49 protein-coding genes and 1 tRNA gene (1 of these 50 running past the window's edge) are annotated in these 57671 nt (G+C 68.0%); 18 read left to right on the top strand and 32 right to left on the bottom strand.

Annotated elements, in window-relative coordinates:
- Positions 1–758, bottom strand: the start of a protein-coding gene (locus AC1ROC_RS16205) for a sensor histidine kinase (protein ID WP_493001411.1). The gene continues 805 nt to the left of window position 1, outside the view; 758 of the gene's 1563 nt are visible here — the first part of the coding sequence; its start codon is at positions 756–758; its stop codon lies off the left edge, out of view.
- Positions 755–1510 (bottom strand): response regulator transcription factor, encoded by a 756-nt coding sequence (locus AC1ROC_RS16200; RefSeq protein WP_179150878.1) that lies wholly within the window; start codon positions 1508–1510, stop codon positions 755–757. The genes AC1ROC_RS16205 and AC1ROC_RS16200 overlap by 4 nt, the downstream gene beginning before the upstream one ends.
- Before the next feature lie 178 nt (positions 1511–1688).
- Between AC1ROC_RS16200 and AC1ROC_RS16195 the strand changes: the two genes are divergently transcribed.
- On the top strand, positions 1689–3242 hold the full coding sequence (locus AC1ROC_RS16195) for an ABC transporter permease (RefSeq protein WP_493001409.1): 1554 nt from the start codon (positions 1689–1691) through the stop codon (positions 3240–3242).
- Between the two features lie 19 nt (positions 3243–3261).
- Complete coding sequence (locus AC1ROC_RS16190) at positions 3262–3933, top strand: ABC transporter ATP-binding protein (RefSeq protein ID WP_085371188.1); 672 nt, start codon at positions 3262–3264, stop codon at positions 3931–3933.
- A 3-nt stretch (positions 3934–3936) separates the two neighbouring features.
- Here AC1ROC_RS16190 and AC1ROC_RS16185 read toward each other — a convergent pair whose 3' ends face one another.
- From AC1ROC_RS16185 to AC1ROC_RS16165, 5 genes are all read right to left on the bottom strand, one after another.
- Positions 3937–4557 (bottom strand): pentapeptide repeat-containing protein, encoded by a 621-nt coding sequence (locus AC1ROC_RS16185; RefSeq protein ID WP_493001406.1) that lies wholly within the window; start codon positions 4555–4557, stop codon positions 3937–3939.
- Between the two features lie 68 nt (positions 4558–4625).
- Positions 4626–5666 (bottom strand): sugar phosphate isomerase/epimerase family protein, encoded by a 1041-nt coding sequence (locus AC1ROC_RS16180; RefSeq protein ID WP_085371190.1) that lies wholly within the window; start codon positions 5664–5666, stop codon positions 4626–4628.
- Positions 5663–6763, bottom strand: coding sequence for a Gfo/Idh/MocA family protein (locus tag AC1ROC_RS16175; protein ID WP_493001404.1), 1101 nt, complete (start codon positions 6761–6763; stop codon positions 5663–5665). Before AC1ROC_RS16175 ends, AC1ROC_RS16180 begins: the two co-directional genes overlap by 4 nt.
- A complete protein-coding gene (locus AC1ROC_RS16170; protein ID WP_168688672.1) occupies positions 6760–7869 on the bottom strand; it encodes a Gfo/Idh/MocA family protein in 1110 nt (369 codons plus the stop codon). Before AC1ROC_RS16170 ends, AC1ROC_RS16175 begins: the two co-directional genes overlap by 4 nt.
- Positions 7866–8588 carry a sugar phosphate isomerase/epimerase family protein gene (locus AC1ROC_RS16165; protein ID WP_434952435.1) on the bottom strand — a complete coding sequence of 241 codons (723 nt, stop codon included), beginning with the start codon at positions 8586–8588 and terminating at the stop codon, positions 7866–7868. The genes AC1ROC_RS16170 and AC1ROC_RS16165 overlap by 4 nt, the downstream gene beginning before the upstream one ends.
- Before the next feature lie 164 nt (positions 8589–8752).
- Here AC1ROC_RS16165 and AC1ROC_RS16160 point away from each other — a divergent pair, with 164 nt between their 5' ends.
- The 3 genes from AC1ROC_RS16160 (at position 8753) to AC1ROC_RS16150 (ending at position 11954) form a co-directional block, all read left to right on the top strand.
- The gene (locus AC1ROC_RS16160; protein ID WP_493001402.1) at positions 8753–9952 is read left to right on the top strand and encodes an ROK family protein; all 1200 of its coding nucleotides are present in this window, start codon (positions 8753–8755) and stop codon (positions 9950–9952) included.
- 125 nt (positions 9953–10077) lie between these two features.
- Complete coding sequence (locus AC1ROC_RS16155; RefSeq protein ID WP_256922130.1) at positions 10078–11208, top strand: Gfo/Idh/MocA family protein; 1131 nt, start codon at positions 10078–10080, stop codon at positions 11206–11208.
- A complete protein-coding gene (locus AC1ROC_RS16150; protein WP_493001399.1) occupies positions 11205–11954 on the top strand; it encodes a ThuA domain-containing protein in 750 nt (249 codons plus the stop codon). The genes AC1ROC_RS16155 and AC1ROC_RS16150 overlap by 4 nt, the downstream gene beginning before the upstream one ends.
- A 64-nt stretch (positions 11955–12018) precedes the next feature.
- On the opposite strand, the gene AC1ROC_RS16145 is transcribed toward AC1ROC_RS16150, so the two are convergent.
- Together AC1ROC_RS16145 and AC1ROC_RS16140 are read right to left on the bottom strand one after the other, a co-directional pair.
- The gene (locus tag AC1ROC_RS16145; protein WP_493001397.1) at positions 12019–13020 is read right to left on the bottom strand and encodes a cell wall-binding repeat-containing protein; all 1002 of its coding nucleotides are present in this window, start codon (positions 13018–13020) and stop codon (positions 12019–12021) included.
- A 58-nt stretch (positions 13021–13078) separates the two neighbouring features.
- A complete protein-coding gene (locus AC1ROC_RS16140; RefSeq protein ID WP_493001395.1) occupies positions 13079–14950 on the bottom strand; it encodes a cell wall-binding repeat-containing protein in 1872 nt (623 codons plus the stop codon).
- A gap of 311 nt (positions 14951–15261) precedes the next feature.
- Between AC1ROC_RS16140 and AC1ROC_RS16135 the strand changes: the two genes are divergently transcribed.
- Both AC1ROC_RS16135 and AC1ROC_RS16130 read left to right on the top strand, forming a co-directional pair.
- Positions 15262–16314 carry a Gfo/Idh/MocA family protein gene (locus AC1ROC_RS16135; RefSeq protein WP_493001393.1) on the top strand — a complete coding sequence of 351 codons (1053 nt, stop codon included), beginning with the start codon at positions 15262–15264 and terminating at the stop codon, positions 16312–16314.
- A 142-nt stretch (positions 16315–16456) separates the two neighbouring features.
- Positions 16457–17050 (top strand): YqaJ viral recombinase family protein, encoded by a 594-nt coding sequence (locus AC1ROC_RS16130; protein ID WP_168690753.1) that lies wholly within the window; start codon positions 16457–16459, stop codon positions 17048–17050.
- A 13-nt stretch (positions 17051–17063) separates the two neighbouring features.
- Here the strand turns inward: AC1ROC_RS16130 and AC1ROC_RS16125 are convergent, their stop codons facing one another.
- Entirely contained in the window at positions 17064–17756 is a 693-nt protein-coding gene (locus tag AC1ROC_RS16125; protein WP_168688667.1) for a DUF998 domain-containing protein, read from the bottom strand.
- A 139-nt stretch (positions 17757–17895) separates the two neighbouring features.
- Between AC1ROC_RS16125 and AC1ROC_RS16120 the strand changes: the two genes are divergently transcribed.
- Positions 17896–18864 carry an NADP-dependent oxidoreductase gene (locus tag AC1ROC_RS16120; protein WP_085371199.1) on the top strand — a complete coding sequence of 323 codons (969 nt, stop codon included), beginning with the start codon at positions 17896–17898 and terminating at the stop codon, positions 18862–18864.
- Between the two features lie 12 nt (positions 18865–18876).
- On the opposite strand, the gene AC1ROC_RS16115 is transcribed toward AC1ROC_RS16120, so the two are convergent.
- The 7 genes from AC1ROC_RS16115 to AC1ROC_RS16085 form a co-directional block, all read right to left on the bottom strand.
- Entirely contained in the window at positions 18877–19422 is a 546-nt protein-coding gene (locus AC1ROC_RS16115) for a GNAT family N-acetyltransferase (RefSeq protein WP_493001391.1), read from the bottom strand.
- Positions 19423–19491: 69 nt separating this feature from the next.
- Positions 19492–21489: a S53 family peptidase gene (locus AC1ROC_RS16110; protein WP_493001389.1), complete on the bottom strand. Its 1998-nt coding sequence runs from the start codon at positions 21487–21489 to the stop codon at positions 19492–19494.
- A 198-nt stretch (positions 21490–21687) separates the two neighbouring features.
- Positions 21688–22377, bottom strand: coding sequence for a 50S ribosomal protein L1 (gene rplA / locus AC1ROC_RS16105; protein WP_434951660.1), 690 nt, complete (start codon positions 22375–22377; stop codon positions 21688–21690).
- A gap of 74 nt (positions 22378–22451) precedes the next feature.
- Positions 22452–22883, bottom strand: coding sequence for a 50S ribosomal protein L11 (gene rplK / locus AC1ROC_RS16100; protein WP_055890341.1), 432 nt, complete (start codon positions 22881–22883; stop codon positions 22452–22454).
- Between the two features lie 120 nt (positions 22884–23003).
- Entirely contained in the window at positions 23004–23924 is a 921-nt protein-coding gene (nusG, locus tag AC1ROC_RS16095; protein WP_085371202.1) for a transcription termination/antitermination protein NusG, read from the bottom strand.
- 70 nt (positions 23925–23994) lie between these two features.
- Complete coding sequence (gene secE, locus AC1ROC_RS16090) at positions 23995–24267, bottom strand: preprotein translocase subunit SecE (RefSeq protein WP_085371203.1); 273 nt, start codon at positions 24265–24267, stop codon at positions 23995–23997.
- A gap of 43 nt (positions 24268–24310) precedes the next feature.
- Positions 24311–24383, bottom strand: a tRNA-Trp gene (locus AC1ROC_RS16085).
- A gap of 195 nt (positions 24384–24578) precedes the next feature.
- Here AC1ROC_RS16085 and AC1ROC_RS16080 point away from each other — a divergent pair.
- On the top strand, positions 24579–25790 hold the full coding sequence (locus AC1ROC_RS16080; protein ID WP_493001385.1) for a pyridoxal phosphate-dependent aminotransferase: 1212 nt from the start codon (positions 24579–24581) through the stop codon (positions 25788–25790).
- A 67-nt stretch (positions 25791–25857) separates the two neighbouring features.
- Here AC1ROC_RS16080 and AC1ROC_RS16075 read toward each other — a convergent pair whose 3' ends face one another.
- The gene (locus tag AC1ROC_RS16075; RefSeq protein WP_493001383.1) at positions 25858–26547 is read right to left on the bottom strand and encodes a LuxR C-terminal-related transcriptional regulator; all 690 of its coding nucleotides are present in this window, start codon (positions 26545–26547) and stop codon (positions 25858–25860) included.
- Positions 26544–27785 (bottom strand): PspC domain-containing protein, encoded by a 1242-nt coding sequence (locus AC1ROC_RS16070; protein WP_493001381.1) that lies wholly within the window; start codon positions 27783–27785, stop codon positions 26544–26546. The genes AC1ROC_RS16075 and AC1ROC_RS16070 overlap by 4 nt, the downstream gene beginning before the upstream one ends.
- 87 nt (positions 27786–27872) lie before the next feature.
- On the opposite strand from AC1ROC_RS16070, the gene AC1ROC_RS16065 reads away from it, so the two are divergent.
- The 6 genes from AC1ROC_RS16065 to AC1ROC_RS16040 all read left to right on the top strand — a co-directional run bounded on the left by AC1ROC_RS16065 (position 27873) and on the right by AC1ROC_RS16040 (position 34528).
- Complete coding sequence (locus tag AC1ROC_RS16065) at positions 27873–29636, top strand: PspC domain-containing protein (RefSeq protein WP_493001379.1); 1764 nt, start codon at positions 27873–27875, stop codon at positions 29634–29636.
- The gene (locus AC1ROC_RS16060) at positions 29633–29977 is read left to right on the top strand and encodes a hypothetical protein (RefSeq protein WP_493001377.1); all 345 of its coding nucleotides are present in this window, start codon (positions 29633–29635) and stop codon (positions 29975–29977) included. Before AC1ROC_RS16065 ends, AC1ROC_RS16060 begins: the two co-directional genes overlap by 4 nt.
- 7 nt (positions 29978–29984) lie before the next feature.
- Positions 29985–30902 (top strand): ABC transporter ATP-binding protein, encoded by a 918-nt coding sequence (locus AC1ROC_RS16055; protein WP_493001375.1) that lies wholly within the window; start codon positions 29985–29987, stop codon positions 30900–30902.
- Positions 30899–31714, top strand: coding sequence for an ABC transporter permease (locus tag AC1ROC_RS16050; RefSeq protein ID WP_493001373.1), 816 nt, complete (start codon positions 30899–30901; stop codon positions 31712–31714). Before AC1ROC_RS16055 ends, AC1ROC_RS16050 begins: the two co-directional genes overlap by 4 nt.
- Before the next feature lie 94 nt (positions 31715–31808).
- Positions 31809–33911, top strand: coding sequence for a RecQ family ATP-dependent DNA helicase (locus tag AC1ROC_RS16045; protein WP_493001371.1), 2103 nt, complete (start codon positions 31809–31811; stop codon positions 33909–33911).
- Positions 33911–34528 (top strand): YdcF family protein, encoded by a 618-nt coding sequence (locus AC1ROC_RS16040; protein ID WP_493001514.1) that lies wholly within the window; start codon positions 33911–33913, stop codon positions 34526–34528. The genes AC1ROC_RS16045 and AC1ROC_RS16040 overlap by 1 nt, the downstream gene beginning before the upstream one ends.
- Here AC1ROC_RS16040 and AC1ROC_RS16035 read toward each other — a convergent pair.
- The 10 genes from AC1ROC_RS16035 to AC1ROC_RS15990 all read right to left on the bottom strand — a co-directional run bounded on the left by AC1ROC_RS16035 (position 34485) and on the right by AC1ROC_RS15990 (position 46951).
- Positions 34485–35639, bottom strand: a complete 1155-nt coding sequence (locus AC1ROC_RS16035; RefSeq protein WP_493001369.1) for a UDP-N-acetylmuramate dehydrogenase — start codon at positions 35637–35639, stop codon at positions 34485–34487. The two genes, AC1ROC_RS16040 and AC1ROC_RS16035, sit on opposite strands and share 44 nt — an antisense overlap.
- Positions 35639–36058, bottom strand: a complete 420-nt coding sequence (locus AC1ROC_RS16030; RefSeq protein WP_493001367.1) for a MaoC family dehydratase — start codon at positions 36056–36058, stop codon at positions 35639–35641. Before AC1ROC_RS16030 ends, AC1ROC_RS16035 begins: the two co-directional genes overlap by 1 nt.
- A complete protein-coding gene (locus tag AC1ROC_RS16025; protein WP_085368626.1) occupies positions 36058–36504 on the bottom strand; it encodes a MaoC family dehydratase N-terminal domain-containing protein in 447 nt (148 codons plus the stop codon). Before AC1ROC_RS16025 ends, AC1ROC_RS16030 begins: the two co-directional genes overlap by 1 nt.
- Positions 36505–37389: 885 nt before the next feature.
- A complete protein-coding gene (locus AC1ROC_RS16020; protein ID WP_493001365.1) occupies positions 37390–38667 on the bottom strand; it encodes a type II toxin-antitoxin system HipA family toxin in 1278 nt (425 codons plus the stop codon).
- On the bottom strand, positions 38660–38905 hold the full coding sequence (locus tag AC1ROC_RS16015) for a helix-turn-helix domain-containing protein (protein ID WP_493001363.1): 246 nt from the start codon (positions 38903–38905) through the stop codon (positions 38660–38662). The genes AC1ROC_RS16020 and AC1ROC_RS16015 overlap by 8 nt, the downstream gene beginning before the upstream one ends.
- A gap of 356 nt (positions 38906–39261) precedes the next feature.
- The gene (locus AC1ROC_RS16010; RefSeq protein ID WP_493001361.1) at positions 39262–40461 is read right to left on the bottom strand and encodes a Wadjet anti-phage system protein JetD domain-containing protein; all 1200 of its coding nucleotides are present in this window, start codon (positions 40459–40461) and stop codon (positions 39262–39264) included.
- On the bottom strand, positions 40458–43859 hold the full coding sequence (locus AC1ROC_RS16005; RefSeq protein WP_493001359.1) for an ATP-binding protein: 3402 nt from the start codon (positions 43857–43859) through the stop codon (positions 40458–40460). The genes AC1ROC_RS16010 and AC1ROC_RS16005 overlap by 4 nt, the downstream gene beginning before the upstream one ends.
- A complete protein-coding gene (locus AC1ROC_RS16000) occupies positions 43852–44565 on the bottom strand; it encodes a DUF4194 domain-containing protein (RefSeq protein ID WP_493001357.1) in 714 nt (237 codons plus the stop codon). The genes AC1ROC_RS16005 and AC1ROC_RS16000 overlap by 8 nt, the downstream gene beginning before the upstream one ends.
- Entirely contained in the window at positions 44552–46027 is a 1476-nt protein-coding gene (locus AC1ROC_RS15995; protein ID WP_493001355.1) for a DUF3375 family protein, read from the bottom strand. The genes AC1ROC_RS16000 and AC1ROC_RS15995 overlap by 14 nt, the downstream gene beginning before the upstream one ends.
- 210 nt (positions 46028–46237) lie before the next feature.
- Positions 46238–46951 (bottom strand): DCL family protein, encoded by a 714-nt coding sequence (locus tag AC1ROC_RS15990; RefSeq protein ID WP_493001353.1) that lies wholly within the window; start codon positions 46949–46951, stop codon positions 46238–46240.
- 387 nt (positions 46952–47338) lie between these two features.
- Between AC1ROC_RS15990 and AC1ROC_RS15985 the strand changes: the two genes are divergently transcribed.
- Positions 47339–47692, top strand: coding sequence for a hypothetical protein (locus AC1ROC_RS15985; protein ID WP_493001351.1), 354 nt, complete (start codon positions 47339–47341; stop codon positions 47690–47692).
- Positions 47693–48009: 317 nt separating this feature from the next.
- Here AC1ROC_RS15985 and AC1ROC_RS15980 read toward each other — a convergent pair whose 3' ends face one another.
- From AC1ROC_RS15980 to AC1ROC_RS15970, 3 genes are all read right to left on the bottom strand, one after another.
- The gene (locus AC1ROC_RS15980; protein WP_493001349.1) at positions 48010–48957 is read right to left on the bottom strand and encodes an acetylxylan esterase; all 948 of its coding nucleotides are present in this window, start codon (positions 48955–48957) and stop codon (positions 48010–48012) included.
- 73 nt (positions 48958–49030) lie between these two features.
- On the bottom strand, positions 49031–51604 hold the full coding sequence (locus AC1ROC_RS15975; RefSeq protein WP_493001347.1) for a X2-like carbohydrate binding domain-containing protein: 2574 nt from the start codon (positions 51602–51604) through the stop codon (positions 49031–49033).
- 97 nt (positions 51605–51701) lie between these two features.
- Positions 51702–53903: an alpha-galactosidase gene (locus AC1ROC_RS15970; RefSeq protein WP_493001345.1), complete on the bottom strand. Its 2202-nt coding sequence runs from the start codon at positions 53901–53903 to the stop codon at positions 51702–51704.
- An 86-nt stretch (positions 53904–53989) separates the two neighbouring features.
- On the opposite strand from AC1ROC_RS15970, the gene AC1ROC_RS15965 reads away from it, so the two are divergent.
- Together AC1ROC_RS15965 and AC1ROC_RS15960 are read left to right on the top strand one after the other, a co-directional pair.
- Positions 53990–56431 carry a glycosyl hydrolase family 95 catalytic domain-containing protein gene (locus AC1ROC_RS15965; RefSeq protein WP_493001343.1) on the top strand — a complete coding sequence of 814 codons (2442 nt, stop codon included), beginning with the start codon at positions 53990–53992 and terminating at the stop codon, positions 56429–56431.
- A gap of 2 nt (positions 56432–56433) precedes the next feature.
- Positions 56434–57612, top strand: coding sequence for an ROK family protein (locus AC1ROC_RS15960; RefSeq protein ID WP_493001341.1), 1179 nt, complete (start codon positions 56434–56436; stop codon positions 57610–57612).
- Positions 57613–57671 lie beyond the last annotated feature (59 nt).

Genomic DNA, 57671 nt, shown 5'->3' with positions numbered 1-57671 from the left:
GGGACGCGCACGGACAGGGCGACGTCGCCGCGGTCGAGCGGCATCTCCGCCACCTGCTGGGCGGTGCCCGCCACGCGCGCGAGCGGGCGCATCGCCAGCCGCACGACGAAGCTCGCGATCAGGAACGCGAAGATCAGTCCGGCGAGCGTGACCAGCGCGATCACCAGGGTGAGCTGCGACACCGTAGCGTTCACCTCGCTGAGCGGGAGGCCGATGATGACGCTGTCGCCGTTGATGAGCTCGGCGCCGGCCACCCGATACTCGCCGAGCGACGAGCCGAGGTCGACCGTGCGCGGCTTGCCGTCCGCCGGCATCGAGATGAGGTCCCTCGTCGCGATGGTGACCACCTGCGGCGCTGCCGGATCGGTCGACGATCCGGATGGGCGGGTGCCGAGGATGGCCGGGTAGAGCAGCATGCTGCCGCTGCGCACCACGCCGAACGTCCCGACCGGCTGGCCGGGGGTGTTCACGATCCGCGTCGCATCCGGGCCGGTCGGCGCCGGGCCGTACGCCCGGTCCGCCGCGCTCTGGCCGCGTGCGACCGCGCTGGTCAGCTGCCCGTCGAGCCTGGTCATCAGGTAGCTCTGCAGAGCGACGACGCTGATCGTGCCGATCACCGCGCCGAGCACGGCGAGCATCGCGACGACCACCAGGACGACGCGGCTGCGGATGGTCCAGGAACGGAACGGCCGGATGCGCGAGAAGAGCGACCGCCCGCCGGACTCTGTCGGTGTGCCCGTCGCGCGGGCTGACGTCATTGCGCCGCCTTGACCATGTAGCCGGCGCCGCGCACCGTGTGGATCATCGGCGCCCTGCCGGAGTCGATCTTCTTGCGCAGGTAGGAGATGTAGAGCTCGACAACGCTGGACGAGCCGCCGAAGTCGTAACTCCACACGCGGTCCAGGATCTGGGTCTTGCTGAGCACGCGGCGCGGGTTGCGCATCAGGAACCGCAGCAGCTCGAACTCGGTGGCGGTCAGCTGGATCTGCTGGCCGTCGCGGTGCACCTCGTAGCTGTCCTCGTCGAGGACGAGGTCGCCGACGATCAGCACGGGGTCGTTCTCGTCGGCGACGGCGGCGCGCGAGCGGCGCAGCAGGCCGCGCAGGCGGGCGACCAGCTCTTCGAGGCTGAACGGCTTGGTGACGTAGTCGTCTCCCCCCGCGGTGAGCCCGGCGATGCGGTCGTCCAGCGAGTCCTTCGCGGTGAGGAAGAGGACGGGAGCCTCGTTGCCGTCCGCGCGCATCCTGGACAGCACCTGCAGTCCGTCGATGTCGGGGAGCATGATGTCGAGCACGACGACGTCCGGCTTGAACTCGCGCGAGAGCTGCAGCGCCTGCTGGCCGTTGGATGCGGTCTTCACGTCCCAGTCCTCGTAGTGCAGGGCCATCGAGAGCAAGTCCGTCAGCGTGGCCTCGTCGTCGACGACGAGCACGCGGATCGCGCTGCCGTCCGCGCGGCGCAGGAGGCTTCTTGGCTGGCTGGTGGTGCCGGAGGCGGCACGCGAGTTCATGGTCACCTTTCCCATTATGAGGAGCGCACTTGATGTCGGCTATGCGAAAGCTATGGGAAATCTGTGAGGGGCTGCAGTGGCCCACAGCCAAACCATAGCCATGCCATAGCCGTGCCCTAATCCGCGCTCCTAACGTCCAGATCGCCCCCTTGACCGACCCGAGAGAGACGGAAGCACAATGTTCGGGACTTATCTGCGGCGCGAGCTCATCAATCGCCGCAAACAGACAGTGATCATCGCGGTCGGCATGGCCCTCGCGATCGCGCTCGTCATCATCGTCAACTCCGTCTCGGCCGGGGTGAAGGCCGCGCAGGCGAGCGTGCTCCAGTCGGTCTACGGCGTGGGCACGGACATCACCGTCAGCGAACCGGCCACCGCGCAGAGCGCCACCACCGGCCAGGCCGAGGGTGGAGGTCCGCGGTTCGACTTCGGCGCGGGCGCGGGAACGGACACCGGAGCAGGCCGCACGGTGAACACCTCCCGCCTCGAACCCACCCGCGGCGCGACGGTGATGGATGCGACAACGCTGACGACGGTCAAGAAGGTCCAGAACATCTCGGCCGCTGCGGCTGTGCTCTCGCTCACCAACACGAGCTTCTCCGGCACGCTCCCCAACTTCCAGCAGCTGCGCGAGGAGCGACAGGCCGGCGGCACAGGCGGAGGAGCGGCCGTTCCGAGTCCCGCACCGACCGGCGGCGCAGACGGAGCGGGCGGAAGCTCGTTCAGCGTCGACTCCTTCTCCGTGCTCGGACTCGACCCGGCAGGCAAGTCGGTCGGCCCGCTCTCCTCGGTGACGCTGTCCAGCGGGCGCGCGTTCACGGCGTCCGACGCCGGCAAGGACGTGGTCGTGCTCGACCAGGCGTACGCCAAGACCGGCAGCAAGGCGGTCGGAGACACCGTGACCATCGGCGGCACGGACTTCAAGGTCGTCGGCATCGTCGCCGCCACGGGCAGCGACTCGACCACGGCGGCCAACGCATACATCCCGCTCGACGTCGCCCAGAAACTGTCCGGCCAGACCGGCAAGATCAGCTCCGTCTACGTGACGGCGTCGTCGGCCAGCGACATCGGCCAGATCAAGACGGACCTGACGGCGGCGCTCCCGAAGGCGACCGTCAGCACCCAGGCGGATCTCGCATCCAGTGTCTCCGGCTCGCTCGGAACAGCGGGCGACCTGATCGCCAACCTCGGAACCTGGCTGTCGATCATCGTGCTCGCCGCTGCCTTCCTCATCGCGATCCTCTTCACGATCTCCGGCGTCACGCGCCGCACCCGTGAGTTCGGCACCCTCAAGGCCATCGGCTGGTCCAACGGCCGCATCGTCGGCCAGGTGGCGGGCGAGTCCGTGGTGCAGGGCCTGATCGGCGGTGTGATCGGCGTGGCCGTCGGCCTGATCGGCGTCCTCATCGTCAACATCGTCTCGCCCACCCTGTCCGGCCGGGTCGGCAGCACCGTCGTCGAGGCGGCCGCCAGGACCGGCGAAGGCGCGAGGACCGGTGGCACGGGGAGCGGCTTCGGCGGGGGCGGCTTCGGCGGAGGCGGCGCTTTCGCCGGCGCCCGCACGGCCGCTGCCAACGCGACAACGGACATCGCCCTGCACGCCCCGGTCACCGTCTGGGTGATCGTCATCGCCGTGGGCCTCGCCGTCATCGGCGGCCTGCTCGCCGGAGCCATCGGCGGCTGGCGCGCATCCCGTCTCCGTCCAGCGGCCGCCCTCCGCTCCGTCGCCTGAGCCATCCAGAGGAGAGAACGTGTACACACTCACGAACGTCACCAAGAAGTACTCGCAGTCCAAGCGCGAGGTGGTCGCCCTCAACGACGTGACCCTGCACATCCCGGATGGGCAGCTCGTCGCGATCCAGGGACCGACCGGCGGGGGCAAGTCGACCCTGCTGCAGATGCTCGGCGCCCTCGACCGGCCGACCACCGGATCGGTCGAGCTGGAGAAGGCGAGCCTGTCCGGTCTCGGCGACGGCAAGCTCACCGCCATCCGGGCCACGGAGATCGGGTTCGTCTTCCAGGGCTTCAACCTCATCCCGACGCTGACGGCGCAGGAGAACGTGGAGACCGCGCTCGCTCCGCTCAAGGTGAGCGCAGAGGAGAGGAAGCGCCGGGCCGCAGAGGCACTCGCATCCGTGGGGCTCGCCGACCGCGGCAGCCACCTGCCGTCCGAACTGTCCGGCGGTCAGCAGCAGCGCGTCGCCATCGCGCGCGCCCTGGTGAAGAACCCCGGGGTTCTCCTCGCCGACGAGCCGACGGGCAACCTGGACGAGGAGACCCGCGACGAGATCATGGACCTCCTCGAAGGGCTCTGGCGCGATCGCGGCCTGACGCTGGTGATCGTCACCCACGACTCTGCGGTGGCCAAGCGGGCGCAGCGCCGGCTGCACATCAAGCACGGGCAGGTGAAAGAGGTCGCCTGACGATCAGGACGGCAGGACCACCAGGCCGAGCGCTTCCACGAGGGCGACGGCCTGGCGGTCGTCCACGATCGCGCCGCGGAGGGTCGTGGTGCGCGGGTCGAGGCCGGTGAGGTCGCTCCCCCGCAGCGTCGCGCCGCTGAAGTCGGCTCCCTCCGACCACGCGGCGGAGAGGTCGCAGCCCGCGAAGGTGGCGTCTACGCAGCGGGCGTAGCCGAGGTCGGCCTCGCGCAGGCGCACGCCGGTGAAGTCCGCACCGCGCAGCTCGGCCTTCTGCAGGCTGACGAACGACCAGTTGCCGCCGTCCACCTTCAGGATGCCGAAGTCGCAGCCGTCGAACTGGCTGCCGGTGAGCTTGCACCTGGTGAAGGTGGTGTCGAAGAAGTTGCAGCGCGTGAAGGTGCAGTTCACGAACGCGGACTCGGTGTGGCTGCTCACGTTGAACTTGACGTTGAGGAAGGTGCACTCGGTGAATACCGCGCCGGAGCTGGTCAGCTCCGTCATGTCCACGTCGATGAACTCGACCCGCTCGAACTCGGCGCCGTCGAGGTCGCGGCCGTACCAGTCCTCTCCTCTGACCGTGGTCTCGGTCATGGGGGTTCTGGCGTTCTCTCGACTGTCGACCATGACCCCATCCAAGCACCGGCCGCCGACGCTTGCGCGCCGACGGCCGGTGGGATGGAGCTGAGACGGGGTCAGTCCTGGTTGCTGAACGCGGCGTCGAACGACGCGGTCGGCTGCTTCCAGAGCAGGGAGCGGATGTAGCCGACGGCCTCCTTGGCGCCGTGCAGCCTGTCCATCCCCGCGTCCTCCCACTCGATCGAGATGGGTCCGGTGTATCCGATGGAGGTGAGCGCGCGGAAGGAGTCCTCCCACGGCACGTCCCCGTGGCCGGTGGAGACGAAGTCCCAGCCGCGGCGCGGGTCTCCCCACGGCAGGTGGGAGCCGAGCACGCCGGCGCGACCGTTCTTCGGGCGCAGCCGCGTGTCCTTGCAGTCCACGTGGTAGATGCGGTCCTTGAAGTCGACGATGAAGCCGACCGGGTCGATGTCCTGCCACATCATGTGGCTCGGGTCCCAGTTGAAGCCGAACGCCTCACGGTGCTCGATGGCCTCCAGCGAGCGGACACTCGACCAGTAGTCGTAGGCGATCTCGGACGGGTGCACCTCGTGGGCGAAGCGCACGCCCTCCCCGTCGAACACATCCAGGATGGGGTTCCACCGGTCGGCGAAGTCCTGGTACCCGGCGTCGATCACCGCGGCGGGCACCGGCGGGAACTGGGCGACGTATGGCCAGATCTTGGAGCCGGTGAAGCCGACGACCGTGTCGACGCCGAGCCTGCGCGCGACCTTGGCGGTGAGCTTCAATTCCTCTGCCGCACGCTGACGGACGCCCTCGGGGTCACCGTCGCCCCACACCTTCGAGCCGACGATCGCCTGGTGGCGGAAGTCGATCGGGTCGTCGCAGACCGCCTGGCCCTTGAGGTGGTTGGAGATGGCCCAGACCTTGAGGCCGTACTTGTCGAGGATGTCGAGCCTGCCCTGCAGGTAGTCGTCGTCCTCCGCCGCACGCCACACGTCGAGGTGCTCACCGGAGCAGGCGATCTCGAGCCCGTCGTATCCCCACTCGCTCGCGTACCGGGCGACCTCTTCGAGGGTGAGGTCGGCCCACTGGCCGGTGAACAGCGTCACCGGATGCGTGCTGGCGTACTCGCCGGCGTTCGCGCTGTCTGTCATTCTTCTGTTCCCATCTCGATCCAGGTGCCGGACTCCGCGGAGTCGAGCACCGCCTCCGTGACCCGCACGGCCCTCAGCCCGTCGGCGAACCGCGGCAGGCCGTCGGGGTCCGCCCCGCCGATGGCCGCGTACGTGTCCGCGACGAACGCGTTGAACGCATCCTGGTATCCCTGGGGATGCCCGGACGGCACGACACACAGCCGCGCGGCGTCTGCGCTCAGCTGATCGGCGTCGCGCGGGACGAGCATGCTGCCCTTCCGCTTGCCGATCCACAGCGTCTCCGGCTGCTCCTGATCGAAGGCGACGCTCTCCGCGCTGCCCGCGATCTCGAGGAGGAGCCTGTTCTTCCTGCCCGGCGCCACCTGCGACACCAGCAGCGTGCCGAGGCCGCCGGACCGCGTCTCGATGACGACGGCCACCGCATCCTCGGTGGTGATCGACGAGTGCGACGCGCGTTCGGTGAAGAAGGTCTTCTTCGTGGCGGAGACCCTGGACACCCTGTCTCCGCTGACGAACTCGACGAGGTCGACCAGGTGCGAGCCGATGTCGGCGAAGGCACGGGAACGCCCGCCCGCCGCTGAGTCGACGCGCCAGTTGTCGTCGTCGGCGCCGAGCAGCCAGTCCTGCAGGTAGGAGGCGTTCACGGTGAGCACACGGCCGGCGGCGCCGGACGCGAACCGCTCACGCGCCTCGCGCACCATCGGGTGGAACCGATACGCGAACGGCACCGTCGCGGTGCGGTCGCCGACGGCGGCGACGAGCGCCTCCGCATCCGGAACCGTCGTGGTGAGCGGCTTCTCGCAGACCACGTGCTTGCCCGCCGCGAGCACGGCCGCCGCCTGCTCGGCGTGCAGCGCGTTCGGCGTGCAGACGTGCACCACGTCGATCGTGTCGTCGGCGAGCACCTGGTCGAGCGAGTCGTATGCGCGCTCGATGCCGAGCGTCTCAGCCGCCACCGCCGACTTCTGCGGCGTCGACGACACGATGCCCGCCAGCTCCGCTCGCGCGTTGCGGGCGGCGCGGGAGTGGACCTCCGCCATGAACCCGCCGCCGACGATCGCGACCTTCAGCCGCGGCCCTGCAGCCGTGTCCGTCATTCAGCCGCCTGACCGAGGGTGGCAGCGCGCGGGTCCCAGTCCTCCGGCAGCGCGGGGGCGACCTGCACGGTGCTCTGCACGTCGACCGGGGCTCCGGCGAGGCCGGCCTCGATGGTCGAGACCATGACGTCGAGCACGTGGTACGCCTGCTCTCCGGATGCGCGCTCCGGCACTCCCGCGCGGATCGCGCGGGCCAGCTCGACCACGCCCGTTCCCCTGCTCGAGGTCGAACCGGTGGCCGGCAGCGTCTCGATGCCGTCGGCGCCGTGGACGATCAGGTCGCCCTGGAAGGTGTTCGGGTCAGGGACGACGAGCGTGCCCTCGACCCCGGCGACCTCGAACTGCGTGCGGCCGAGCTTGGAGTCGAAGCTGAAGATGCTCTGCGCCGTCTGGCCGCTCTCGAACTCGTAGAGGGCGCTGACGTGCGTGGGAACGGTGACCGCGAACTCCTCGCCTGCGCGCGGGCCGGACCCGATCACGCGGGACTCTTTTGCCTTCGACGCGACGGCGCTCACGCGCGCGACGGGACCGAAGAGCTGAACCAGGGCAGTGAGGTAGTACGGGCCGATGTCGAACAGCGGACCGGCACCCTCCTGGAACAGGAAGTCCGGGTTCGGGTGCCACGACTCAGGGCCGGGGCTCTGCATCAGGGTCAGCGCGGTGAGCGGCGCCCCGATCGTGCCGTTCTCCACCAGGCGGCGGGCCGACTGGATGCCCGCGCCGAGGAAGGTGTCCGGCGCCGTCGCGACGCGCAGCCCCTTCTCGTGCGCGGCAGCCAGCAGCGCGGTGCCGCTGACGCGGTCGAGCGCGAACGGCTTCTCGCTCCAGACGTGCTTGCCGGCATCCAGGATCTGCAGCGCCACCTCGACGTGCACCTTGGGCAGCGTGAGGTTGACGACGATCTCGATGTCGTCGTCGGCGAGCAGGTCGGCGACGGAGCCGGAGCCTGCGATGCCGAACTTCTCGGCCTGCGCCTTGGCCCGCGCCTCGTCGATGTCGGCGACGAACCGCACATCCAGGTCGGGGAAGCTGGTGAGGTTGGTGAGGTATTCGGTGCTGATCACACCGGCGCCGATCACGCCGACGCCGACCTTGCCCGCGCTCATGCGAGACCCTTCGAGGTGAGGAACGCGAAGCTGTCTGCGACGGCTTCGAAACGGTCGCCGCGGGAGTCGTCCAGCTCGATCACGCGGAGGGCGGCGGGCGCTGCGGCGATGATCTGCTCGATCGGCAGCGAGCCCTGGCCGACGGCGACCTGGTCCTTGGTCTCCGTGGTGCCTGGGCCGTCTTTGATGTGCAGAGCGACGACGCGGTCGCCGAGCTTGCCGAGCAGCTCGACGGGGTCGTGCCCGCCGACGGCCACCCAGTACGTGTCGACCTCGAGGACGACCTCGGGGGCGAGCTTGCCCGCGAAGTATTCGAGCGCGGTGACGCCGTCGATGGTGCTCTCGAGCTCGTGCGCGTGGTTGTGGTAGCCGACGCGGACGCCGTAGCGGGCGGCGACCTCTGCCGCCTCGTTGAGCTGAGCGGCGATCTCGTCGACGCTCTCCGCCGTCTGCCAGCGCTCGGGAGCCACGTACGGGTCGATCACGGTCTCGATGCCGAGCGCCTTGGCCGCCTCGAAGACGGGCTCCAGGTCGCCGCCGATGAAGCCCTGGTGGGTGGTGGGCGCCGACAGGCCGGCCTCCTCGAGACCACGGCGGAGGTCGTCTCCGAAGGAGAGGAAGGCGAACGGCTCGACCTGGGTGAACCCGAGGTCTGCGATGCGTTTGAGGGTGCCGACGGTGTCGTCGGTCAGGAGCTCCCGAACGGTGTAGAGCTGCACGGACAGGTTGGACTTCGACACGTTTCTCCTCGTCGAGTGGATTGAGGGCGCGCCTGATGGCGACGTTCCCATTCAAACGAGACTTCTGCCGAATGTCAATCAAAAGTCACATGAAGGAAAACAGACTTTGTTCCGTCCGGGGACGGTGTGGTTCAATAAGCCTCATGACCGACAGCGTGCGTGAGCAGCCGCTCGTCGCCCCGGACGCCGCCGGCCTGCTGGCGATCCTGCGCGACGGCGTCCCCCGCACGCGCGCGCAGCTGGCCGAGCTGACCGGGCTCGCACGCTCGACCATTGCGGTGCGGATCGACAGCCTGACCGCATCCGGACTCGTCGCACCGGCCGGAGACGACGTCTCGACCGGCGGCCGTCCTCCCGCCCGGGTGCGGTTCAACCCGGAGTCGCGCATCGTCATCGCCATCGACCTCGGCGCCACCCACGGTGTGGTCGCGCTCGCCGACCTGGCGGGCAACATCCTGACCAGGGAGTCGAAGCGCATCCTGATCACTGACGGGCCGGAGCCGATCCTGGACTGGGCGCTCGGCGTCGCCCACGAGCTGTTCGCCGCCTCCGGCCGACCGCTCAGCCACCTCATCGGCATCGGGATCGGCGTCCCCGGCCCCGTCGAGCACTCGACCGGCCAGCCGGTGAACCCGCCCATCATGCCGGGCTGGGACCGCTTCGACATCCCCGGATACGTCGGCCGCACCTTCGACGTGCCGGTGCTCGTCGACAACGACGTGAACCTGCTCGCGCTCGGCGAGCACGCCCTCGTCTGGCCGGAGCAGTCCGACCTCCTCTTCGTCAAGGTGGCGACCGGCATCGGCGCCGGCATCATCAACGGCCGCCGGCTGCAGCGCGGTGCGCAGGGCTCCGCGGGAGACCTCGGCCACGTGCGCGTGCCGTTCGGTGCAGACACCCCCAGCCACGGCGCTCAGGATGCGGACCTCGAGGCCCTCGCATCCGGTCCGGCCATCGCGCGCACACTGACGGCGCTCGGCATCCCGGCGCGCACCAGCGACGACGTCGTCGAGCTCGCCCGCACCGGCAACGTGACGGTGCAGCAGACGATCCGCCAGGCCGGTCGAGACCTCGGCGAGGTCATCGCGACCTCGGTGAACCTCCTCAACCCTTCGCTCGTCATCGTGGGCGGCAGCCTCTCCCGGGTCGGCGAGCAGCTGCTCGCCGGGATCCGCGAGGTCGTCTACCAGCGGTCCACCCCGCTGGCGACGCAATACCTCACCATCACGCAGTCGCGCTCCGGGGAGACCGGCGGCGTGATCGGGGCGGCGATCATGGTCATCCAGCACGCGCTCGATCCCGTCGAGAACTACGACAGGTACGCGAGACCCCTGGGCCACTGAGCCCCGCGGCGTCCGCCCGCCACCCGCATCCACCGTCCGCATCCACCCCGGCGCGATCGAATCGTTTCGACCCACCCGCCGTCCACCACAAGACCACCCACAACACACGAATCGGAAGGACAGTCGTGAGCACTGCGACGAACACCGGCGCCACCACCGGCGGTACAGGCGCGACCATCAAGGCCGCGGTCATCGGACTCGGCTGGGCCGGCCAGCAGCACATGGAGGCGTACGCCACCCTCCCCGGCGTCGAGCTCGTCGCCATCGCCGGCATGGAGGACGGCCCGCGCGCCGAGCTGGGAGAGAAGTACGGCATCACCCGCCTCTACCGCGATTGGCACGAGCTGGTCGAGGACGGCGGCATCGACGTGGTCAGCGTTGCCGTGCCGACGTTCCTGCACGCACCGATCGCGGTCGGGGCGCTCGAAGCGGGCATCCACGTCCTCAGCGAGAAGCCGATCGCCAGGACCGCCGACGAGGCGCAGGCGATGGTAGATGCCGCCCACGCCGCGAACCGCGTGCTGGAGGTCGCGTTCAACCACCGCCGCCGCGGCGACATCGAGGCGCTCAAGGCCGCGATCGACGCCGGACAGATCGGCCGCCCGTACCACGCACGCGCGATCTGGCTGCGCAGGGCGGGCATCCCCGCGCTCGGCAGCTGGTTCACCAACCGCGAGATGGCGGGAGGCGGACCGCTGATCGACATCGGCGTGCACGTGCTCGACTACGCACTGCACCTGTTCGGCGAGCCGCGGGTCACCGCGGTGTCGGCCGTCACCCACTCCGAGCTCGGCACCCGCGGCCGCGGCGGTGCTGCGGGCAACAAGCAGGACGTCGGCTCGGCCTACGAGGTCGAGGACCTCGCCAGCCTGCTGCTGCGTCTCGAAGGCGGCGGCTCGATCGTGCTCGAGACGAGCTGGGCGGCATACCGTCCGGCGGGCGACGAGTTCGGCATCACCCTCTACGGCACGGAGGGCGGCGCCGACCTGCGCGTCGTCGACTACGCGCCGGCGGGCGAACTGACCATCTTCACCGGCGAGGGAGAGGCGACCTCCGACGTGAGCGTCGCCGCCGACCCGGGCCGCGGCCACCTGGCCGTCGTCGAGACGTTCCTCGAGCACGTCGCGGACACCGCGCACTGGGCGGAATACGACGGCTCGCGCGCCCTCGACCGCGCCCGCGTCATCGACGCGGCGTACGAGTCGGCCCGCCGCAACGCAGAGGTCGTGCTCGAGCCGGCCACGAAGGGAGCATGACCATGTCGGCACTGCGCGTCACCGTCTGGAACGAGGGGGTCCACGAGGCCACCCAGCCGGACATCGCCGCCATCTACCCCACGGGCATCCACGGCGCCATCGCCGAGGGCCTGAGCGAACTGCTCGGCAGCGAGGTCCGCGTCCGCACCGCGACGCTCGCCGACGAGGAGCACGGCCTCACCGAGGAGGTGCTGGCCGACACCGACGTGCTGCTCTGGTGGGGTCACATCGCCCACGACCAGGTCTCGGACGAGGTCGTGGAGCGCGTCCGCAGCCACGTCCTCGGCGGCATGGGGCTGATCGTGCTGCACTCCGGCCACTTCTCGAAGATCTTCATCCGGATGCTCGGCACGACGTGTTCGCTCGCGTGGCGCAACCCGGAGGGCGGCGAGCGCGAGCTGGTCTGGAACGTGAACCCGACGCATCCCATCGCCGAGGGCGTCGAGCAGCCGATCGTGATCGAGGCGCAGGAGATGTACGGCGAGTTCTTCGACATCCCCACCCCGGACGACCTGGTGTTCATCAGTTCGTTCACCGGCGGAGAGGTGTTCCGCTCCGGCGTCACCTTCACGCGCGGCCGCGGCAAGATCTTCTACTTCAGCCCCGGCGACCAGGAGTACCCGGTGTACTTCCACCCGCAGGTGCGGAAGGTGCTCGCCAACGGGGTGCGCTGGGCCGCCCCCGTGGCGGGCGCGCGGCGTGTGCCCGAGGTGTCCAACCCGGATGCGGGGGTGTGGCCCCGCTAGGTCAGTCAGCGGCACGGCGCCCGTGCTCATCGAGCCGATGAGCACGGGCTCCGGTGCGTGCTCGTTACGGTAAGACTTGCGACGAAACAACACGGGAACACAATTGCGTCGCTGCGGCGTCAACGATCGACGCCGGTCCGCCGATAATCGACACCTGGGTGACGCCGAGCATCCTCTGGCTGTCAGCGGTCGAGTCCGGCTGGCAGTATGGGTGGATGACATAGAGAGGTTCGCCGTTCCTTCCCGCGAGGGCCGATCCGACCAGCGCGTCCGGGAAGTTCCAGCCGGAGGCGACGTAGCCGTGCTTCGCAGCGCCGAATGTATCGCCGATCGCGGCCGAGGTTTCGAAACGGTCCATGCCTGCCACCCTGGACGAGGCGGGGACCATGGACTTCGCCTGTGCGAGGATTCCGTCCGAGACAGCCGAAGGTCCGCCCGCGATCACCAGCTTTCCCGGTGCGAGTTTCGCCAGCGTCGCCGCGGTGGCAGCGTCCAGCCGGTCCGCGTCTCCGTCCACAAGCAGAACAGGTCCGCCCGCCGTAGCCGCGGCGGCTCCCGCAGATAACGCGTCCGGGTAGTCCCTACCGGTGGCCAGGTAGACCGTCGAGACCGGGGCGGTGAAGGATTCCTCCGCCAGACGTCGAGACGTGTCGAACCGATCGGAACCGGCGATCCGCACCACTTGCTCAGCGAGCGAGTTCGCCCATTTCTCGACAGAGGGAGCGAGCGCCGACGTCCCGCCGACGAGAACGATCTTTTTCGGTGACAGTCGCTCGATCTCGGCGATTGTCGCATCGGGCACCTGATCCCATTTCGACAAGAGCACTGGGCCGCCCTGCCGGGCTGCGACCGGTCCCGTCGACAGCGCGTCGGGGAAGTTCACCCCGTTCGTAAGGTAGACCACCGGAGCCGTGTCCTGATAGGCGTTCATCGACACGGCGACAGCGGTGCCGAAACGGTCGGCGCCAGCCAATCGTTCTTTCACTGTCGGTGTCAGCGGTAGAGTCCGAGCGTCCGCGGCAGGCGCGGCGAACGCAAGAGCGACAGCTCCCACGAGCGTCGCCATGGCGAATGGGATTTTATGCATCATCGTTTCCTTTCAGGTGAGTTTCGACTCGGCCGGTTCAGCAGATACGTCCAGCTGCGACATCGGCGTTGAGGGACGTGGTTCCGCCGATCAGAGTGAGTTGCGAGGCGCCCAGCCGGTCCAAGTCGGTGAGTGCTTCGCGGTTGAGGCAGTAGCCCGGCGAGAGATACACGGGCGCCTTCTTCACTGCAGCCAGCGGCGCTGCGACCAGCCCGTCCGGGAAGTTCAGCCCGTTTACGACGAACACTTGAGGAGTTGCTGCGGGGAAGTAATTCTTCGCGATCGCTACGGAGGTCAGGAAACGGTCCGCCCCTGCCACTCGCTGCGTGTCGGAGACGACAGCCTTGATCGTGTTCACTGTGGTCGTGGACACGACCACAGTGCCTCCGACGACCCGGACCGCCGTCGACTTCAGCGACTTCGCCAGACTCGCCGTCGCAGCGTCCGCCGCGGTCGGCCCGGAGCTCACCAGCAGCAGCGGAGCACCCCGTCCAGCGGCACCTGCACCAGCGGAGAGTCCGTCCGGGAACGTATCCCCGGAGGCGACGAACGCCACCGACGCACTCGAGAAGGCATATGACACCAGCTTCCGCGACGTCTCGTAGCGGTCGGCACCGGAGACGCGGACGACCGTCCCCGCCACCTTCTTCAACTCGGCCAGGACACTGTCGCTGATCGACGCCGTTCCACCGGAGACGATGATCTTGCTCGGCTTGAGTCGGCTGATCTCGGCTTTCGTCGGCGCGGTCAGCGCGGTCCCCTGCGTCAAGAGCAGCGGGCCGCCCAGCTTCGCCGCGACCGGGCCGGAGGCCAGGGCGTCGGGGAAAGACTCACCGCTAGCTACGACGACGACAGGCGCCGATACAGGGAAGGCCGCCCGCGCCACCGCAGCAGCGGACTCGTAACGGTCGCCGCCCTCGATCCGTGTCGAGGTCAACGCGCCCTTGGACGTCACCGTCTGACATGAACCTGCTGGCGTGTACGTGTCCCGGGGATAGTTCAGCACCGTCATGCAGACGACGTGGGAACCGGCCGATACGTTGAACGTCACATCGAAGCCTCGGTACGCAAAGTTGGGCAGCTTATGTGCCGCGTTCACGTCTGCGCGATACACATTCGTGACCTGCTGCTTGGCTGTCGCCCCATCGACGGTGATCCTGACTGTCCCTGCCTCGGTCTGATCCGGGTCGAACGCCCAACCGGTCGCGCGGATCTTCCCGGCCGACGGGAACGTGAGCGGCTCGAGCGTCCCGTTCGGTCGCTCATCTCGTCCCAGATGCGCTAGCCCTGCACGATCGCCGTTTTGGTACGAGGCAGAATCGAATTTCGACGGATGCATCACCTGGTACGCGCCCTGAAAGACCCCATCGAAATGCTGTAGTCCGAGTGCATGACCGATCTCGTGGGCCACAACGTGATGCTTCTCCTGGGCCGATCTCCCGTCGATGACCGGGTAGATCCAGACCCTCCCGCTGATGGCGATCGCGTCGGCATCATGCGCTCGTGACCTGAACCACGGTCCGCCGCATCCGACTGCACCGGCTCCGCATTCGTTCGTCGCCACGTTGTAGAAGTAGATCTCGTGGGTTTCCGGTATCACCTTGGGACCGTCTGGGAGCGCGAACTGGCCAGCGGCGATGGTGAGATCGGCGAGGCCCGCCGCTCGCAACTCATTGGCGACCGCCTGCAGAACAGGACGGTACTGCTCTCCCCGAGCCGATGCCGCGATCTTCACCGTGTAACGAAACACGTTGTCGGTCACCCGAGGGAAGGTGAGGAACCCGCCGTCCGCTGCTGCCGCTACGGGCGATTCCATGATTCCTTCGCCAGTATCCACATCACGTGCCACGTAGTCTCGCGTTGCCTCGTCGTGCGCGCGCGCCCCACTGCCTGGCTCCTCGCTGTTCATGGACGTTCCTTCAGCCGCAGCTGGCGCATCCGGCGCGTCGTCAGCCAAAGCGGGCGTGTTCCCAACACACAACGCTGCGGTCAGGGCCATGGCGGCGACCGCCGCTCCCGACTTCACTCGCCACAATCGCAGGGGCTTACGCATCTCGATCCTTTCCTCGGGACGTGAGCGATAATTCCCAGTCGTCCAAACGCGCGGAGATTTAAGCGTATTGTCTTTCAATTTTAGGTTCTCGTACGCATTATGTTTTCATAATAGCTGGAAGATCAATCGCCCCCACAGAGCGCCGGCGCGTGCGGCAGACTGGTCCCATGACCACCCGACTCCGCTCGCTTCCCGACCCGCGCCATCCGGACCCGGCAGACGCACCTCCGCTGCGCTGGGGTGTGCTCGCGCCGGGCGGGATCGCCGCCGACTTCACGGATGCGCTGCACGCGCACACGCGGCAGCGCGTGGTGGCGACAGGGTCGCGGTCGGCGGAGCGCGCCGCCGCGTTCGCTGCGGCGCACGGCGTGGAGCGCTCGTACGGCTCGTACGCGGAGCTGGTCGCCGACCCCGACGTGGATGTGGTCTACGTCGCGTCGCCGCACACCCAGCACGCCGAGCACGCCCTGCTGGCCATCGCGGCGGGCAAGAGCGTCCTGGTGGAGAAGCCGCTCGCGGCCGACGCGGAGGACGCCCGGCGCATCGAGCGGGCGGCGAAGGCGGCGGGCGTGTTCGCGATGGAGGCGATGTGGACGCGCTACCTGCCGCAGACCGACATCATCCGGCAGCTGCTCGACGACGGCGCGCTCGGTGACGTGCGCGTGGTGACCGCCGACTTCGGCGGCAGCGCGCGCTTCGACCCGGCCAGCAGGCTCTTCGACCCGGCCCTCGGCGGCGGGGCGCTCCTCGATCTCGGCGTGTACGTGGTCTCCTGGGCGTCGTTCGCGATCGGCCGCCCGGCCGGGATCATCGCGGCCGGCACGCTCGCTTCCACCGGCGTCGACGAGCAGGCGTCGCTCATCCTGTCGTCGGTGACCGGCGCGCAGGCGCTCCTCAGCACTGGCCTGCGCGCGGCGACCCCGTCGCTCGCGACGATCTGCGGGTCGGAGGCGCGCGTCGAGACCGGCAGCCCGTTCTGGTCGGCGAGCGGCCTGCGCTTCGTGCAGGGCGGCGACGTGCTCAGCTGGGACGACCCCTACGGGCGGCCGGGCAGGCAGGGCATGTCGTACGAGGCCGCTGCGCTCGCCCGCTACGTGACGGAGGGGCTGACCGACTCTCCCCTGCATCCACTGGTCGAGGCGGTACAGACCGTGGAGACCATCGACGAGGCGCGCCGCCAGCTCGGCGTCGCTGGCGTGGGGTCGAGCGCGGGGGCGTGATGCGAGAGAGAATGGACGGGTGCTCGATCCTGTCCTGACCCGTCCAGCCTCTCTCGTCGACCTGCGGCCGGCCGAGGTCGTTCAGGCGGAGGCAGTGCAGGCGGAGCTCGAGTTCCAGCTCGAAGCACCGGATGCCGACCGCGTGTACCGCGGGCACCTCAGCAGGGTCGTCGCCCACTCCAGCGACAGGGTCGCCTGGCTGCGCGCCCGCAGCCGCGGGATCACCGCGACCGACGTGGCGAAGCTGTCCACGCCGCGCTCGGTGCAGTCCGCGGCGTACGACAAGCTGCACGGCACCGGATTCTCGGGCAACATCTACACGCAGCACGGCCGCACCCGCGAGCCCGAGATCGCCGCCTGGGTGGCGGCCACCCACGGCATCCACCCGTCGGATGCGCTCTACCACTCCGAGCGAGAGCCCCGCTTCCTGGCGACACCGGATGGGCTGACCGTGCGGGCCAGCGGCACCATCGAGCTCGCGGAGATCAAGACGACGAACAAGCCGTTCCGGAGCATCCCGCGCAACTACCTGCGGCAGATCTGGTGGCAGCAATTCGTGCTCGGCGCGGAGCGCACCCTGTTCGTCTGGGAGCAGCACTCCGGGTTCGTCCCGCTGCACGAAGAACCGGAATGCCGGTGGGTGGACCGCGACGACGCCGAGATCAGGAAGCTCGTCGCTTTGGCTGGCGACCTCATCGACGCCCTGCGCCGCGCGACCAGCCCGCAGCCGTCCTGAGCTGCCGGCCCGCCTACTCCGCGAGCACCGGAACGCGCACCAGCGTCAGCGAGTAGATCGCCAGCCACGCGATGGCCACCGTCGTCCCGATCAGCTCCAGCCACGCTCCGACATCCGTGGCGACGTGCACGATCGCGAGCAGTCCGCCCACGATGGTGATGCCCGCCACTGCGAAGCAACTCACCAGCGAGAACCGCGCCACCCTGGGCACCGTGGAGGCGAACGCCACCTGGAGCATCGCGTAGCAGGCGGCCCCGAAGCCCAGCACCGCCGTCACCGTGTGCACGAGGTCCTGCACCGTCGACCGCGGATCGGCGAGCGGCACGGGGCACGCAGCCGTGCAGGTGATCTGCGACGCCACGACGAAGCAGATCGCGGCGAACCCGAGCGTCACGGCGGGCGCCCACCGGTTCAGCAGCCGCACCGACGACCGGATGTGCCCGCTCGCCAGCGCAATCGAGAAGCCGCCTGCCGCGATGCACAGCAGCGCGACGGCGAACGGCTGAGCGGTCGGCGCGCCCTGAGCGCCGAGCTCGCTGACGTAGACCGGGTACGGCACGGTGAGCCGCGCCGCCCAGATGATGGTGAGCCCGCCGAGCACCGAGATGGTGCCGAGCGCGAGCAGCACGGGCACCGCTCGCTGCCAGCCGCGCGCGAGCAGCGGTGCCGCGAACGGTTGGCGCACGACACGCAGCAGTCTGCTCACGAGGAGCATCCTAACCAGACGCCGCCTGGAAACGTCCTGGGGGTATCCGAAACGCACTGTTCATACGTGGTGACGCCGCCGAAACACCCGCGAATCATTGACGGGCTTGACTGAAGAGCAGCCGATGAGGGGACGACGAATGCAGAAGACGATGCGGGCCGCACTGCTCGCCAGGCCCGGCGACGCTGACGAGCTGCGGATCGGCGAGACCGCGACGCCCGACAGGGTGAACGCGGAGTTCCTGGTCAAGGTCGTCGCCGCGAGCGTGAACCCGATCGACGCCAAGACCAGGGCCGGGCGCGGCGTGTTCGGCGCCATCCGGGACCTGCCCGCCGTGCTCGGACACGACTTCAGCGGTGTGGTCGTCGAGTCGCCGTATCGCGCGCATCCCATCAAGCCCGGCGACGAGGTGTTCGGGATGGTGATGGTCCCCCGGTTCGGTGGGACATACGCGGAGTACGTCTCGGTGCCGAGCCTCAGCGTCGTCCGGAAGCCGTCGACCCTGTCGCACATCGAGGCGGCCGGCGCCCCGCTGGCCGCACTCACGGCGTGGGGCATGGTGGTCGAGGTGGCGAAGGCGCACGAGGGCCAGCGGATGCTCATCCACGCGGGGAGCGGCGGCGTCGGTCATTTCGCCGTGCAGTTCGCGTCGTACTTCGGCGCGCAGGTCACGGCCACCGCATCCGGTGCGAACGCGTCGTGGCTGCGCTCGCTCGGGGCGTCCTCCGTCATCGACTACGAGACCACCCGGTTCGAGGACGTCGCCGGCGAGATGGATGTGGTCATCGACCTGGTCGGGAACGTGCACGACGACACCGGCAGCCGCTCGCTGGCGGTCCTGCGCCGCGGCGGCCTCATCGTCAACGCGCCCACCGGCAGCTGGCCGACCTTCGAGGAGGAGGCGGCGGCGGCCGGGGTGAGGGGCACCGACTACAAGGTCGCACCGGACGGCAACACCCTCGCCGTCATCGCCCGGCTGCTCGAGTCGGGAAACGTCCGCGTGCACGTCGACAAGATCTTCGCGCTCGACCAGATCGCCGACGCCCACCGAGCGATCGAATCCGGCCACACCCGCGGCAAGATCGTGGTCAAGGTGGCCGAGGGCTGACGAACCGGCCTGCTAGAGCGGCCGCTCCATCACCCAGTCGTCCTCCAGCCGGTCGCCCACCAGGAACTGCTTGGAGCCGACCCGCTCGAACCCGTGCTTGGCGTAGAACTTCTGCGCCCGCGCGTTCTCCTCGTTGACGCCCAGCCACATTCCGGATGCACCGGCCTGCGCCGCCGCCGCGAGGCTCGCTTCCATGAGCCCACCGGCCACCCCTGCGCCGTGGTGGCCGGGCAGCACATAGCACTTGCTCAGCTCGCTGGACGGCCGGATGCGGATGGCCGCGCTCACGTCGGAGTCCGTCGGCTCCCCCAGGTTCACCATCGTGTATCCGATGGCCTCGACGCCGCCGTCCGCGTCCTCCTCCTCGGCCACCAGCAGCACGCGCGCCTCGTCGGCGAGGTACTCCGTGAACTTCTCCTCGGAGAGCATGGTGGCGACGAAGGCCGCCTTCGCCTCCTCGGTGGTGTGCGGAGGGCAGGCGAGCGGGAAGGTCACGGCGGCGACGGAGGCGAGGCCCCGCGCATCCCGTGCCCCTGCGGAGCGGATGGTGACGGTCACCCGCCCCACTCTACTGAAACGGCCGGCCACCCCAGAAGGGGCGACCGGCCGTTCCGTGCGGTGCGGGCGCTAGTGGCGCCCCGCCGCGACGAGGGACAGCAGGTTGAACGTCACACCGCCGAGGCCGGTGACGTCGTCGTAGCCCTTCGCGGTCTTCAGCGTGGTGTCCTGATCGAAGGACACCAGGTAGCTGTTGCCGCTGGTGGCGCTGGTGTACGCAACGGCCTGCGTCGGGTTCTGCGGCACGACGTCGCGGAACGCGTTCGGCAGGATGCGCTTGATGCCGTACAGCGTCGGGTTCGCGAACCCGATCGACGTGTGCGTCGCCTGCTGGACGATCGCGATCTGAGCCGCCACGATCGGAGACGCCAGCGAGGTTCCGCCGTATGTCTCGTTCACGTAGTCGCCCGTCTCGAGGGTCGTGTCGTCGATGATCGGACGGATGCCGATCGAGAACCCGGTGTACGGGTCGGCGAGAGCAGCGACATCCGGGGAGACGCGGTGCCCGTTCGCCAGGGCGGCGGGCACGGCGTTCTTCTGGTAGTCGGGCTGCGCGAACACGGCGCTCACGCCACCGCCGGCACCGCCGACGAACCGGGTGCCCGGGAGGGGCTGCACGTATGCGAGCGAGCCGTCCGCGTTCTTGACGATCTGGTCGACGGTGTCACCCCAGCCTGTCTCGTACGCGATCTTGCCGTTCTTGTCGATGCCGAGGCTCGTCCCGCCCACCGAGGTCACCCACGGGGAGGATGCGGGGAAGTCGGGCGACGCGTATCCGAGGTTCGCGACCTCGTCGCCGTTGTCACCGCTCGAGAAGTACAGGCCGATGCCCTCGCCCGCCGCCTGCAGCTGCAGGTTGACCTCGCCCTGGATCACGTCGGCGGGGACAGCCTCACCCACGTTGCCGTAGCTGTTGCTCACGATCGTGGCGAGCTTGCTGTCGAGGATCTTCGACATGGCGACGTCGAGGCCACCGCTGCAGTCCGTGCCACCCACGTACAGGATGCGCGCGCCCGGTGCGATGCCGTGGACGGACTCGACGTCGAGCGTCTGCTCGCCCTGCCATCCGCTCGGCTGCTGGCACAGCTCCTGGTCGGTGAACTCGCTCGGCTTCGGCACCAGCTGCTGGTAGTTCGAGTTGGTGAGGCCGGGCTCGCCGTACTGCTGCGAGTACGAGTTGACGTCCTTCACGATGGACGGGCTCGCGTACGCGTCGATGATGGCGACGGTCTGTCCCGAGCCGTTCACGCCGCGCTTGCTCAGCGTGTCGAGGCCGTATGCCGAACGGAGCTGCGCCGGAGTGTATCCGCAGTTGTACGTGCTGTACTGCGTCTGGCCGTTGTAGCTCGGCGGAACGGTCACGACGTGCTCACCGGTGTAGTGCGAGCACGGGGTCACCACGACGGGGGCGGCTGCCGCCTTGCGGCTCAGCTGCGGAGTGCCGGATGCGCCGAGGTCGCCCTGCTTGATCGAGTCCGGCTTGGTCAGCGTGCGCGACTGCTCGATGCTGATGCCGGACACCTTCGTGCCGACCGCGGCGGGCAGCGACGGTGCACTGGTCGGCGCGACGAGCTTCTTGCCCGCGTAGTCGAACGAGTGCAGCGACGTGCCGAAGATCGAACCGAGCTGGTCCGGCGTGCCGCGGAAGACCACGTACTGGCGGCTGGCGGGAACGGCGGTGATCGACAGGCCGGCCGTCTTCAGGAAGCTGACGACAGCATCCGTGTCCGCCTGGGTCGGCGAGAACCGGTTGATCCACTGGCTCGGGCTGAGCGCCTTGCGGAAGCCCAGGTTGACCGGATTCGAGACGGCCTTCGCGAGCGCCTCTGCGCCTCGCTGGTCGCGCAGGGGGAGGTAGATCTCGCCCTGCACTGTCTGGTCCGTCGGGGCGGCTCCTGCATCGTTGGCTGCAGTCGCCCAGCTCGGTACGGAGTCGGCGAAAGTGACCCTGTCGGCCGCATTCGCTGCTCCGGTCCCCGCCATCGACAACGCCACCGCGGCGGCCGCGGTGGCGATGATTCCGACGGCCCTTTTGTGGAGGACTCGTCTGGTGGTGCGAGTTGTCATGAAGTTGATCCTTACTCGACAGTGAGCGGCGCGCGGCGCGCGCCAATCGCGAGAGTAGACCCATGGGTTCTACCGCCACAAGAGGGGTAGACAGTTCTGTTGCAAAGTTTTACACGGATGAAAGATGATCACGCGTAAACGACGAAAAGGCCGCCTCCGGAAACCGGAGACGGCCTGATCGAACGATTCAGTCGCTGCCTAGATGGCGTTGACGTCCAGCGGGATGCCCGGGCCGAACGTGGTCGACACAGCGCCCTTCTGAACGTAACGGCCCTTCGAGGAGGACGGCTTGAGACGCATGACCTCTTCGAGAGCGGCCTTGATGTTCTCGTCGAGCTGCTCGGCGGTGAAGGCCGCCTTGCCGACGACGAAGTGCACGTTGGCGTGCTTGTCGACGCGGAACTCGATCTTTCCGCCCTTGATGTCGGAGACGGCCTTGGCCACATCCGGCGTCACGGTGCCGGTCTTCGGGTTCGGCATCAGACCACGCGGGCCGAGCACCTTGCCGAGACGCCCGACCTGGCCCATGAGCTCCGGGGTGGAGACAGCCGAGTCGAAGTCGGTGTATCCACCGGCGACCTTCTCGATGAGCTCGGCGCCGCCGACCTCGTCTGCGCCTGCTGCGATGGCAGCCTCAGCGGCCGGGCCCGTCGCGAACACGACGACGCGAGCCGTCTTGCCGGTGCCGTGAGGAAGAATGACGGTACCGCGGACCATCTGGTCCGCCTTGCGGGGGTCGACGCCGAGCTTCAGCGCGACCTCGACGGTCGAGTTGAAGTTGCTGGAGCCGGTCTCGCGAGCGAGCGTGACAGCCTCAGTGGGGGTGTAGAACTTTCCGGCCTCGATCTTCTCGGCCGCGGCCCGGTAGGCCTTTGACTTCTGTGCCATGTGATTTCTCCTGTCGAGAATGTGGTGCGAGCCTGGCCGGCTCTGCCACGGATGTGTCTGTGAAGGACGAGGACTTACGCCTCGACCGTGATGCCCATCGAACGGGCGGTGCCTGCGATGATCTTCGACGCTGCGTCGATGTCGTTCGCGTTCAGGTCGACCATCTTCTGCTCGGCGATCGCGCGCACCTGCTCCTGGGTCAGCTTGCCGACCTTGGTGGTGTGCGGGACGCCGGAGCCCTTGGGGACGCCTGCGGCCTTCTTGATGAGCTCGGCAGCCGGCGGCGTCTTGAGGACGAACGTGAACGAACGGTCCTCGTAGACGGTGATCTCCACCGGGATGACGTTGCCGCGCTGCGACTCTGTCGCCGCGTTGTACGCCTTGCAGAACTCCATGATGTTGACGCCGTGCTGACCCAGCGCCGGACCGATCGGCGGGGCGGGGTTGGCGGCGCCGGCGTTGATCTGAAGCTTGATCAGACCAGTGACCTTTTTCTTCGGTGCCATGTTTCTTCCTTCTTTGTGTATTCGAGCATCCGGGATCTCATCCCGAACGGCTCTCCCGGTTTCTCGGCCTGTCCGAGATCCGGTGATTGAGAAAACTGAGGGTGGGTCGCTCTTATTCCGTTAGAGCTTGGTGACCTGGTCGAAGCTGAGCTCGACCGGGGTCTCACGCTCGAACAGGGAGACGAGGACGGTGAGCTTGCCGCTCTCCGGCTTGATCTCGCTGATCGAACCCGGCAGGCCCGCGAACGAGCCTTCCTTGATCGTGATGGTCTCGCCGATCTCGAAGTCGACCTCGGCGGGGATGACGCGCTGCGCGGCCTTCTGGCCCTTCGCAGCACCCTTGGCCGGAGCCGCTTCGACCTGCACGAGGCTCTTCAGCATCGAGAAGGCCTCTTCGAAGCGCAGGGGGGTGGGGTTGTGCGCGTTGCCGACGAAGCCGGTGACGCCCGGCGTGTGCCGGACGACGGACCAGCTGTCCTCGTTGAGGTCCATGCGCACGAGCACGTAGCCCGGGATGCGCACGCGGTTGACCATCTTGCGCTGGCCGTTCTTGATCTCGACGACGTCTTCCATCGGAACCTGGACTTCGAAGATGAAGTCCTCCATGTTCATGGAGACCATGCGGTTCTCGATGTTCGACTTCACGCGGCGCTCGAACCCGGCGTACGAGTGGATGACGTACCACTTGCCGATCTTGCTGCGCAGCTCGGCGCGGAACTCCTCGTAGGGGTCGGTCGCTGCCTCGTCCTCGTCTTCGACGGCTTCGAGAGCGGCTTCCGCCTCCTGCTCGTCGTCGACCTCGAGGGCCTCGTCGACGGCGCGGTCGGCCTCGGGATCGACGGCTTCCGCCATCGCGTCGAGGACGGCGTCCAGGTCGATCTCGGTTCCGTCTTCTGCGACCACGTGCAGAGCTTCGTGCTCTGCGGCGTCGACGGATTCCTCGTCGCGGGCCAGAACGTTGCCGGTCTGCGCCTCATCGTCTTCGGAGGACTGCTCGGCTGCGGTCGCCCAGTCCACGTCGTCGCGATTTGTCTCAGACACTGAATTCATTCCATTTCTGTCGGTAGCCGGTCGATCCGCCCTCTGCTGGGGCCGTGACACGGGCGTTGGGTCAGGACGGGTTTCCGAAGACCCAGACGACGCCGAGCCCGAAGACCCAGTCGAGCAGGGACACGAGCGCCATCATGATCACCACGAAGACGAGAACAACTCCGGTGTAGCTGAACAGTTCTTTGCGCGTCGGGGTGACGACCTTCTTCAGTTCGCCGATGACCTGGCGGATGAACAGAGCGATCCGTGCGAAGGGTCCACGCTTTGCGGCGCGGTCCTTCTTCGCGTTGGCGACGATTTCCTCGCTCGGCTCGTCGATAACTTTTCGGGCCACCTTGTTACACCTTTCGTGGGTCGTCACCTGAAGTGACGACTTGCAGGGCGGACAGGACTCGAACCTGCAACCTGCGGTTTTGGAGACCGCTGCTCTACCAATTGAGCCACCGCCCTATGAAAGCGAAATCGCTGAGCGTTCCCGCGCACACCTTCCCGACCAGGCTAGCCGATCACACTCGGAGATTTCTCTGCGAGCGAGGCAGTTCCGCCGGCGGACCTCAATCGAAAAAGGGCGCAAAAAAGCTTGGCAGATTTCAACTACCGCGACCAAGTGTATGTGACCCGGAGCGGACTGTAAAGTTGGGCCCCGTGACCGCACAGCAGCGCATTTCGACACGCATCGCATCCATCGCCGAGTCAGCCACCCTCAAAGTGGATGCGAAGGCCAAGGCCCTCAAAGCGCAGGGCAGGCCTGTGATCAGCTATGCGGCGGGCGAGCCGGACTTCGTGACCCCGCAGAACATCGTGGACGCCGCCATCTCCGCCGTCGATGACCCGCGCAACTACCGGTACACCCCGGCCGCCGGGCTCCCCGAGCTGCGCGAGGCGATCGCGCAGAAGACGCGCAGGGACTCCGGGCTCGATGTGCCCGCATCCGGTGTCGTGGTCACCAACGGAGGCAAGCAGGCGGTCTACCAGGCGTTCGCGACCCTGCTCGATCCGGGAGACGAGGTGCTCGTCCCCACCCCGTACTGGACCACGTACCCCGAGGCGATCAAGCTGGCCGGCGGAGTGCAGGTGGACGTGTTCGCCGGGGCGGACCAGGGCTACCTGGTGACCGTCGACCAGCTCGAAGCCGCACGCACCGAGCGCACGAAGGTGCTGCTGTTCGTCTCCCCGTCGAACCCGACCGGCGCCGTCTACCCGCCGGAGCAGGTCGAGGAGATCGGCCGCTGGGCGGACGAGCACGGCCTCTACGTGATCGCGGACGAGATCTACCAGAACCTCACGTACGACGGCGTGAAGGCCGTCTCGATCGTGGACGCCGTCCCCGCTCTGGCCGACCGCACCATCCTGGTCAACGGCGTCGCCAAGACGTACGCGATGACCGGCTGGCGGGTGGGCTGGATGGTCGGCCCCTCCGACATCATCGCCGCGGCGGCCAACCTGCAGTCGCACCTGTCGTCCAACGTGTCCAACATCTCGCAGCGGGCTGCGCTCGAAGCCCTCACCGGCACGCAGGAGCCCGAGGAGCAGATGCGGCTCGCGTTCGACAGGCGGCGGCGCACGATCGTGTCCGAACTGAACGCCATCGACGGCATCCTCACCCCGACGCCGCAGGGTGCGTTCTACGTCTATCCGGATGTGTCCGGCCTGCTCGGCAGGACCTGGGGCGGCGTGACGCCGACAACGTCGCTGGAGCTGGCCGACCTCATCCTGGACCAGGCGGAGGTCGCGACGGTTCCCGGAGAGGCGTTCGGGCCGTCCGGCTACCTGCGGCTCTCGTACGCGCTCGGCGACGACGAACTGCTCGAAGGCGTGCGTCGCCTCCAGCGCCTGTTCGCCGCACCGGATGCGTGAGATGCCGGTAACTGTCGCGGATCCCGGGCGATTCGCAACAGATAGTGGAGTCTCGCGCTAGAGGAGGCTAGAGGAGCTTGCGCTCCAGCGCCCAGGCCGTGAGCTCGTGGCGGGACGACAGCTGCAGCTTGCGCAGCACGGCGGAGACGTGCGTCTCGACGGTCTTGATCGAGATGAACAGGTCGGCCGCGACCTCCTTATAGGAGTAACCGCGGGCGATCAGCCGCATCACCTCGCGCTCGCGGGCGGAGAGCCTGTCGAGCTCATCCGTCGACTCCGCCTGCTCCCCCGCCGCAGCGCCGAACGCGTCGAGGACGAAACCGGCCAGTCTGGGAGAGAACACCGCGTCCCCGCTGGCGACGCCGACCACCGCGTCGCTCACCTGGCCGCCCGAGCTTCCCTTGGTGAGATAGCCGCGCGCACCGGCCCTGATGACGCCGACCACGTCCTCCGCGGCGTCGGACACGCTCAGCGCGAGGAATCGGGTGTCAGGACACTCCGCGATGGTCCTGCGCACCACTTCTGCTCCCCCGCCGCCGGCCCCGCCGGGCAGGTGCACGTCGAGGAGGACGACGGCGGGGCGCGTGGCCAGGATCGTGGCGACCGCCGCATCCACGTCGGCAGCCTCGCCGACCACGGAGAGGCGGTCGTCGAGGTCGGCGCGCAGGCCGGAGCGGAAGATCGAGTGGTCGTCGACGATCACCACGGTGATCGGGTTCGGGGCGGCGGATGCCGGCTGGTCGGTGTGGTCTGTCATGGTGCCTCGTTCGCGTACTCGATGCTCAGCTGGACTTCGGTGCCGGTGGCCCGGGAGGTGACGGTCGCGTGCCCGCCCGCCCTGCGCATCCGGCCGATGATGGACTCGCGGACGCCGAGCCTGCCCTCCGGCAGCGCATCCACGTCGAACCCCGGGCCGCGGTCCCTGATGAACACGTCCACCCCTCCCGCCCGGCTCTCCACGTAGACGGACACGTCGCCGCCCGCGTGCCTGGCCGCGTTGAGCATGGCCTCCCTGGCAGCGGCGGCGAGCTCGTTGGGCGCGTGCTCGACGGGCCCTCCGACGGCGACGACGTCGATGTGCACCGGATGGTCGACCTCCAGGGCGGCAGCGGTGGCCCGCAGCTCGGAGGCGAGGTCGCGCACCTGCGCATCCCGGTCGTCCGCGGCGTCCGCATAGAGCCACTCGCGCAGTTCGCGCTCCTGGGCGCGGGCGATCCTGGCGACCTCGCTCGACGCTCCCGCCCTGTTCTGGATGAGCGCGAGGGTCTGCAGCACGGAGTCGTGCAGGTGCGCGGCGATCTCCGCACGCTGCTCCTGCTTGATGCGCGCTGTGCGCTCGGCGATCAGCTCGCGCCACAGCCGCAGCGCCCACGGGCCGACGAGCACGGCGGCGCCCGCGAACGTGGAGGCGATGATCCCGAGCCACAGCCAGCCCGTGCCCGCCTGGTCGACCAGCGAGCTCAGCGCGATGGCGATCACCACGAGGAAGGCGCCAGCCGCGATGCGCAGCGTGCGGGAGGTGGCCGGCGTGCGGGCGACATCACCGACGTCGACCAGCTGGTCCCAGGCCACACAGGCGACCGCCAGCAGGATGCTCGCGCCGATGGCCGCGAGCAGGCCGAACGGGGAGGAGCCCGCCGAGGCCAGGGCGACGGCCGAGATGCCGGCGACCCCGGACATCCCGAGCAGCAGCCACGCGACGGGGATGCGGCGCACGACGCGTTCCTGCGGGTCGGCCAGCGTCGCCGGGCGCAGCGGCGTGAGCGCCCACAACCACAGATAGAGGAGGACGCCTGCCCCGCCGATCAGCGCGAGGGCGACGAACAGCCAGCGCACCATCGTGACCGACCAGCCGAGGTGATCGGCGAGCGCGACGCTCACCCCGCTCAGCTCGCAGGTCCGCGGGCGCGCCAACGGAACCCGCGGAGGGCGTGCTGGCGCGCTTCGAGGCGCGAACGTGTCGGTCACGGTGAAATCCAAGCAGACTCGGCCCATCCCCGACACCCCGGCCGCGACGAATCAGGGATGACTCAGGGTGATACCCGATACCGGCGACCCCGCCGCCGACGCCAGGATCGAAGCATGTCACAGCATGACTCGACCACACCTCCCCCACCCGGCACGCCCGGTGCGCCGTACGGCGGCCCGACCAGCGGCCTCTCCGGGCGCGGGACCACGTTCTTCACCTGGATGCGCGGCCTCGGCATCGTGCGCACGGACGGCTGGCTCGGCGGCGTCTGCGCCGGCGTCGCCAACCGCATCGGCATCGACCCGCTGATCGTGCGCGGCATCGTCGTCGTCGCCGCGATCCTCGGCGCCCCGATGCTGCTGATCTACGCAGCGGCGTGGGCGCTCCTGCCGGACAGGGAGAACCGCATCCACCTGCAGCGGCTGTTCGACGGCGACTTCCAGCCGGCCATCGTCGGCATCGGGGTGCTCGCGCTGCTGTCCCTGCTGCCGTGGGCGCCGGGGATCTGGTGGGCGGACGGCGGGTTCTGGGGGTCGCCGTCGATCGGCGACGTGATCGGGCGGGTGGTCTGGACGCTGATCGTGCTCGCGCTGATCGCCGGGCTGATCGTCTGGGCGGTGCGCGGCAACTGGGGGCGGGATGCGTGGAGCGCCAACCGCGGGACCGGCACGGGGGCCGGGAGTGGTGCGGGCGCGGGGGCGTCGCCGTCGGGGGCTGCGGCTGCTGGTGGCGTTGCCGGTGGCGTGGCTGGCGGCGTGGCCGGTGCGGCGGGGGCGCCCGGGCCGGGCGTGTGGACCGCCGATGCGGCAGGCACCGCCTCGGGGCCGGAGACGTCGGCGGACGCGGCGGGGGCCGCTTCCACCACCACGTCGGCACCGGATGCGGCGGGTACACCGGATGCGCTGGGTACACCCGATGCGGCGGATACCGTTCCGCTCGACTCCGCGGCCGACGCCGCAGAGACCGACGCCTCCGCGACCAAGCCCTTGCTCGACGTCACCGCCGAGCCGACCGAGCCGCCCGCACCGACCGTCGGCGCCTCGCAGGAGGACGTGGACGGCTGGCGCACCAGGCACGCCAGCTGGCAGGCCGAGCACGCGCAGTGGAAGGCCAGGCTCGACGAGGACATGCGCGCCGTCAAGCGTCAGCGCGCCGCGGAGATGCGGGCTCAGGCGTCCGTCGCGACCGCGGAGGCGGCCGCGCAGCGCAGGGCGTACCGGGCGGCGAACCCGCGGATCGGTGCAGCGTTCGGCTGGGCGACGATCGGCCTCGCCCTCGTGGCCGCCGCCATCGTGTCTGCCATCTGGGAGCCGACCACCGGCTTGACCGGTTACGGCGTGACCGCCGCCCTCGCCGCTGCCACGCTGGTCTTCGGCGTCGCGACACTGATCGCCGGGTTGGCCAGGAGGCGCAGCGGGTTCCTGATCTTCCTCGGCATCCTGCTCGCCGTGGTCACACTGGTGACGGCGTGGGTGCCGCGCAGCGGTCAGATCGTCTTCGACGGAGCCTGGCTGCGACCGACGGGGAACGCTCAGTACGCTCAGCCGTTCGGTGACACGACGATCGTCTTCGAGGATGCTCTCGAATCGCACCGCGGCACTCCGGTGGTCGACTTCGTCAAGGGCGGCGGCACCACCACCCTCCTCCTCGGTGCGGACAAGACGGTCTCGATCGTCGCGACCACACGCGGCCAGGGGATCTCGGTGGGCGACGCCGACGGAGGCCGCACCGAGCACACCTGCACGACATCAGACGACGACCGTCTCTGCACCGTGGACCTCATGGTCGGGCCGTCGAAGAAGGCGGACGCGATCATCCGCGTCCAGCAGTTCGACCAGGTGGTCGTCCAGCAGAGCACCGAGGAGGTCGCACGATGAGCGAGACCGGCAACACAGCGGGCACCAACGCAGACAGCACCCCGACAGTCGTCTTCGGCCAGGAGCCGGGGTGGGGCGCGCAGCAGCAGCCCACCGCATCCCGTGGCTCGGCACAGATCCGCTGGGGCGGGGTGGTCTGGGGGGTCATACTCATCGCCTTCGCCGGCGGCACCCTCGCCGTGCTCTCCGCCCGCGACCGGCTGATCGCCGCGCAGGTGTGGTTCGCGTCGCTCACCCCGGCGAGCGCGTGGGCTCTCGGCCTCGCGGTCGCCGGCGGGATCATCGTGGTGCTCGCCGTTCTCGGCGGAGTGAGGAGCGCTCAGCGCCGCCGCCGGGCATGATGGGTGGATGAGCGCTCGTCCCCCCGGAGGTCCAGCCGTCGTCGTCCGTGACCTGCGGAAGTCGTACGGGCCGTTCGAGGCCGTCCGAGGGGTCAGCTTCGACATCGAGCAGGGCGAGACCTTCGCCCTGCTCGGTCCCAATGGGGCGGGCAAGAGCACCACCATCGAAATCCTGGAGGGCTACCGGGATCGCAGCTCGGGCGACGTGAGCGTGCTCGGCGTCGACCCGCACCGCGGAGGGTCGGAGTGGAAGGCGCGACTCGGGATCGTCCTGCAGTCCGGCGGGGAGGCCGCCGATGTGACGGTGCGCGAGCAGGTGGCGCACTTCTCCCGCTTCTACCCGGCCAGGCGGGATGTGGACGAGCTGATCGCAGCCGTGGGGCTCGCGGAGAAGGCGAAGGTGCGCATCCGGAACCTGTCGGGCGGTCAGCGACGACGACTGGATGTGGCGCTCGGCGTGATCGGGCGGCCGGAGCTGCTGTCCCTGGACGAGCCGACCACCGGGTTCGACCCGGAGGCGCGGCGCGAGTTCTGGCAGCTGATCCGCGACCTCAAACGCGAAGGGACGACGATCCTGCTCACCACCCACTACCTCGACGAGGCCGCGCAGCTGAGCGACAGGGTCGCGGTGATCGCGCGCGGCGAACTGATCGACATCGGCGCGGTCGACACCATCGGAGACCGGGCGGCGCGCATCCCGATCGTGCGGTGGCGGGATGCGGACGGGCGGCTGCGCGAAGAGCGCACGGACGCGCCGGCGGCGGTTGTCGCCCGGCTGACCGCCGAGGTGGGCGGCGAACCGCGCGACCTCGAGGTGATCCGGCCGAGCCTGGAGGACGTGTATCTGGGGTTGGTGCAGGCGGCGGAGTCGGCGGCGTCCAGTGCTGCCGGGTCTGCTTCTGCCGGGTCGGAGTCTGCCGCATGAGGACGCTTCCGCTCGGCGTCGTCCGCATCCGGTACGAGGTGGTCACCTATTTCCGCCAGGCCGACACCATCTTCTTCACCTTCCTCTTCCCCGTGGTCATGCTCGGGATCTTCTCCGTCGCGTTCCAGGGCCTCGGCAAGGTGGGAGAGGCTCCGGACGGCTCCGGCGGCATCAGCCAGGCCGCCTACTACCTGCCCGGCATGATTGCGGCGGGCATCCTGCTGAGCGGCGTGCAGAACCTCGCCGTCGACATCGCCGTGGAGAAGAGCGACGGCACCCTGAAACGCCTCGGCGGCACCCCGCTGCCCGTCGTCTCGTACTTCATCGGAAAGATGGGGCAGGTGATCGTCACGAGCATCCTGCAGATCGCGCTGCTGCTGGTGATGGCGAGGGTGCTGTTCGGCGTCGAACTGCCGACGGAGCCGGAGCTGTGGCTGCGGTTCGCGTGGATCTACGCGCTGGGCATCGTGACGTCGGCCGTGCTCGGGATCGCGCTGTCCGCCGTGCCGCGAACCGGCAAGAGCGCGACGGCTGTGATCATCCCGATCGTGCTCGTGCTGCAGTTCATCTCCGGCGTGTACCTGGCGTTCAACCTGCTGCCGGAGTGGCTGCGCAACATCGCGAGCATCTTCCCGCTGAAGTGGATCGCGCAAGGGATGCGCAGTGTGTTCCTGCCCGCATCGTTCGAGTCGCAGGAGCCGAGCGGCAGCTGGCAGCTGGGGTGGATGGCCGTCGTGCTGCTGGTCTGGCTGGTCGCCGGGCTGCTGGCGTGCCGGCTGACGTTCCGCTGGATCAGGAAGGACGGGGCCTGACGAGCGCGACGCGCGCGTTTTCCACACCCGCGAGTTCTCCACCGATCTGAGCCCCGTGGGCCTCGGCGTCGGTGCTCTCTGGAACGATGAGTCCATGAGCACCACCAGCACCACACGAGATCAGGCCGTCGACACCCTCCGCGCCCTGGTCGGCGATCCGCAGGCCGACTTCCACGACGGGCAGTTCGAGGCGATCTCCGCGCTCGTCGACGACCGCAGGCGTGCCCTGGTGGTGCAACGGACGGGCTGGGGCAAGTCGGCGGTGTACTTCGTCGCCACCATGGTGCTGCGCTCCCGCGGCGCCGGCCCCACCATCCTGGTGTCCCCGCTGCTCGCTCTCATGCGCGATCAGGTGGCGGCGGCCGAACGCGCGGGGGTGAGGGCTGTCACCCTCAACTCCGCCAACCGCCACGAGTGGGACGACGTCTCTCAGCGCCTCCGCGACGACACAGTGGATGCGCTGCTCGTCTCCCCCGAGCGGCTCAACAACCCGCAGTTCCGCGACGAGTTCCTGCCAGACCTCATCGCCCGCAGCGGCCTGCTGGTGATCGACGAGGCCCACTGCATCTCCGACTGGGGCCACGACTTCCGGCCGGACTACCGACGGCTGCGCGACCTCATCGCCACGATGCCGGACGGCGTGCCCGTGCTCGCCACCACGGCCACCGCCAACGAACGCGTGGTGGCCGACGTGGCGGAGCAGATGGGCACGGGCAGTCACGAAGACGTCCTCACCATCCGCGGACCGCTGGCCAGGCGCTCGCTGCGCCTCGGCGTGCTCACGCTGCCGGATGCCGGCGCCCGGCTCGCGTGGCTGGTCAGCAACCTGGAACGGCTGCCGGGCAGCGGCATCGTCTACGCCCTCACGGTGTCCGCTGCGGAGGACACCGCTCGCCTGCTGCGGCAGGCCGGGCACGAGACGTACGCGTACACCGGCCAGACCGATACGGCGGAGCGCGAAGACCTGGAAGGGCGGCTGAAGCGGAACGAGGTGAAGGCGCTGGTCGCCACGAGCGCACTCGGCATGGGGTTCGACAAACCCGACCTCGGCTTCGTCGTGCACCTCGGCGCTCCGTCCTCGCCCGTCGCCTACTACCAGCAGGTCGGCCGCGCCGGGCGTGCCACGGAGAACGCCGACGTGCTGCTCCTGCCCGGGCAGGAGGACAGGGCGATCTGGGACTACTTCGCCACCGCATCCATGCCGTCGGAGGCGAAGGCGGACGCCGTGCTCGGCGCGCTGCACTCCGAGCCGCAGTCGACCCGCGCACTGGAGAGCCAGGTCGACCTCAAGCCGTCCACGCTCGAACTGCTCCTGAAGGTGCTCGACGTGGATGGGGCCGTCAAGCGCGTCGCGAAGGGCTGGATCAGCACGGGCACGCCGTGGACATACGACCGGGAGCGGTACGAGCGGATCGCCGCCGCGCGCACCGCGGAGCAGCAGTCGATGCTCGATTACGAGTCCACCGGCGAGTGCCGCATGATGTTCCTCCAGCGCGCGCTCGACGACCCGGATGCTCAGCCCTGCGGTCGCTGCGACAACTGCGCGGGCGCCTGGTATCCGGCCGCGATCGACGACTCGGCGAGCTCGTCGGTGGCGTCCGCTCTCGACAGGGTCGGGGTCGAGATCGAACCGCGCAAGCTGTGGCCGACGGGTGCTGACCGGCTGGGCGTGCCGGTGAAGGGCAAGCTCGGCCAGGACGAGCAGCTGGAGCCGGGGAGGGCGCTCGCCCGGCTCACCGACCTCGGCTGGGGCGGCCCATTGCGCGAACTGCTCGGGGCGGGAGCCGTCGACCAGCCGTGCCCTCCCGCGCTGCTGGCCGCGTGCATCCGGGTGCTGGCCGACTGGAACTGGGCGGAGCGCCCGGCCGCGGTGGTGGCGATGCCGTCTCGCCGCCGTCCGCAATTCGTGCAGTCGCTGGCGCGTGGCTTCGCCGACGCCGGGCGGCTCCCGTTCGCCGGCACGCTCGACCTGGTCGACGGCGGTCCGTCCGGCGAGGCCGGAGGAAACAGCGCGTTCCGTCTGTCGTCGGTGTGGAACCGCTTCTCCGCCGACGCGTTGGACCTGCCCCAGGGCGTGCCGGTGCTGCTCGTGGACGACCTGGTCGACAGCCGCTGGACGATCACGGTGGCCGGGCGCACGCTGCGGCAGGCGGGCGCGTCTGCCGTGCTGCCGTTCGCGGCCGCGCTGCGCGCGTGATGCGCGCGGGCCGGGTGGTGGGTGCCCTGGCGGTCGGCGTGGCCGGCGTGGCCGGTGTCCTCGCGTGGGCGGAGCTGCTGCACTGGCGGGCGTCGCGGCGCGGGGTCGCCCGGCCAGGCGGGCGGGTTCCGCGGTTGCAGGCGGTCGTCGTCCTCGGCTTCCGGAACCGGGGGCGCCGCGCCAACGCCGTGAATCGCTACAGGGTGCGCGCCGGGTTGCGGTCGCTCGATCCGCGGGCGCAGCGGAGCGTGCTCGTGCTGTGCGGCGGTGCCGTGGGCGGCGAGGTCCCCGAGGCCGTACTGATGGCGCGCTACGCCCGCGAGAGTCGCCGATACACGGGCGCGATCCTGCTCGACACGGAGAGCACGACCACCTGGGAGAACATCCGCAACGCGATCCCTCTGATCGAGGACGCGGACTCCATCGCCATCGTGTCCAACTCGTTGCACGCCGAGAAGGGGCGGAACTACCTGCGCGCGCTGCGTCCCGACCTGGCCGCGAGGCTGCGCCGGGCGGAGGATTACCGGTTCGGCGAGATCGCCCTGGTGAAGCCGGTCGCCGCCGTCGCCGGGATCAGAGCGAGACGCCGAGCAGCACGGGCTCCGGATGCAGGATGACGCCGAACTCGGACTGCACGCGGGCCTGGACGTACGACGCCAGCTGGGTCACGTCGGCGGCCGTCGCTCCCCCGCGGTTGGTGATGGCCAGGGTGTGCTTGTCGGAGATCGCCGCCCGGGAGCCGGGGAGCGAGAAGCCGCGGCGGATGCCGGACTGCTCGATCAGCCACGCGGCGCTCAGCTTCACCACGTACGGGCCGCCTGCCAGGCCCGGGATGTCGCCGGGCCACACGCCGCCGCCCTCCTGGTCGGGCGCTGCCAGGCCGAGCACGCGATCGGGCTCCGGAGGCGTCACCGGCCAGCGCGGTGCCGTGGCCGGAAGCGAGCGGGCGAAGTTCTCGGAGACGATCGGGTTGGTGAAGAACGAGCCGGCGCTGACCGAGTCCTGGTCGGCCGGGTCGAGCACCATGCCCTTGGATGCGCGCAGGGCGAGCACGGCGCGGCGCAGCTCGGCGACCGGCACCCGGGAGCCGAGGGCGACGCCGAGGGTGTCCGCCAGCTGCGCGTACGCGATCGGGGCGCTCATCGGCGCTCCGAAGCCGCCGGGCTGGTTGCCGTCCTCCAGCTCGAGGTCCACGGACAGCACCACCCCGCGCATCCCCTGCTTCAGCACGGAGGTGCGGTAGCCGAGGCGCAGGTCGGAGCTGGTCATGGTGCGCAGCTCGCCGGTGCTCTCGTCGAGGAACTCGATGCCGACGAGCGCAGACTCCAGCTCCTGGCCGTACGCGCCGATGTTCTGCACGGGCGCTGCTCCCGTCGAGCCGGGGATGCCAGAGAGGGCTTCGATGCCCGACCAGCCGTTCCTGACCGTGTGGGCGACCAGCGCATCCCATGGCTCCCCCGCCTGCACCCGCAACCGGATGCGTCCGGCCGGGGCATCGAGGCGGTCGATGCCGCGGGTGACGACGTGGATGATCGTCCCGTCGAACCCGTCGTCGCTGGCGACCGTGTTGGAGCCGCCGCCGAGGAGCGCCCACTCGTCGCCGTCACGCCACACGTCGAGCGCGGTCGCGACCAGCTCGTCGCGGGTGGACGGTTCGAGCAGGCGTTCCGGCACGCCTCCCACCTGCAGGGTGGTGAGCGTGGAGAGGGCGGGGGTCTGGTCTGACATCAGGCGAACGTGACGCGGACCTGCGCCTTGCCGAGCACGGTGCTGCCGTCGAAGGTCACGGTGAGGTCGATGCGGGCGGCCCGCGACTCCGCATCCAGCTGTCCCACTTTGGCCACGACCGAGACGTCGGCGCCGTCGGCAGGGTCGACGACCACGGGCCGGGTGAACCGCACCTGGTAGTCGGCGACGCTGGCGGGGTCGCCCGCCCAGTCGACGACGGGCTGCACCGCGAGGCCCATGGTGAGCATCCCGTGCGCGATGACGCCAGGAAGGCCCACCGAGGTGGCGATGTCGGCGCGGTAGTGGATGGGGTTGAAGTCGCCGGACGCGCCCGCGTAGCGCACGAGGTTGTCGCGCGTCAGGTGGTAGCTCTGCTCGGCGACGACGTCACCGACGGAGAGGGTGTCGAACTCGGGCATCACTCGTCTCCTCGAACGACCAGGGTGGATACGGCGGTGACGACGTGCTCGCCGGACGCGTCGACGATGACGGACTCCGCCGTGACCATCGAGTGCGCGCCGAGCGACTTGACGCTCGTGACCGTCAGCGTCGCGGTGAGCTCGTCACCGGCGACGACCGCGCGCGTGTAGCTGAACCGCTGGTCCCCGTGGACGACCCTGCTGAAGTCGATGCCGGCATCCGGCTCGGCCAGTAGTTGGGCGAGGGTCTGCTCCTGCACGACCACCGGGAACGTCGGCGGCGCGACCAGGTCGGCGTGACCGGCGGCGCGCGCGGCCTCCACGTCGACGTTGATCGGGTTGGTGGCGAGGACGGCCCGCGCGAACTCGCGGATCTTCTCGCGCCCGACAAGATAAGGACTGGTCGGGGCGAACGTCCGCCCCTGCAACTCTGGGTTCACTGCCACCCGCCCATTCTACGGAAGCGGCGCGCGGCCCCCGCCGCGCAGGAAAAGAGGCGTGGCCCCCGCCGCGCAGGAAAAACGGCGCGGGCGAAAGGCGCCGATAAAGCCGCGCAGACAAAAGAAGAACCCCGGCGGCCGAAGCCGTCAGGGTTCTCGTGCTGGTGCTGCTGCCTACTGGCAGCTGTCGCACTGCAGCAGATCCATGGGGTCGACGGGAACCGAGTAGCCGCCAACACTGTCGCTTTCGTAGTCCATGATGGCCTCCCCTAGAAGTCTCGTTGTGCTCCGCGTCTTGCGGTGTTCACCCACTATATAACCCGAATGACACGATTGTCATTCCACTACATGTAGTGTTTTCAAACTTTTTTGGCTCACCCCTGAATTTACGCGGAACCACCGACATTGACGGCTCGCACGGAGAATGAGATCCCACTCACCACTGTGAGATTCTCTCCATGCGATCACCCAGTTGTTGCCGTCACGCACCTGGATGACACTGGGTTCGCAGCCGAGCGGGCAGCGTCGTTCGAATGCGACTCCTCTCTCTGGCTCTGATATTGTCCGCGGCTATTCAACCGAGACAGCCGCGCTTGTCACGGTCCTTGAGATCCCTAAAGGCTGAGTCGGTCAGCCAGGTCCCAGCAGAAGAGCCGCGATCACCCCAGCGGCGCCAGTCGTGCCGATCGTGCCAATCGTGCCAATCGTGCCAATCGTGCCAATCGTGTTGTTGTAAACGTCTTCCGCTACTGTCGGCGCTTCAACTCCCGATGTATGCAGCAAGGGTCGAACGAGAATCTCGTCGGCCTCGGCCTGTGACGGTCACGCGCCGGTCGTCGCCGAACGGCGGGTCACTCGATAATGCCGCTAAAGGCCTAGACACACCCAGCCTCAAGGCCTTCGACGTTCGCTGATTTCGTGCCCACCGCTCAAGCGGTCAAGGAACCATGTCAGTCCCTCGACGAGCCCGGGAGACATCCCGTCCGGCGTTGGAACCGTATCGAGGGCTTTGGCGAATGAGTCGAGCGTCTGCGAGATGATCTCTTCGATCTGGGCGATTGTGAGTTCGCTCCCCCAAGAGTCGACTTCGTTGATGATCCGCTCGACGCTGACATGACGGTGGTCAATCTGACCATCGATCGCTAAGGCCATGTTCCAATCGACGCGACCCTCTTGATAGAGGTTGGGAAGCGCGTCGTAGAGTTCGGTGATCGTGTCCGTTCCTGGCAGGTGGAGAACGCCCACATTCTTCGCATGCCCGTCGTTGTCCCCGACGAGCACACGAAATGTGAGCTGCTTCACCCATGTCTCAAGAGCATTGTCTGCCAGGTTTGCGAACAGCTCCCCGATCGACCGTGCGCTTGGTCGGTCGCGCCGGCGAAGTCTGAATCGGTCTTGGAATTTCGCTTCGTCGTCAACCCAATTCAGTCCAAGCGCCTGTGCCGCGTCTTCCTGATGGATTGTTCTGACAGAGTTGCCCACAACCTGGCGGTCGAATCGCGTGATGGCGAGGAAATGAGTAGATCCCACACTTTGGAGCTCAGAATGAAATCGCGATAGACCCATCGCTCTGGTTAGTTCATGGCTGTAGTACTCGTCGTAGATCTTCTCAGGCCGTGATGCAAGGCGCGGCTTGAGGATGTGTGTTGAATGAGCCCTCCCATGTGGCTGCATCCACCCGTTCCCAAAGTTCGCCAGAAGCAGTTTCGGTTGAAACCCCTGAATCATGGATCGGCTATCATCGCGGACCGCGAGGTCGTGCTTCCGGACCGCGTCTCGGAGCAGTCGAGCCACCGCGGCTGGCTGCAACTCTTCGTAGCGTGGACGCTGCGCGACGTCGACACCCCGAACCCGGAACGTCAACGACCCTGCGATCGAACCGCCGAACGCTTTCAGAAAGCCGAAGAGGTCGTCCGGAGCGAAATTACGATCGTCCGCCATTGCGATTCGTTGCTGCCCTTCGGGGGTGTAGCCGCCCAAGAAGTTTGATGCGAGGGTGCCGTCAGGCGAGTATCCGGGTAGGACGGTGAAGCTCTCGGTTAGCCTGACGCGCCCAGGCTCGTAGTCCGGATCGAACGAAAGCTTGACGAGCTCCGGGCTCCGCGCAGGGCCGCGAGTGACGGCCCCGACGCGTTGATCATGTAGGTACACCTCAAGCTGATCAGTCACGTGAGGCATCCTTCTGCTGGACCGTGTAAGTGACAGTGAGGGTAATCCCGAGCTTGCGAAGGATACGAAAGAGTCTGCTGACGACAAGTGGCGCCGTTCCACTTTCGATGCGGTACAGAGCCACGCGCGACATGCCGAGATCATTCGCGAGATCTTCTTGGCGCACACCTCGCTGTTCGCGGGTGGCTTTGATCACCGCGGCCAGGTCACGAAAGTTACGGATAGGAACCGTGGGCATCTGAATCTCCTCTCTGCAGTCACGGGGTGGTTTTAGCAGGTTCGGCGGCGATCCCCCGCCTCAAATGCAACAATATTGCCACATCGGTCAATGCAACAATATTGATGCATTTCTCAGTGTAGCAATATTGACACATGCGGCAAAATGAAATTCCTGGCCAACCGCTAAATCATAATCGGCGTTGTTTGTAGTACTGGAAAAATAGAAGCAGAAATTGGCAGCCAACTACAGGCTGCGGAAACTGCCGCACAACGCGGAAACCGAAAGGGCTCGCTAAATGCGCAACAAGAATTCTCCGCAAACGACGAACAAGAATTCTCACAAACAGCGAATAAGAACTCCGCTTACAGACGAGATTAGAGGAGCTGAGGAACCTCTCGAGATGCTGCGGTTGCCGCTTGCATCTGAAGAACCGCCGCGCGCGCCTCGCCCGTCGGGATCCTTTCTTGCTCCACGCGGCGATACTTCGGACCGCGTACGCCGGTGAGAAGCTCGTACAGGGCGCGCTCATGGCCTTCGAGATTCCGTGGTGCCGGGCTGTCATCCGCAATAATCGGGTTACCTCGCTTGTCCGTGTTTGTCCCGTATTTCTCCCAGCGCTCGAACGTGGGGAGGTCCATGAATAGCGACTGCACGGGTATCCCGGCGGTGCGGAATTGGGCGAGGATACGGAGGCCGTCCGCGTCCATGTCGCCCCAGTAGACGACCAGGCGCGCGGTGCGGAGCCATTCGAATGCCGCGAACGCGGAGGCCCCAGACCCTGCTCCTTCAACAGCGATGGCATGGTCAACCTCGGGAAAATGGACGGCGGTGTCCTTGTTCTCGCTGATGATGACCAGGTCCGGGATGTACGCCGGGAAGAAGCGGTCTCCTACTGTTGCGGAGTCGTGCCGCCTGCCCCCTGCCATAAGATGCGCTGGGTCGAGGTAGGTGAAGTGGATGCGGGAAGGGTGCGGAGGCAAGAGCCCCAGGTCGTCCAGGCCCGCGAGGCGTGCGACTGCATTGCGCCGGGATTCCAGCCATTTCGAATGGAAGCCTTCCAGCGGCACCTGTCTCGGGCTGAGTCTTGAATTGGGGTTCTTTTCGAACCAGGACGCTGCTCGAGTGAGCAACTCGACATCAACGGGTGTCCAATCCGCCACCACATCGACGATCTTGCCGACGCGGTCGCCGCGGTGCGGGAACCGCTTGTTGATGAGTGCGGCGTGTTCCCGCGCCTGCCGCAGCATGACCTCCCATTCCGCTCCGGCGACCTGGGCGGCTACGTCCAGACTGGGAATGAGGACGTGAGAGAGGACAGGGTAGGTTGTTCGATCAACGCGGATGTTGGATTCGATAACCGTCGCACCGTATGCGGAGGCCCATTTCCGCCATTGGTCGATGAGGGCGATGAGGTCGTCGTACCTGTCCTCGATAAAGGCCACATCGGGGCGACCAAGTGAGTACCGACGTGGCCACCACGTCTGTGCGCCCGTCAGCTCCGCAGCGACGTCCTCTGCCCATCGTTCTTCGACATGCTGGCGAATCCGCTGCTCAATGTCCACGATTGTCTTCACGCCAACCCCTTGTGGTAGACGTGGTCGACGAACGAATGTCCCGTTTCTCGGTTCTTTGAGATGACGATGGTCTGAGCAACGTGGCGTTCCAGGCCCGTGTACTTATCCAACGGCGCCCCGACGATGAGCTGGAAACCTAGACCCTTCCATGCCTCTACGGCACGGCCGGCGTACTCTGAATCCGCTTTGATGAACCCTTCGTCGAGGAAGACCGGCGCGAACCTTGGCAGCTGTCCAAGCTCGTCTCCGAGCTGGAACCGGAGGGCGGCACCGACGATGAAGGCGACGAGTTCCTGCATTTCGCCACCGCTCTTCCCAGCCAGGGACGAGTACTCGGCTGCCGGTTCACCGTCCTGCATCAACTCGCGGGCAGTGATCTCCACATGCCGACGGACGTCGAGGATGTCTTCGCGGGCAACCATCTCGCGCTGCGTTGGGGTCAGTGCTGGGTCGTCGCGTCTACGGATACGAGCGATGAACTCTCGCATCTGCGCGAATCTCACCACGAGCTCTTCATCGGAAGTACCGGTCGTCGCGAGCTTCCGAAACAATTCCAGATCCCGGCGGAACGTGGTTACCTTCTGCGGAGCAAGCCGCCGAAGCTCGATCCTCAGGCGCCCGTCGGTTGGTCCGAACGGAAGCCGTTCGAGAATTGTGTTGACCGAATCGAGGCGCGAGCCGATTTCATCGACGGCTGAGCTCATCGCGCTGCCCAGCAGCCGAAGGCCCTTTCCCGACCACTGCAGAGCGCTGCGCCGCCATTGCTCTCGCTGCTCATCGATCCCGACCCGCGTGATCTCCTCGAAGATCATCAGATACTCCCGATATGCGGCGACGGTCTCGCCCCGGGTCGGGTCAAACCACTGACCCTGGAAAGTGTGGAACGTCCTCTCGATCTGCTGGACGGCGGACCGCTCAGCCTCTAAGGCGTGGGATACCGTCTCCGCCAGAGCACTCGCGAGTCCGCTCAGCAGACGCTTCCATTGATCGCTCTTCGCCGGCTCCCCACGGAGCACCCGAGTCCACTCGCGGTCAAGCCGTGCCGCGAGAGCGTCGTCGAGGATGACGGACCCGTCGTCTTCGAGCGGCCACAGCGCATCGTTCACCTTGTCGATGGCTGTCGCGAGCTCGGCCCGCTTCGCGCCGACGGTGCGGAGTTTCATGACGAGCCCGGCTTCATGCTGCTGCGCGGCCTTCGCTGCACCGGACAACTTCTCCACTTGCATCTTCAACGACGCCAGAGCGCCGTCGTTGGCGAGTAGTTTCTCCTGGAGTCCGCGAAGCTCGGCCGCCTGTCGCGCGGGCGTGGCCACGTCCACATCGGCCCATGCAAATTCGAGCGTGCGTAGGTAGGCGCTCTGTCGCTTGTCGATCGCAGCGATCTCTGCAGCTACTCTTATTCGCGCCTGTGCTGAAACGTCCAGTCGCGCGCGGGCGTCGTCCCGCTGTCGTTCCAGCGTCTCCTTAAGCTCTGCATTGTCGAAACCGATGATCGGCCGGCTGGTGTTCCCGCCGTGCGAGCCACGACGCCGCCTCCGGGTTTGTCCAGAAGTTGTCACCCGGAGGCCAGCACCGTCGAGGCCATCAGTATTTGGAACGCACAGGGCGTTGCGCGACTGATCATTCAAATGCTCGATAACCCACGCCTGGTAGGGCGATTCCTTAAAGTCGAGTTTCCCCGCGATGTGTTGCGGATCCATCGGAGCGGCGGGCGTCGTGTCTCTGCGCTCGACTCCCTCGAAGGTCAGGCGGAGGGATGACTTGATCGGATCGATTGCGCGCGAGAACCTCTCCAACTGCTCATCGGGTACGAGGAGGGTGCGCGCGCTTGCATAGAGGACGGTCTCGATCGCGGTTCGCCATTTCTCCTCGCCTTCGGACACGTCGATGAGCTCCGCGACGAAGGGCAGGTCGGCCACGTCGATACCGGACGCTTCGGCGGCCTCGCGACGACGGGCATCCAGGGACGCGTCAACGCGCCCCGTTCGCCCTTCGAGTGACCGCAGCTCGGCCTTGATGTCGTCGAGTTCTTGGCCGATCGGATACTCGGCCCGGGTCATCTGCTCGCGCCGCGCTTCAAGTGCCGACTTCTGCTCTTCTATCTGACTGGCGTATCCGCGCGCGTCGGAGTGAAGTGCAAGGAGATCGTCCTCACTGTCAACTGTGCGATTCAAAACGGTGAGCTGCTCACTCAGGCGGCCTCGCCACCCACGGCGGGATTCGGCGATCTGCTCGTGGTTCGCGATCTCGGCTGTCAGTTGCTTATCCCGGTCGCCGCCACCGGCGTCGAACTCTGCCTTCGCCACATCAAGGAGTTGTTCGGCGTCGCGGGTCGCAGACTCCGCAGTTCGCACCTGCGCTTCCAACGTGGTTGCTTGCTCGCGGAGCTCGTCGTCTTCGTCGCCCAGGATTCGTGCGTGAGTGCGCAGTCGCCACAAGCCCGCCGGAGTGTCGTCGGCGTCGACCGCGCCGAGCGCACGCGCCTGCGCGATCGCGTCCTGCGCCTCAATCATCTGCGCATGAAGTTCAACGATTGGGGCAAGGAGATCTGCTTGCTGCTGGGAGACCTCCATTTTCCGATACATCTCATCCAGCTCATCGAACGTCGCTATCGCCTCGTCGGCAACCTTGAACGTCTCCGGGAGTTCGATGACGAGCTTCTTGTATAGCTCGTCGACGGTCCGACTCATCGTGCCCGACTGGATTCGGGCGAGAAGGTCGAGCGCTTTCGCACCGTCCCCGCCCTGTCCAATACCCAATCGGGAGAACAGCGATTGGGAGAACTCGTCGTACGAACCGTAAATGCGAAGCTCGGGCCACCGCGTCTTCAACGCTTTCGCGGGATACGACTCGGAGCCAACTCTGGCGAACTCGTATAGCTCTCCGACGTCAAAGGCTCCGGGTATTGTCATCATCCGTTTCAGGATGTCTCCGTCGCGCGCCGCTGACGCCGGGACGAAGTAGGCGCGGATGACGGTGAACCGATTCCCGGTGTCGGCGACGAACGTCGCCGACACCGCGCCCCACGTGGGTTTCCCCTGCCCGCGGAGACTCTTGTCGACAGTGATGCCGTCCTCGACGGTGTCATCCGTCTTTCCCTTCAAATAGGTGCGCAGGGACCGCTGGTCGGATCCACGCACTCGGCCGCCCGCCGCCGCGTTCGACGCACCGTTGAAGGCGACGTCTGAAGGCATCATCAGAGCTAGGTACCCGTCGAGGATGGTGGACTTCCCCACCCCCGACGCTCCGGTCACGATTGTCGCGTCGGGATGGAACTCGAACTTCGTGGTCTTCTGGTGAAATCCGCCCCAGTTGATAACCTGAATCTGTTCGATCCGCCAATGCGTGTCGGGAATGAGGGGATGCGACTTATCAGCGGCGATGGTGAGGTCAGTCATCAGTCGAATCCTCGGATGTCAGGAAAGAGAGCAGTTCTCGGAGCTTGGTGACCGGCATTAGTCGCTCGATGATGGGAGAAATGATGAAGACGCCCTCCTCTTTCGTCGGTTCAAGGAGCCCTGCCGTCGCGATCGTTGTGATCGCACGCTCAACTCGACCCGCGTCCATGTGATGGTCGGTAGCGGTCTTTGGACGGACCGACGCGGCGAACGCCTGAATGTCGGCGGCTGCTACGACGACGCGGGAAACGCCCGCCATTGTCTGGTTCCGGTGAACCCTGCACAGGTGGACTAGCACGACGGTCTGTTCACGCGTCCAGGTCATGGACCGCAGCAGGTAGGGGAACGTCCGAGTCGAATCGGTATTGCGAACCTGAACCTTGAATGCCACCTCGTACCGAGCGTCGTATTCGAGATCAAGGTACATGTCGTTGAGCCGGGACCGGATGTCGTAAAGGTGTGCGAGCAGTCCCTTCCATTCCTTCTTGTGAGTCGACGCAGCGATGAATCGGTTGCTGAGTAGCGCGACAAGTGCGGCCCGGGCGTCAGCGTGAAGCGTTCCGGTGTCGCCGTCGAATTCCACGACGGTCGGATTCGCGTCTTCGTGCTCCGGTTCTTCATCGAGCAGTTCCAGAGACGTGCGGTCGCTGGGCTCGTCGTCGTCCGCTACGAAGTCTGAAACCGCCTCGAAGTCAGCTGTTGTCATCGCGGTCTTCTCCCATCCGGCTCGGGGCGACCTCCGGCATCACCAGGACCTGTTCGCTGCCATCGGGACGACGCGTGGCGTATTCCTCTGTACGACCTGTGCGCACCAGGTCGTCCCGGTCGGCGATCAGGTGGAGCACCCCGAGCGCATCGACAGGCCGGCGCATCTCCTCAGGAAGGTTCGGGAAGACATGTGTCGCGATAGTCCATTCACCGACTCCCGCGTTATCCAGAGCGGCGCGGAGCACATCTAGGTGCGGGCCACCGTGTCGGCGTAGATCGTCAATGCTCACCGGTTCCGGCCGCTCCCATTCAGAATCGTCCAGCGGTTCAAGTGGGACATCGGAAGCTGGATCATAGAACTTCTCCCGCATGTACGCGATCTCTGCACTGTCGGGGAGGCGAGCGGCGGGCACCTCTATGCGCGGGCCCGCTTCCTTCATCCACGTGCCTAGCGCGTCCTCGAGCTGCATCAACAGCCGGTCGAGTTCCCTATCTTCCGCGACATTCCGCGATCGGATGAACGCGTTAAGGGTTTCGACCGTGTCAACGATCTTCGTCATCGTCTCCCGCGCGCCATCTCGGACGATGCGCACGATCCCGACCATCGCCTTTTTCTCTGCGGGGTTCAGAACGGCCGCGATGTCGGGATGGTCAACGAGGGAAGTTATGTCGCGGCGGAGCTGGTCGAGGAGCGCGTCGTCGTCGAGAAGATTGAACGCCCCTTCGAACGCTCGGCCCTCCGGCGTCGCAGTGGTGAGGTCGTCCGCACGGACGAGGAAGTCGGCCACGATCTCGCCGGCGGGACGAGCGTCGGCACGAAAATCGGCTCGTAACTGCTCTTGTAGGGCTTCGATGACCTCGCCCACGCGGGCGAACTCGATCGGTAGCCCCGAGACAAGGTCTTGCAGTTCGACGAGTCCTTCGAGGATGAAATCGGCCGACACCGGTTCGAGTTCTCCCCCTCCTTCGAGCCGTTCAAGTTCGGCTTCCTGCGCCACGATCTGTTCCCGGATTCGTGCCTTTCGTACCTCCACGTCCGGGTTCGCGGCAACACTCAACCGGTTCGCGGTGTCGACAATGTTCTTGATGCGGTGTTCCGACAAGTTCACCCGGTCCCGGGTGAGGTCTCGAACGAGTCCGAGCGCCTGCATTGCATGGGAGGTGAGGGTGTACGTGGTGCCGTCAACGTCGCGGGTCAGCCAACGGCGGCGCACCCACACCATGCAAACGTCCCGACCATCACCTTCCGGCAAGTGCGGCAGCCCACGCTCCCGAAGCTCAAGGATGAGCGAGTCTACGAATTGATGAAGTCGGGCGGCGGGCTGTGTCTTCTGGTCTTGCGGAAACGCGGTGCGGAGGATCGCCACGTTCGCTGGCGCGTTAGGTCCGCGTAACAGGGATAGTGTCGGCTCCTCGAAGGCCGCAGTGACCCGCGCATGCTCTCCGACAATGCTGCTCATTCGGACCTCCCCCAGACCGTAGACGACATGTCCGTTGGATGATGATGCCAGACGGTTCGGACATTTCTTCGCCAGATCAATTTCGTCGTCACAGAACAACCCCTGACGTGACGGTCAGAGCAGCTGCTGGCAGGTCGGCCGACTTCATGCGACGACGCCGCGCACAATAGTATGCCGAGCGCGTGGCTCGTCCTACCTGAGCTTCGTCGGTCACGGCGCCCACGCTGTCTCGTCGCTGCGCGCCCGCCGGGCAGCCTCGCTCGCAGTTGCTAGACCAAACTTCGCGTGCACTTCATGAAACTCAAGCCAACGATCGGCCTGTGCTTCGTCCTCCAACCCGCTGCCGATACGGATAGCGCCATGCCCGGAATGGACCGGCATCTTGGCCCAGCCGCCCTCACTCATCGCGAAGGCGTACGTGAGCTGGGCCCAGGTCGGGTCAATGTAGATCACTTGAGCTGAGTCGCGTGACGGGAACGGGTCCCCGCTCAGGTCGCTGAGGACCGGGTGCCCGTCCACGAACCGCTCGTCGCGGTACTGCAGTCGGCGCGCGTCGACGAGTTCACGCATCGCCTCCTTCGCGTCGGACTTGGGAGAGTGCGAGTGGATGGCGGTGCGGTAACTGAAGTCCTCCGGCGATCCGTCGACCCGGCGGATCCAGATGCCGATGGCGCCATCGGCCACAGCGAACGAGTGGCTCCCGTCGGCTGTTCGTCCAATGTAGAAGTAGTCGACCCCCGACCCCGTCTTCTCACCTGCTTCCGGGTGACATTCGAGAAGTTCTAGCAACATCCGTTCGTGGACGGGATCGTCGATTCGGTCCCCGACCTCGTAACCCGAGTCGCGAAGGATCGCCCGGTAAGCGGTCTCCGCGGCTGTCTTCGACGGCCAACTGAACGAATCGAGTACGACTGGAATGGGCATGGAACCTCCGATAGTGCCAACCACACCACGATGTCGTAGACAATGAGGGCTGGACCAGCCCCAGTTCACGTCGCATGAACCGCCTGTGAGCAGAAGCTCGCTCTCTGCAAGCCGTGGCAGTGGGGGCCTCGGCGAAGGCATCACAGTGAGAGTCCGGAAAAGCTGGCACGGAGATTTCGGAAATAGTGATGTGAAAGAGACATCTGCAGTTCTCGCGACAGCACTTGCGCAGCCAGAATCCGAGGCGGCGATTGCTCTCCTTGGATGTCCAGAAATGTGGGCTGACAGCCGGGCGGCACTGCCAGTGCGCAACTTCAACGCACGGCTGTCAGGCGGCATCTAAGCCCTCATCATCCGAGATAGCCACGACGATCCTGGGACACGACAATGATGGCTGAGCCGGGCAGTGCTCCCTCGGAACGGATCGTGCGCGAGGATGACCTGGACAATGAGAATTACCAGGTACGCGAACTATTCGCCCAGTTCGGCCTCGCCGTGCAAACCGCAAAGACACTCGAAAAGGACCTCGTCAATGTCGCCACAACCGCGAAAGACAACGAGGACCCCCACACAACGCAGCGTGCCTACGACGCAATATTCGAGACGGAACTGATCTCCGACCTCCAATCCGGTCTCGCTACCCGGAACAGGCTGGCCCACTCGTTCTTCTGGGAGCACGCCGCTGACTTCATGAACGTGTTCGCGCGAACAAATGCTTCTCGAGCTTTATCTCGCCACTAAGCAATTCAGCGAACTCGACTCTCGACCCGCACTGGTGCTCGACCGGCTCCTCGCCGCCCGCGGAATTGACCAGAGGCGAAAGCAACGGCTGCTCGACCGATCGATGGACGAGTTGCTTGAGAGCGCGGCTCTCGGGCGCGAAGCGCGACAATCAGACGGTTGTGCGTCACATGGTATGACCGGCGAAGCAAACGCGCTAAGAACTGCGCGGCAACTAGTGCCATCTCTTCTGACGGCACGCTTCTCGCGCGCTCGCAACGCGCCCGCTGTTTGCAGAGTGCCAAGCAGCTGATTAATGTCGATCCGAATGAGGGCTGTCAGAATTTTCCGTGTCGCAGATCGAGACCGAACCGCTCGCGCAGCACGCCGATGGCGCCCTGCCGGTCGGCTGCTCCGCCGGCCTCGTGGCCCGCTCCCGGCCACTCGCGGACGGTCACGGGGGCGGCGTACGCGGCCGCCGCCGCGCGGGCGGTCTCGGGCGGGCAGATGTCGTCTTCGAGGCCGTCGCTGATCCAGCCGGGGGCGACGGCGTGCCTGGCCGAGGTGACGCCATCCACGTATGCGAGCGTTCGCGCGACCGCGGTGGCGCGGTCGGGATGCGCGGTCAGGTAGTCGCGGAGTTCCAGCCACGGGCCGTTCGCCGCCAGCCGGATGCCGTCCGGCGCGTCGGTCAGGAAGGGAGCCTGGGCGAGCACCGCCACGAGGTCGGGGACGAGTGCGCCGACGCCCAGGGCGATGCCGCCGCCCTGGCTGTTGCCGATCGCCGCGACCCTGGTCGCGTCCACCTCGTCGAGGGAGCGCAGCGCATCCACGGCACGCGCCGCGTCGACGAAGACGCCGCGGTAGTAGGAGCGCCGCGGGTCGTCGATGCCCTGCAGGAGGTGGCCGGTGCTCCCTCCCTCCTGCCCGTGGGTGCCGACGAGCAGCTGGGCGAACCCGGCGGCCGCCCAGGTGAGGTCGTCGATCGGCGACAGCCGCCCCGCGCCGTAGCCGTTGGCGTGCACCACGGCGGGCACGGCACCGCTGCGGTGGTGCGGGATGCGCAGCCAGCCGTGCACCCGCCTCCCCTCCCACCCGGCGAACGACACGTCGAAGACGTCGATCGCGGACAGGCCGGTGTCGATGCGCTCGCGCCGGAGGTCGAGGGGGTGGGACCTGGCCTCGTCCAGGGCCTCCGCCCAGAAGTCGTCGTAGTCGTCCGGTGTCGGCAGCGGCTCGCGGCCGAGGAGCGCGGGGAACTCGGTGCCGGGGTGGGTGATCGTCATCGCATCGCTCCTGAGGAAATACGAAAGAAAGGGATGGGGTGGGCCAGGCGGCGCGCCCGGCCCACCCTCGGTATCAGCGGCCGGTGTATCGCACGGCGTCGGTGCGCATCAGATCGCCCGACTCCTTGACCAGCATGATGGTGTGCTTACCGTTCCGGAGGCCGGACGTGCTGAACACCTTCTGCTGGGTGCGGCGGGTGTCGCTGTGCGTGTCGACGCGCTTGACCAGCTTGCCGTCGATGTACACGTCGACCATGCCCTGGTCGGGGCCGGTGGGGGCCAGCCAGCCGACGCCCGTTCCCGAGAAGGCGTACGAGACCGAGGCGCCCGTGTCCTTCGTGGAGTGGACATCGTCCAGGTAGTCCCCGCGGAAGCCGACGTTCAGCGTGGCGGCGCCGACCGGCAGCGTCGCGAGGTACGCGGTGCTGAGCGTGACGGTCGAGCCGGACACGGTGTAGTCGGAGCCCTGTGCGAGCGTCTTCCCGTTCGCCGTGATGCCGGTGAACTCGCCGGGGTCGCGGAGCACGGAGAACGAGGCGGCGGCCGGAGCCTTGGTGTCGAACGACACCGATGACGGGTCGATCAGGTTCGGCTGCAGCACGTCGAGCCGGTCGATGAGCATGAACTGGCCGGACTTCATCACCACGCGCAGGGTGTGCTGCCCGTTGGTGAGGTCGGTCGCCGTGAACACCGTCTGCTGCGGCACATGCGGAGCGGACGGGGCGCTGGATGCGCTGATCGTCTTCACCAGCGACCCGTCGATGTACACGTCCGCGTCGCCCTCCGACGAGTCCAGCTCGGTCACGTAGGAGATGCCGGTGCCTGTGAACGTGTACGAGAACGAGTCGGTGCCCGGATGCTCGGCGTAGTGCACATCGTCCTGGTAGTCGCCGAAGTTGCGGCCGGAGCTGTACCCCCACTGACCCGAATACGCGATGCCGGGGTCGGTGTCGTTGATGCTCGTCGTGCGCGTCGGCCCGGTGGACGTGGACGGCGCAGGGGTGCCCGTGTCCGTCACGTTCACCGTCAGCGCCTGGGTGGTCGAGGCGACCTCCGCCCCGCCGTTGCGGGTCCAGGTTCCGCCGTACTTCATCCCGAGCGCGTCGTCGTTGACCGTCACCGTCGCATCCCTGTCCGGCGTCACCCTGAGCAGCCGCACACCGTGGATGGGCACGTCGGAGGCCACGAACGCGTCTTTGACGCGGCCCAGGTTCTTGTGCGACCACAGGTCGCGGACGGTGGCAGGGCCCTTCAGCCCGATGTCGGACCAGTTCGCTGTCACGTCCGACTCGGAACGCCCGAGGTTGAACAGCGCGACCGTGTAGCTGCCGTCGGCGTTCAGGGCGTACCAGACCTGCTGCTTCGCGGTCGTGGACACCGGACGGGCGGGGACGCCGGCCTGGTCGACGGCGATGACCTCCTTGTTGGTGAGCAGTTCGAGGCCGAGCGTGTCGAGCTTCGTGAGGTCGTTGCCGGTGTACATCGGCGCCGCAGAGATCGCCCACAGCGTGGCCGCCGTGCGCCGCTCATCCGGGGTCAGGCCGTCCATCTTCCCGTTTCCGACGTCGAGGGAGTCGAAGTCGTTCCATCCGCCCGGACCGGCGTGCCTCCACCAGTCAGCGGCCCGGGGGAAGAGCCTGTTGATGTTGTCCCACTGGGTGAGGGCTTCGCCGCCGCAGTAGCACTCGACGTCCCAGTCGACGCGCCAGCCGTTCGCGTACTGCTTCCAGTAGTCGGCGTAGTTGATGTCGAGCGCCCAGGAGAGCTCGAACCAGATGCCGTGCTTCTTGAGGGCAGACGACCACGCGGCGACATCGTCGCGCGCATCCACCGATCCGTCGCTGATGCCCGAACCGGGGGTGACACTGTCGAACTTGACGAAGTTGACGCCGAGGTCGGCCAGTTCGTCCGCGATCGAGTCGACGTACTTCTGCGCGCACGGGTTCGAGAAGTCGATGCGGTAGCCGATCTTCCAGTAGTCGGCCTGCTGCGGAGGCTGCTTCATGATGTCGTGCGTGGTGCAGCCCGGTGCGTTCGCGATCGGGTACGCCTTGTCTGCGACCTCCGACGAGATGCCGGGGATCAGGTAGACGCCGAACTTCTGACCGTTGGCGTGCACGTGGTCGATGACCTTCTTGAGCCCCTGCGGGTACAGGGCGGCACTGGGGGTCGGCCTGCCGTTGGCGTCGACGCCGTCGCTCCAGCCGGCGTCGACGTTGATGCGGTCGTAGCCGGCCTTGCCGAGCTTGGCCTTCATCGCGTCGGACTGGGCGATCAGCTGGTCTGCGGTGATCCACTTCCCGTTCCCGCTGTAGACCTGCATGCTGTAACTGCTCCAGCCCAGGTACGGCGTGAGCGCCCACGGGTCGGCGGTGGATGCGGCCGGCGGGACGGGCGACGGCACGGCAGCAGCGGATGCTTTCGGCGTGGCCTTGGGCGTCGCCGTAGCCGTGGGCTGCGGCGTGGCCGTGGCTTGCGGCGTCGCCGTGGCTTGAGGCGTGGCCGTGGCCGTCGCGCTCGGCGTCGGCGTCGTGGTCGGATCCGGCGTCGCGGAAGCCGGGACGGCGGCAGCCGCCACCAGTCCCAGCGCCGCGACCGCGGCGACGAGAGCCAGCGGGCCCCGTCGCATGCGTGTTCTGCGAGTCATGCGTTCTTCCTCTCTGAAGAGCCCCTGACGCGTCGGTGCGGGAGGAGCGATCGGTGCGGTGGGCCGTCTGGGTGGCGTGCCTGGCCTGCGTCCGGCGTCAGGGGATCCTGACGAGGTCGAAGAACATCGCCTGCTGGGGGTTGAGGGTGGGGAGCGGGACGCCGGCGACGGCGAGCACCGATCCGGGGAGTGTGGTGCCTGCCTGGTCGAGAGCGGCGGTGATCCAGGACGGGTCGGCGCTCTGGTGGCGGCTTGCCGGACCGAACTCGTCGCGGATGCGCACGCTGTATCGTGCGTCCGGGTCGAGGCCGGGGAAGCGCACGCGGCCGGACTGCCCGGGGGCCGAGGTGGCGAGCCGCGCCCAGGTGTACACGGCGCGCGAGCCGTCGTCGGCGACGATCCCGGTGAACACCGTCGCGTCGTCGGCGACATCGGCGTTGACGATCCGGCCCGAATGGATGAGGTCGCGCAGTTCCCGGTAGACGGCGCCCCACTGAGCGATGACCGCCAGTTCCTCGTCGTCCGCCTCCTGCAGATCCCATTCGATGCCGGCATGGGCCGTGAGCGCCACGATCAGCCGGAAGGACAGGTCCGTGCGGCGGGTGGTCGTGTGCGACCTCTCGGCGCCGAGGTGGGAGCCTATGAGCTCCGGCGGCACGAGCATCCTGGTCCAGCGCTCAATCTGCAGCCGCTCGACGGGGTCGTTGCAGTCGGACGCCCAGACCCGGTCGGTCCGCTGCAGGATGCCGAGGTCGACGCGACCGCCGCCCCCCGAGCAGGTCTCGATCTCGAGGTGCGGGTGGCGCGCACGCAGCGTGTCCAGCATCCGGTAGAGGGCGATGGTCTGGTCGTGCACGGCGGGGCGGTCGATGCCCGCGTAGCCGCTCACCGCCTCGGAGAGGTCCCGGTTGTGATCCCACTTGATGTAGTCGACCGCGTACTCGTCCACGATGGCGCTGATCTGCCCGAGCACGTGCTCGTACGCCTCCGGGCGCGTGAGATCGAGCACGTACTGGTCGCGAGCGGCCGCACCGAGTTCGCGCGGCCCGAGCACCCACTCGGGATGCGCGCGCGCAAGATCGGAGTCGAGGTTCACCATCTCCGGCTCGAACCAGATCCCGAACTGCATTCCGCGTTCCCTGACGTGCTCCACGAGCGGGCCGAGCCCGTCGGGCCAGACGGTGCGGTCGACCACCCAGTCTCCGAGGCCGGCGTTCGCGTCGCGGCGGTCGTGGAACCAGCCGTCGTCGAGCACGAAGCGTTCGACCCCCACCCGGGATGCGCGATCCACCAGGGCGGTGAGCCGCTCCAGGTCGTGGTCGAAGTAGACGGCCTCCCACGAGTTGAGGGTCAGAGGACGCGGCGAGCGCGGGTGCGACGGGCGGCCCCGCAGCCGCCGGTGCAGGCGGTCGGCGATGCCGTCCAGTCCAGCACCGGACCAGACGAACAGCACCGTGGGCGCCACGTACCTGTCGCCGGCGGCGAGCGCGATCTCGCCGGGGCGGAGCCCTTCCCCGACGCCGATGACCGACGAGAAGGCTCCCGCCCCCTCGGTGAGCCGCTCGACGACGTACTCGGCGTCGCCGCTCCAGGCGAGATGAGTGGCCCACGCCTCCCCACGGCCGAAGCCGAGGTCGTCCGTTCCCGCGACGACGAGGAAGGGGGCGTCGTGCCCCGGCTTGCCGCGGCGGGCCCGGCGGACATGGCTGCCGAAGGAGAGCTCACCGCGCTGCGGAGCCCGCTCGCGGCACCATTTGCCGGTGAAGTCGAGCATCTCGACGGCCCGATCGGGCACGGGGAGCAGGACGCGAAGGGCGTCGAGCGTGTACGGGACATCGGTGGCCGCCGCGTCCAGCGCGACATCGCGCACGACGGAGACATCGATGGAGAGCACCCCGAAGCCGTCGAGACGGATGGTCATGGTCGACCGCAGCCCGGTGACCGCATCCTCCAGCTCGATGTCGATGCGGCCGCCGTTCTCGCCGTCGTGTTCGTAGCGCGCAGCGACGGTGCGCGGTCGCGGCGTGGTGGCGGTCCCTGCGGCGTGGCCCTCCTGCGCAGGCGTGCCCGCCCATCCCTCGAACTCGGTGGGCCAGAGGCTGAACGCCCGGGGGATGTCCGGCGCATTGTTGAGCACGGCGGGGCCGCCGGTCTCGCGGAGGGCCGCAGCTTCCGCGTCGCTGAGCGGGCCGAGGTCGGCTCCCCAGTGCAGGACGCGCGGCACGCGTCCTGCCGTGTCGATCACGATGGATGTGCCTGCTGCACGCAGGGCAAGAACGGCGCCGTAGCCGTCGAGCATGAGGAGCTCCTAGCGAATGGAGGTTACTTGACAATGTAAATTAACCACGCTTAGTGTTTCGAGTGCAACCCCCGGAAGGACGACCGATGACGATCTCCGACGCGACGCCCGAGCAGACGCTCCGGCTCGCTTGGCACGCCCCCGCGACCCGCTGGGAGGAGGCACTCCCCCTCGGAGACGGCTTCCTCGGCGCGATGGTCTTCGGCGGCGCGGCCGGCCGCTACCAGGTCAACGACGCGACCGTCTGGTCCGGCACCCCCGAGACGTCGGCGGACGAACTCCGCCGCCTGGTCGCCCAGGGAGCAGGACCGGAACGTCTGACCGAGGTGCGCGCCGCGCTGGCGGCCGGCGACCTGGACAGGGCGGAGGAGCTGCTGCTCACCTTCGAGGGCCGCTACAGCCAGGAGTTCCTCCCGTTCGTCGATCTCGGCGTCGAGCTCCCCGGCGCGCAGCAGGTCGAGGGCGAGCCCGCCAGGATCCTGGACCTCGACCGGCGGCTCGTCACGGAGACGCTGCAGGTCGGAGGCGCCCGCGTCGAGCGCGTCTCCCGCGTGGATGCCCGGACGCTGCAGGTGTCGATCACCGCGACGGAGCCACTGCCCGAGGTGCGCCTGACCCTCACCACGCCGCTACGTGAACTGGGGCGCACGGCCTCCGGCGAGACGCTGACCATCGACGTCGCGGTGCCCGTCGACGGTGCGCCGCTGCACGAGCAGTCCGTCCACCCTCCCCTGCGCTACGCGGAGCAGGGGGACGGAGGCTACGACGGCTTCGCCGCCGCGGCCGTCTCCGTGTGGAGCGACGGCACGACGGAGCACGGAGATTCCGGCCTCGTCGTCCATGGCGCCCGCACACTGCTGATCGCCCTCTCGTCCTCCACACGCGCTGAGTCATGGTGGGCCGGCGCGGACGACGAGTGGCGGACCGTCTCCACCGAGACGATCCGGGACCGCGCACGGGACAGAGCCACCGGCGCCATCGCCGGCGGTCGCGCCCCGGCCGCGGATGACGAACCTCATCATCCGGCGGCGGCGCGGTTCGCGATCGGCGGACGACGCGAAGGACTCTGGGACGTGGACGCCGACGTCCTGCTGGGCGACGACGGGCTGAGGGCGACCGTCGCGGCCGAGTACGGCCGGTACCTGCTCACGTCGTCGTCGCGGGCGGGAGGACCGGCCGCGAACCTGCAGGGCATCTGGAACGGCGAGCTGCGCCCGGCGTGGTCGTCCAACTACACGATCAACATCAACACCCAGATGAACTACTGGGCAGCGGGACCGCTCGCGGTGACGGCCTGCGCCGAACCGCTGATCTCCCTCGTCGGGCGGCTGGCGCTCACCGGGCGCGACGTCGCGCGCGAGCTGTACGGCTGCCGCGGCTGGGTGGCCCACCACAACAGCGACCTCTGGGGCTGGAGCCTTCCCGTCGGGATGGGCCACGGCGCTCCCAGCTGGGCGATCTGGATGATGGGCGGGGTCTGGCTCACCCACTCGCTCTGGGACATCTACGAGTTCACCGCGGACGACGATCTCCTGCGCGAACGGATCTGGCCGCTCATGCGGGGCGCGACCGAATTCTGCCTCGACTGGCTGCAGGTGGATGCGGACGGCGTCGGGTACCTCGCCCCCTCCACCTCCCCGGAGAACTCGTATCGGGACGCCGACGGCGTGCCGCGCGCGCTCGGGCTCACGGCGACGATGGACACGGAACTGATCCGCTCCCTCCTGCAGCGCTCACTGCGCGCGCTGGACACGCTCGGACTGACCGACCGGCTGCGCCCGGAGATCGAGGCGGCTCTCGCGGTCATCCCCGAGCCCGGCATCGGCAGCGACGGACGACTGCTCGAATGGTCGGAGGAGGTCGAAGAGCACGAGCCCGCCCACCGCCACCTGTCCGCGCTCGTCGCCCTCTACCCGCTCGAGCTGATCACCCCCGACGACACCCCGGCGCTCGCCGACGCAGCGCGACGCTTCCTCGACGCCCGCGGTGACGGCGCGATGGGATGGTCGTGGGCCTGGAAGATCGCGCTCCGCGCTCGCCTGGGCGACGGCGAGACGGCGCACGAACTCCTGCAGCAGGCGCTCACGCGGTACGACGGCGATGCACTCAGGCACGGGCCGGTCGACGGCTCGGAGTGGGGCGGTCTCCTGCCGAACCTGTTCAGCACGCATCCGCCGTTCCAGATCGACGGCAATCTCGGCTTCCCGGCCGCCATCGCGGAGCTGCTGCTGCAGTCCCACGCGGGCGTCGTGCACCTGCTTCCCGCTCTGCCGGCGGCGTGGCCGGACGGCTGGGCCACCGGCCTGGGCGTCCGCGGCGGGCTCACGGCCGACCTGGAGTGGTCGGACGGCCGCCTCGTGACCGCCGTGCTGCGCAACCCCCGGCCGGAGCCGGTGACGGTGCGCATCCGGTACGGGACCACCGACCGCGACGTTCAGATTCCTGCCCGCGGGGAGCACACCGTTCAGCATCCCGTGGACGAGTTCCCCGTACGTTTGGAGACGGAGACCGGTCGACGACAGAGGTAGGCGTGCACGAATCCACGGACGACGAGACGCGCAGACGCGTCGCGCTGCTCGGTTCGTCGTCGGATGCGGCCACGCGCGTCTTCACCGCCATCCTCACCCGCTCCCCCATCAGCCGGATCGAGGTCGCCCGGCTCACGGGGCTGTCCCAGGCCGCGGTGACGAAGGCGGTCACGCCTCTCGTGGCCGCCGGGATCGTCAGCGACGCACTCGACCCCCAGCTGACGGGGTTGCCCGGCCGTCCGGTCAGCCCGGTCGCGATCGTGCCGGATGCGGTCGTGACGCTCGGCGTGAAGGTGAACGTCGACGAGCTCATCGGCGTCGCCACCGACCTCACCACCCGGGTCATCGTCTCCGAACGCCTGCCGCTCGCCGCGCACGACCCTGCCGCTGTCGCCGACGCCGTCGCCGACCTGTGCGACCGCCTGCAGGAGAGGCTCGGCGCGCTGGCATCCCGGCTGGCCCGGGTGGGCGTGTCGGTGTCCGGCGACGTCGACAGGACGACGGGTGTGGTGCGCGACTCCACGCTGATGGGCTGGCGGGCCGTCCCGTTCGGCGCGATGCTGCGGGAGCGCCTGCCCGTCGACGTCGTCGTCCAGAACGACGTGAGCGCCCTCACCGTCGGGGAGCACTGGTTCGGCGTCGGCCTCGGCACGCGCTCGTTCGCGATCGTCACCATCGGACGGGGCATCGGCAGCGGCCTCCACCTGAACGGCGACGTGGTCGAGGGCGCGTACGGCGTCGCCGGTGAGATCGGGCACCTGCCGCTCACCTCCCCCGACCGCATCTGCGCGTGCGGGCGCCGCGGCTGCGTGGAGGCGGTCGCAGCGACCAGCGCGATCGAGGCCGCCGTCTCGTCCGCGCACGGACGCGCCGTGACCATCCAGGATGCGGTGGCTCTCGCCCGCGCGGGCGATCAGGCGGCGGAGCGGGCCTTCGCCGAGGCGGGAAGCGTCATCGGCGCGGCCATCGCCAGCCTGGTGAACCTGGTCGGCCCCGAACTCGTCATCATCGGCGGGGAGGGAGTGGCCCACTTCGACCTGTTCGAGGCGTCGTTGCGCCAGACCTACGACGAGCACGTCTTCTCCTCGGCGGGTCTCTGCCGCATCGTCGTCCGGCCGCACACCTTCGAGGACTGGGCGAGGGGCGCCGCCGCGACGGCCATCCGGTCCCTGGCGGGCTGACCGGCCGACCGCATCCGGAGACGCCGGCGGGGGGGGGGGGGGGGGGGGGGGGGGGGGGG

It is taken from the genome of Leifsonia sp. GW821-FHT13C05 (assembly GCF_058806515.1).
Note: the sequence above shows the minus strand (reverse complement) of the source record. Positions and strands in the feature narration are given on the sequence as shown.

Excerpts from the sequence above, each read along its gene's own strand:
- AC1ROC_RS16200 (WP_179150878.1), bottom strand. The coding sequence starts at position 1,510 with ATGAACTCGCGTGCCGCCTCCGGCACCACCAGCCAGCCAAGAAGCCTC.
- AC1ROC_RS16195 (WP_493001409.1), top strand. The coding sequence starts at position 1,689 with ATGTTCGGGACTTATCTGCGGCGCGAGCTCATCAATCGCCGCAAACAG.
- AC1ROC_RS16185 (WP_493001406.1), bottom strand. The coding sequence starts at position 4,557 with ATGGTCGACAGTCGAGAGAACGCCAGAACCCCCATGACCGAGACCACG.
- AC1ROC_RS16180 (WP_085371190.1), bottom strand. The coding sequence starts at position 5,666 with ATGACAGACAGCGCGAACGCCGGCGAGTACGCCAGCACGCATCCGGTG.
- AC1ROC_RS16175 (WP_493001404.1), bottom strand. The coding sequence starts at position 6,763 with ATGACGGACACGGCTGCAGGGCCGCGGCTGAAGGTCGCGATCGTCGGC.
- AC1ROC_RS16170 (WP_168688672.1), bottom strand. The coding sequence starts at position 7,869 with ATGAGCGCGGGCAAGGTCGGCGTCGGCGTGATCGGCGCCGGTGTGATC.
- AC1ROC_RS16160 (WP_493001402.1), top strand. The coding sequence starts at position 8,753 with ATGACCGACAGCGTGCGTGAGCAGCCGCTCGTCGCCCCGGACGCCGCC.
- AC1ROC_RS16150 (WP_493001399.1), top strand. The coding sequence starts at position 11,205 with ATGACCATGTCGGCACTGCGCGTCACCGTCTGGAACGAGGGGGTCCAC.
- AC1ROC_RS16145 (WP_493001397.1), bottom strand. The coding sequence starts at position 13,020 with ATGGCGACGCTCGTGGGAGCTGTCGCTCTTGCGTTCGCCGCGCCTGCC.
- AC1ROC_RS16140 (WP_493001395.1), bottom strand. The coding sequence starts at position 14,950 with ATGAACAGCGAGGAGCCAGGCAGTGGGGCGCGCGCGCACGACGAGGCA.
- AC1ROC_RS16135 (WP_493001393.1), top strand. The coding sequence starts at position 15,262 with ATGACCACCCGACTCCGCTCGCTTCCCGACCCGCGCCATCCGGACCCG.
- AC1ROC_RS16120 (WP_085371199.1), top strand. The coding sequence starts at position 17,896 with ATGCAGAAGACGATGCGGGCCGCACTGCTCGCCAGGCCCGGCGACGCT.
- AC1ROC_RS16110 (WP_493001389.1), bottom strand. The coding sequence starts at position 21,489 with ATGACAACTCGCACCACCAGACGAGTCCTCCACAAAAGGGCCGTCGGA.
- rplA (WP_434951660.1), bottom strand. The coding sequence starts at position 22,377 with ATGGCACAGAAGTCAAAGGCCTACCGGGCCGCGGCCGAGAAGATCGAG.
- rplK (WP_055890341.1), bottom strand. The coding sequence starts at position 22,883 with ATGGCACCGAAGAAAAAGGTCACTGGTCTGATCAAGCTTCAGATCAAC.
- AC1ROC_RS16075 (WP_493001383.1), bottom strand. The coding sequence starts at position 26,547 with ATGACAGACCACACCGACCAGCCGGCATCCGCCGCCCCGAACCCGATC.
- AC1ROC_RS16070 (WP_493001381.1), bottom strand. The coding sequence starts at position 27,785 with ATGGGCCGAGTCTGCTTGGATTTCACCGTGACCGACACGTTCGCGCCT.
- AC1ROC_RS16065 (WP_493001379.1), top strand. The coding sequence starts at position 27,873 with ATGTCACAGCATGACTCGACCACACCTCCCCCACCCGGCACGCCCGGT.
- AC1ROC_RS16060 (WP_493001377.1), top strand. The coding sequence starts at position 29,633 with ATGAGCGAGACCGGCAACACAGCGGGCACCAACGCAGACAGCACCCCG.
- AC1ROC_RS16055 (WP_493001375.1), top strand. The coding sequence starts at position 29,985 with ATGAGCGCTCGTCCCCCCGGAGGTCCAGCCGTCGTCGTCCGTGACCTG.
- AC1ROC_RS16050 (WP_493001373.1), top strand. The coding sequence starts at position 30,899 with ATGAGGACGCTTCCGCTCGGCGTCGTCCGCATCCGGTACGAGGTGGTC.
- AC1ROC_RS16045 (WP_493001371.1), top strand. The coding sequence starts at position 31,809 with ATGAGCACCACCAGCACCACACGAGATCAGGCCGTCGACACCCTCCGC.
- AC1ROC_RS16040 (WP_493001514.1), top strand. The coding sequence starts at position 33,911 with ATGCGCGCGGGCCGGGTGGTGGGTGCCCTGGCGGTCGGCGTGGCCGGC.
- AC1ROC_RS16035 (WP_493001369.1), bottom strand. The coding sequence starts at position 35,639 with ATGTCAGACCAGACCCCCGCCCTCTCCACGCTCACCACCCTGCAGGTG.
- AC1ROC_RS16030 (WP_493001367.1), bottom strand. The coding sequence starts at position 36,058 with ATGCCCGAGTTCGACACCCTCTCCGTCGGTGACGTCGTCGCCGAGCAG.
- AC1ROC_RS16015 (WP_493001363.1), bottom strand. The coding sequence starts at position 38,905 with ATGCCCACGGTTCCTATCCGTAACTTTCGTGACCTGGCCGCGGTGATC.
- AC1ROC_RS16005 (WP_493001359.1), bottom strand. The coding sequence starts at position 43,859 with ATGACTGACCTCACCATCGCCGCTGATAAGTCGCATCCCCTCATTCCC.
- AC1ROC_RS16000 (WP_493001357.1), bottom strand. The coding sequence starts at position 44,565 with ATGACAACAGCTGACTTCGAGGCGGTTTCAGACTTCGTAGCGGACGAC.
- AC1ROC_RS15995 (WP_493001355.1), bottom strand. The coding sequence starts at position 46,027 with ATGAGCAGCATTGTCGGAGAGCATGCGCGGGTCACTGCGGCCTTCGAG.
- AC1ROC_RS15990 (WP_493001353.1), bottom strand. The coding sequence starts at position 46,951 with ATGCCCATTCCAGTCGTACTCGATTCGTTCAGTTGGCCGTCGAAGACA.
- AC1ROC_RS15985 (WP_493001351.1), top strand. The coding sequence starts at position 47,339 with ATGATGGCTGAGCCGGGCAGTGCTCCCTCGGAACGGATCGTGCGCGAG.
- AC1ROC_RS15980 (WP_493001349.1), bottom strand. The coding sequence starts at position 48,957 with ATGACGATCACCCACCCCGGCACCGAGTTCCCCGCGCTCCTCGGCCGC.
- AC1ROC_RS15975 (WP_493001347.1), bottom strand. The coding sequence starts at position 51,604 with ATGACTCGCAGAACACGCATGCGACGGGGCCCGCTGGCTCTCGTCGCC.
- AC1ROC_RS15970 (WP_493001345.1), bottom strand. The coding sequence starts at position 53,903 with ATGCTCGACGGCTACGGCGCCGTTCTTGCCCTGCGTGCAGCAGGCACA.
- AC1ROC_RS15965 (WP_493001343.1), top strand. The coding sequence starts at position 53,990 with ATGACGATCTCCGACGCGACGCCCGAGCAGACGCTCCGGCTCGCTTGG.